The sequence below is a fragment of the Bariatricus sp. HCP28S3_D3 genome, from assembly GCF_052065755.1.
Classification (GTDB): domain Bacteria; phylum Bacillota; class Clostridia; order Lachnospirales; family Lachnospiraceae; genus Allocoprococcus.
In genome coordinates, this window is the sequence record NZ_JBQHTK010000013.1 from 1 (window position 1) to 57,671 (window position 57,671).

At 45.5% G+C, this 57,671-nt stretch carries 57 protein-coding genes and 1 tRNA gene (1 of these 58 running past the window's edge); 7 read left to right on the plus strand and 51 right to left on the minus strand.

Annotated elements, in window-relative coordinates; genetic code table 11:
* Positions 1 to 165 precede the first annotated feature (165 nt).
* The 12 genes from ACTNB3_RS09550 to ACTNB3_RS09605 form a co-directional block, all read right to left on the minus strand.
* Positions 166 to 1,122 carry a carbohydrate kinase family protein gene (locus tag ACTNB3_RS09550; RefSeq protein WP_427819577.1) on the minus strand — a complete coding sequence of 319 codons (957 nt, stop codon included), beginning with the start codon at positions 1,120 to 1,122 and terminating at the stop codon, positions 166 to 168.
* Between the two features lie 14 nt (positions 1,123 to 1,136).
* Entirely contained in the window at positions 1,137 to 1,409 is a 273-nt protein-coding gene (locus ACTNB3_RS09555; protein WP_427819575.1) for a TIGR04076 family protein, read from the minus strand.
* A complete protein-coding gene (locus tag ACTNB3_RS09560) occupies positions 1,409 to 2,227 on the minus strand; it encodes a pyridoxamine kinase (RefSeq protein WP_427819574.1) in 819 nt (272 codons plus the stop codon). Before ACTNB3_RS09560 ends, ACTNB3_RS09555 begins: the two co-directional genes overlap by 1 nt.
* A gap of 216 nt (positions 2,228 to 2,443) precedes the next feature.
* Positions 2,444 to 4,492, minus strand: coding sequence for a glycoside hydrolase family 31 protein (locus ACTNB3_RS09565; protein WP_441025264.1), 2,049 nt, complete (start codon positions 4,490 to 4,492; stop codon positions 2,444 to 2,446).
* Between the two features lie 114 nt (positions 4,493 to 4,606).
* Positions 4,607 to 5,164, minus strand: coding sequence for a P1 family peptidase (locus tag ACTNB3_RS09570; RefSeq protein WP_427819570.1), 558 nt, complete (start codon positions 5,162 to 5,164; stop codon positions 4,607 to 4,609).
* Entirely contained in the window at positions 5,143 to 5,361 is a 219-nt protein-coding gene (locus ACTNB3_RS09575) for a hypothetical protein (RefSeq protein WP_427819568.1), read from the minus strand. The genes ACTNB3_RS09570 and ACTNB3_RS09575 overlap by 22 nt, the downstream gene beginning before the upstream one ends.
* 52 nt (positions 5,362 to 5,413) lie before the next feature.
* Positions 5,414 to 5,785 (minus strand): hypothetical protein, encoded by a 372-nt coding sequence (locus ACTNB3_RS09580; protein WP_441025266.1) that lies wholly within the window; start codon positions 5,783 to 5,785, stop codon positions 5,414 to 5,416.
* A 247-nt stretch (positions 5,786 to 6,032) separates the two neighbouring features.
* Positions 6,033 to 6,563 carry an amidohydrolase family protein gene (locus ACTNB3_RS09585; protein WP_441025327.1) on the minus strand — a complete coding sequence of 177 codons (531 nt, stop codon included), beginning with the start codon at positions 6,561 to 6,563 and terminating at the stop codon, positions 6,033 to 6,035.
* A gap of 212 nt (positions 6,564 to 6,775) precedes the next feature.
* Positions 6,776 to 8,410, minus strand: a complete 1,635-nt coding sequence (locus ACTNB3_RS09590) for a PucR family transcriptional regulator (protein WP_427807459.1) — start codon at positions 8,408 to 8,410, stop codon at positions 6,776 to 6,778.
* A 130-nt stretch (positions 8,411 to 8,540) separates the two neighbouring features.
* Positions 8,541 to 9,911 (minus strand): amidohydrolase, encoded by a 1,371-nt coding sequence (locus tag ACTNB3_RS09595; RefSeq protein ID WP_441025268.1) that lies wholly within the window; start codon positions 9,909 to 9,911, stop codon positions 8,541 to 8,543.
* A 29-nt stretch (positions 9,912 to 9,940) separates the two neighbouring features.
* Complete coding sequence (locus tag ACTNB3_RS09600) at positions 9,941 to 10,636, minus strand: hypothetical protein (protein ID WP_427807463.1); 696 nt, start codon at positions 10,634 to 10,636, stop codon at positions 9,941 to 9,943.
* A 13-nt stretch (positions 10,637 to 10,649) separates the two neighbouring features.
* Positions 10,650 to 11,393 (minus strand): DUF5058 family protein, encoded by a 744-nt coding sequence (locus tag ACTNB3_RS09605; RefSeq protein WP_441025270.1) that lies wholly within the window; start codon positions 11,391 to 11,393, stop codon positions 10,650 to 10,652.
* Positions 11,394 to 11,698: 305 nt separating this feature from the next.
* Between ACTNB3_RS09605 and ACTNB3_RS09610 the strand changes: the two genes are divergently transcribed.
* Positions 11,699 to 12,862, plus strand: coding sequence for a M20 metallopeptidase family protein (locus ACTNB3_RS09610; protein ID WP_441025272.1), 1,164 nt, complete (start codon positions 11,699 to 11,701; stop codon positions 12,860 to 12,862).
* 81 nt (positions 12,863 to 12,943) lie between these two features.
* On the opposite strand, the gene ACTNB3_RS09615 is transcribed toward ACTNB3_RS09610, so the two are convergent.
* The 15 genes from ACTNB3_RS09615 to ACTNB3_RS09685 all read right to left on the minus strand — a co-directional run bounded on the left by ACTNB3_RS09615 (position 12,944) and on the right by ACTNB3_RS09685 (position 27,310).
* Positions 12,944 to 13,546 (minus strand): hypothetical protein, encoded by a 603-nt coding sequence (locus ACTNB3_RS09615; RefSeq protein WP_441025274.1) that lies wholly within the window; start codon positions 13,544 to 13,546, stop codon positions 12,944 to 12,946.
* 8 nt (positions 13,547 to 13,554) lie between these two features.
* Positions 13,555 to 14,376 (minus strand): purine-nucleoside phosphorylase, encoded by an 822-nt coding sequence (locus ACTNB3_RS09620; RefSeq protein ID WP_427819556.1) that lies wholly within the window; start codon positions 14,374 to 14,376, stop codon positions 13,555 to 13,557.
* Positions 14,373 to 15,116 (minus strand): Crp/Fnr family transcriptional regulator, encoded by a 744-nt coding sequence (locus tag ACTNB3_RS09625; protein WP_427819554.1) that lies wholly within the window; start codon positions 15,114 to 15,116, stop codon positions 14,373 to 14,375. Before ACTNB3_RS09625 ends, ACTNB3_RS09620 begins: the two co-directional genes overlap by 4 nt.
* Positions 15,117 to 15,149: 33 nt before the next feature.
* Positions 15,150 to 16,340: a phosphopentomutase gene (locus ACTNB3_RS09630; protein WP_427807475.1), complete on the minus strand. Its 1,191-nt coding sequence runs from the start codon at positions 16,338 to 16,340 to the stop codon at positions 15,150 to 15,152.
* A gap of 27 nt (positions 16,341 to 16,367) precedes the next feature.
* Positions 16,368 to 17,345: an adenosine deaminase gene (gene add, locus ACTNB3_RS09635; RefSeq protein ID WP_441025276.1), complete on the minus strand. Its 978-nt coding sequence runs from the start codon at positions 17,343 to 17,345 to the stop codon at positions 16,368 to 16,370.
* A gap of 61 nt (positions 17,346 to 17,406) precedes the next feature.
* Entirely contained in the window at positions 17,407 to 17,826 is a 420-nt protein-coding gene (locus tag ACTNB3_RS09640) for a cytidine deaminase (RefSeq protein WP_427807479.1), read from the minus strand.
* 19 nt (positions 17,827 to 17,845) lie between these two features.
* Positions 17,846 to 18,511: a deoxyribose-phosphate aldolase gene (deoC, locus tag ACTNB3_RS09645; RefSeq protein WP_441025278.1), complete on the minus strand. Its 666-nt coding sequence runs from the start codon at positions 18,509 to 18,511 to the stop codon at positions 17,846 to 17,848.
* 23 nt (positions 18,512 to 18,534) lie between these two features.
* Complete coding sequence (gene udp, locus ACTNB3_RS09650; protein WP_427807483.1) at positions 18,535 to 19,320, minus strand: uridine phosphorylase; 786 nt, start codon at positions 19,318 to 19,320, stop codon at positions 18,535 to 18,537.
* A 19-nt stretch (positions 19,321 to 19,339) separates the two neighbouring features.
* Positions 19,340 to 20,281: an ABC transporter permease gene (locus ACTNB3_RS09655; protein ID WP_427807485.1), complete on the minus strand. Its 942-nt coding sequence runs from the start codon at positions 20,279 to 20,281 to the stop codon at positions 19,340 to 19,342.
* On the minus strand, positions 20,281 to 21,420 hold the full coding sequence (locus ACTNB3_RS09660; RefSeq protein ID WP_441025281.1) for an ABC transporter permease: 1,140 nt from the start codon (positions 21,418 to 21,420) through the stop codon (positions 20,281 to 20,283). Before ACTNB3_RS09660 ends, ACTNB3_RS09655 begins: the two co-directional genes overlap by 1 nt.
* 3 nt (positions 21,421 to 21,423) lie before the next feature.
* Positions 21,424 to 22,953, minus strand: a complete 1,530-nt coding sequence (locus ACTNB3_RS09665) for an ABC transporter ATP-binding protein (RefSeq protein WP_427819546.1) — start codon at positions 22,951 to 22,953, stop codon at positions 21,424 to 21,426.
* Positions 22,954 to 23,042: 89 nt separating this feature from the next.
* Positions 23,043 to 24,239 (minus strand): BMP family lipoprotein, encoded by a 1,197-nt coding sequence (locus ACTNB3_RS09670; protein WP_427807490.1) that lies wholly within the window; start codon positions 24,237 to 24,239, stop codon positions 23,043 to 23,045.
* Positions 24,240 to 24,596: 357 nt separating this feature from the next.
* Positions 24,597 to 24,872, minus strand: a complete 276-nt coding sequence (gene spoVG / locus ACTNB3_RS09675; protein ID WP_427807492.1) for a septation regulator SpoVG — start codon at positions 24,870 to 24,872, stop codon at positions 24,597 to 24,599.
* Between the two features lie 48 nt (positions 24,873 to 24,920).
* The gene (gene glgD, locus ACTNB3_RS09680; RefSeq protein ID WP_427807494.1) at positions 24,921 to 26,039 is read right to left on the minus strand and encodes a glucose-1-phosphate adenylyltransferase subunit GlgD; all 1,119 of its coding nucleotides are present in this window, start codon (positions 26,037 to 26,039) and stop codon (positions 24,921 to 24,923) included.
* Positions 26,036 to 27,310 carry a glucose-1-phosphate adenylyltransferase gene (locus ACTNB3_RS09685; RefSeq protein WP_427819543.1) on the minus strand — a complete coding sequence of 425 codons (1,275 nt, stop codon included), beginning with the start codon at positions 27,308 to 27,310 and terminating at the stop codon, positions 26,036 to 26,038. Before ACTNB3_RS09685 ends, glgD begins: the two co-directional genes overlap by 4 nt.
* Before the next feature lie 209 nt (positions 27,311 to 27,519).
* Between ACTNB3_RS09685 and murC the strand changes: the two genes are divergently transcribed.
* The 4 genes from murC (at position 27,520) to ACTNB3_RS09705 (ending at position 32,266) form a co-directional block, all read left to right on the plus strand.
* Positions 27,520 to 28,899, plus strand: coding sequence for a UDP-N-acetylmuramate--L-alanine ligase (murC, locus tag ACTNB3_RS09690; protein WP_441025282.1), 1,380 nt, complete (start codon positions 27,520 to 27,522; stop codon positions 28,897 to 28,899).
* A 130-nt stretch (positions 28,900 to 29,029) separates the two neighbouring features.
* The gene (locus tag ACTNB3_RS09695) at positions 29,030 to 30,070 is read left to right on the plus strand and encodes a DnaD domain protein (protein ID WP_427807500.1); all 1,041 of its coding nucleotides are present in this window, start codon (positions 29,030 to 29,032) and stop codon (positions 30,068 to 30,070) included.
* 15 nt (positions 30,071 to 30,085) lie between these two features.
* Positions 30,086 to 31,081 (plus strand): ATP-binding protein, encoded by a 996-nt coding sequence (locus ACTNB3_RS09700; protein WP_427819541.1) that lies wholly within the window; start codon positions 30,086 to 30,088, stop codon positions 31,079 to 31,081.
* On the plus strand, positions 31,082 to 32,266 hold the full coding sequence (locus ACTNB3_RS09705) for a ribose-phosphate pyrophosphokinase (RefSeq protein WP_427807504.1): 1,185 nt from the start codon (positions 31,082 to 31,084) through the stop codon (positions 32,264 to 32,266). It abuts the gene before it with no gap.
* A gap of 94 nt (positions 32,267 to 32,360) precedes the next feature.
* Here ACTNB3_RS09705 and ACTNB3_RS09710 read toward each other — a convergent pair whose 3' ends face one another.
* The 21 genes from ACTNB3_RS09710 to ACTNB3_RS09810 form a co-directional block, all read right to left on the minus strand.
* Positions 32,361 to 33,911, minus strand: a complete 1,551-nt coding sequence (locus ACTNB3_RS09710) for an ATP-binding protein (RefSeq protein WP_441025284.1) — start codon at positions 33,909 to 33,911, stop codon at positions 32,361 to 32,363.
* 3 nt (positions 33,912 to 33,914) lie between these two features.
* Positions 33,915 to 34,970: a metallophosphoesterase family protein gene (locus ACTNB3_RS09715; protein WP_427807508.1), complete on the minus strand. Its 1,056-nt coding sequence runs from the start codon at positions 34,968 to 34,970 to the stop codon at positions 33,915 to 33,917.
* Positions 34,906 to 36,105, minus strand: a complete 1,200-nt coding sequence (locus tag ACTNB3_RS09720; RefSeq protein WP_427819537.1) for a sensor histidine kinase — start codon at positions 36,103 to 36,105, stop codon at positions 34,906 to 34,908. Before ACTNB3_RS09720 ends, ACTNB3_RS09715 begins: the two co-directional genes overlap by 65 nt.
* Positions 36,095 to 36,784: a VanR-ABDEGLN family response regulator transcription factor gene (gene vanR / locus ACTNB3_RS09725; protein WP_441025286.1), complete on the minus strand. Its 690-nt coding sequence runs from the start codon at positions 36,782 to 36,784 to the stop codon at positions 36,095 to 36,097. The genes ACTNB3_RS09720 and vanR overlap by 11 nt, the downstream gene beginning before the upstream one ends.
* Positions 36,785 to 36,906: 122 nt before the next feature.
* The gene (asnS, locus tag ACTNB3_RS09730) at positions 36,907 to 38,298 is read right to left on the minus strand and encodes an asparagine--tRNA ligase (protein ID WP_441025288.1); all 1,392 of its coding nucleotides are present in this window, start codon (positions 38,296 to 38,298) and stop codon (positions 36,907 to 36,909) included.
* A gap of 79 nt (positions 38,299 to 38,377) precedes the next feature.
* Positions 38,378 to 38,632: a barstar family protein gene (locus ACTNB3_RS09735; protein WP_427807516.1), complete on the minus strand. Its 255-nt coding sequence runs from the start codon at positions 38,630 to 38,632 to the stop codon at positions 38,378 to 38,380.
* A gap of 96 nt (positions 38,633 to 38,728) precedes the next feature.
* Positions 38,729 to 39,631 carry a DNA/RNA non-specific endonuclease gene (locus tag ACTNB3_RS09740; RefSeq protein ID WP_441025290.1) on the minus strand — a complete coding sequence of 301 codons (903 nt, stop codon included), beginning with the start codon at positions 39,629 to 39,631 and terminating at the stop codon, positions 38,729 to 38,731.
* Complete coding sequence (locus tag ACTNB3_RS09745; RefSeq protein ID WP_427819533.1) at positions 39,624 to 40,076, minus strand: ribonuclease Z; 453 nt, start codon at positions 40,074 to 40,076, stop codon at positions 39,624 to 39,626. The genes ACTNB3_RS09740 and ACTNB3_RS09745 overlap by 8 nt, the downstream gene beginning before the upstream one ends.
* Positions 40,077 to 40,218: 142 nt before the next feature.
* A complete protein-coding gene (locus ACTNB3_RS09750) occupies positions 40,219 to 40,824 on the minus strand; it encodes a sortase (RefSeq protein ID WP_441025291.1) in 606 nt (201 codons plus the stop codon).
* Entirely contained in the window at positions 40,814 to 41,806 is a 993-nt protein-coding gene (locus ACTNB3_RS09755; protein WP_441025292.1) for a Cna B-type domain-containing protein, read from the minus strand. The genes ACTNB3_RS09750 and ACTNB3_RS09755 overlap by 11 nt, the downstream gene beginning before the upstream one ends.
* Positions 41,790 to 42,647, minus strand: coding sequence for a class C sortase (locus ACTNB3_RS09760; protein WP_441025294.1), 858 nt, complete (start codon positions 42,645 to 42,647; stop codon positions 41,790 to 41,792). The genes ACTNB3_RS09755 and ACTNB3_RS09760 overlap by 17 nt, the downstream gene beginning before the upstream one ends.
* Before the next feature lie 285 nt (positions 42,648 to 42,932).
* Positions 42,933 to 44,360, minus strand: coding sequence for a SpaH/EbpB family LPXTG-anchored major pilin (locus tag ACTNB3_RS09765; protein WP_441025295.1), 1,428 nt, complete (start codon positions 44,358 to 44,360; stop codon positions 42,933 to 42,935).
* A 58-nt stretch (positions 44,361 to 44,418) separates the two neighbouring features.
* Positions 44,419 to 48,543: a DUF7601 domain-containing protein gene (locus ACTNB3_RS09770; RefSeq protein ID WP_441025297.1), complete on the minus strand. Its 4,125-nt coding sequence runs from the start codon at positions 48,541 to 48,543 to the stop codon at positions 44,419 to 44,421.
* Between the two features lie 40 nt (positions 48,544 to 48,583).
* The gene (locus tag ACTNB3_RS09775) at positions 48,584 to 48,796 is read right to left on the minus strand and encodes a helix-turn-helix domain-containing protein (protein WP_427819524.1); all 213 of its coding nucleotides are present in this window, start codon (positions 48,794 to 48,796) and stop codon (positions 48,584 to 48,586) included.
* Positions 48,797 to 48,852: 56 nt separating this feature from the next.
* Positions 48,853 to 49,443, minus strand: a complete 591-nt coding sequence (gene lepB, locus ACTNB3_RS09780; RefSeq protein ID WP_427819522.1) for a signal peptidase I — start codon at positions 49,441 to 49,443, stop codon at positions 48,853 to 48,855.
* The gene (locus ACTNB3_RS09785) at positions 49,440 to 49,706 is read right to left on the minus strand and encodes a DNA repair protein (protein ID WP_427819520.1); all 267 of its coding nucleotides are present in this window, start codon (positions 49,704 to 49,706) and stop codon (positions 49,440 to 49,442) included. Before ACTNB3_RS09785 ends, lepB begins: the two co-directional genes overlap by 4 nt.
* Before the next feature lie 493 nt (positions 49,707 to 50,199).
* Positions 50,200 to 50,772 carry a tyrosine-type recombinase/integrase gene (locus ACTNB3_RS09790; RefSeq protein WP_441025299.1) on the minus strand — a complete coding sequence of 191 codons (573 nt, stop codon included), beginning with the start codon at positions 50,770 to 50,772 and terminating at the stop codon, positions 50,200 to 50,202.
* Between the two features lie 208 nt (positions 50,773 to 50,980).
* Positions 50,981 to 51,646 carry a peptidylprolyl isomerase gene (locus ACTNB3_RS09795; protein ID WP_441025329.1) on the minus strand — a complete coding sequence of 222 codons (666 nt, stop codon included), beginning with the start codon at positions 51,644 to 51,646 and terminating at the stop codon, positions 50,981 to 50,983.
* Positions 51,647 to 51,651: 5 nt separating this feature from the next.
* Positions 51,652 to 52,533, minus strand: coding sequence for a hypothetical protein (locus tag ACTNB3_RS09800; protein WP_441025300.1), 882 nt, complete (start codon positions 52,531 to 52,533; stop codon positions 51,652 to 51,654).
* 96 nt (positions 52,534 to 52,629) lie between these two features.
* A tRNA-Gly gene (locus ACTNB3_RS09805) sits at positions 52,630 to 52,700 on the minus strand.
* Between the two features lie 142 nt (positions 52,701 to 52,842).
* Positions 52,843 to 54,189: an MATE family efflux transporter gene (locus ACTNB3_RS09810; RefSeq protein ID WP_441025301.1), complete on the minus strand. Its 1,347-nt coding sequence runs from the start codon at positions 54,187 to 54,189 to the stop codon at positions 52,843 to 52,845.
* 241 nt (positions 54,190 to 54,430) lie between these two features.
* Here ACTNB3_RS09810 and pepI point away from each other — a divergent pair, with 241 nt between their 5' ends.
* Positions 54,431 to 55,312, plus strand: a complete 882-nt coding sequence (gene pepI / locus ACTNB3_RS09815; protein ID WP_427807548.1) for a proline iminopeptidase — start codon at positions 54,431 to 54,433, stop codon at positions 55,310 to 55,312.
* A gap of 21 nt (positions 55,313 to 55,333) precedes the next feature.
* Positions 55,334 to 56,203 (plus strand): DMT family transporter, encoded by an 870-nt coding sequence (locus ACTNB3_RS09820; RefSeq protein ID WP_441025303.1) that lies wholly within the window; start codon positions 55,334 to 55,336, stop codon positions 56,201 to 56,203.
* Between the two features lie 3 nt (positions 56,204 to 56,206).
* On the opposite strand, the gene ACTNB3_RS09825 is transcribed toward ACTNB3_RS09820, so the two are convergent.
* The 3 genes in view from ACTNB3_RS09825 to ACTNB3_RS09835 are tightly spaced (at most 12 nt apart) and all read right to left on the minus strand, a layout consistent with a single transcriptional unit that may run on beyond the window.
* Positions 56,207 to 56,782 carry an ATP-binding cassette domain-containing protein gene (locus ACTNB3_RS09825; protein WP_441025305.1) on the minus strand — a complete coding sequence of 192 codons (576 nt, stop codon included), beginning with the start codon at positions 56,780 to 56,782 and terminating at the stop codon, positions 56,207 to 56,209.
* A 12-nt stretch (positions 56,783 to 56,794) separates the two neighbouring features.
* On the minus strand, positions 56,795 to 57,583 hold the full coding sequence (locus ACTNB3_RS09830; RefSeq protein ID WP_441025307.1) for an ABC transporter permease: 789 nt from the start codon (positions 57,581 to 57,583) through the stop codon (positions 56,795 to 56,797).
* On the minus strand, positions 57,558 to 57,671 hold the 3' end of the coding sequence (locus tag ACTNB3_RS09835; RefSeq protein WP_441025309.1) for an ABC transporter substrate-binding protein. It continues 918 nt past the right edge of the window; the window shows 114 of its 1,032 coding nt (coding positions 919-1,032); the start codon falls outside the window, past its right edge — the gene reads right to left on this strand; it ends in the stop codon at positions 57,558 to 57,560. Before ACTNB3_RS09835 ends, ACTNB3_RS09830 begins: the two co-directional genes overlap by 26 nt.

Below are 57,671 nucleotides of genomic sequence, written 5' to 3' on the forward strand. Positions count from 1 at the left end.
GCAGAAAATCCTCTATTGGCATAAGAATATGGGAAGGGTATAGTTACAATCGACACCAAATATACCGAAAACTACGGTAGAAACTTATAAATAGCAACAAAAAGCAAAAAAAGGACGTTCGATGCCAGGGCTTTTGACCCCAGCATCGTGGCAAAAGGAACGTCCCTATATCATTGCTTCAATCTCTTCTTTTTCAGGCATGGAACGAATCGCACCTTTCTTGGTGGTAATCAGAGAAGCGGCCGCATTTGCAAAAGTCAGCATCTCTTTCAGATTCTCTTCGCTCAAATCTTCGATGCCATGTTCCAGCACATAGTTCAGAACGCTTCCACAGAAGGTATCTCCGGCTCCTGTAGTGTCAGCTACATGTTCCTGAGCAAATCCCGGAACTTCGACGCGAAGATCTTTATAATATGCGCGGCTTCCATCTTTTCCTAATGTCAGGCATACCAGTGGAATCTGGAAGCGGTCACGGATGATCTGAATTCCTTCGTCATAATCCTCTACTCCTGTAATAAACTGAATTTCATTATCAGAAATCTTCAGAATATCGCAGTGTTCCATTGCAGCCAGGATCTGTTCTTTAGCCAAGTCAAGTGAACTCCACAGCGGCGGGCGAAGATTCGGATCCAGTGAAATAAGAAGTCCGTTCTTTTTCGCAAGTTCTACTGCTTTCTTGGTTGCTTCTCTTACATCGTCATGTGTCATGGAAAGTGTTCCGAAGTGGAAGATTCTTGCTTTGGCAATCGCTTCCTCGTCAATTTCCTCTTTCTTCAACATCATATCTGCTCCCGGTTTCCGGTAAAATGAGAATTCTCTATCGCCATCCGGGAAAGTATGTACAAACGCAAGTGTTGTATTGATTTCTTTGTCAACTAATAAGTTGTCAGAATTAATCCCTGCCTCTTCGATTGTTTCCCGAAGCAGACGGCCAAACTGGTCATCCCCTACTTTGCCGATGAATGCTGTCTTCTTCCCAAGCTTACGCAGTATTGCCAGAACGTTGCAAGGTGCTCCACCCGGATTCGCCTCAAACAGATTATTTCCCTGTTCACTCTTTCCATTCATCGTGAAATCGATCAACAATTCTCCCAGTGCAATTACGTCAAATTCTTTTTCCATGATTTTTCTCCTCCTTAAATTTCTTTTTCCGCGATGCGCTCTATTTTAAATACGTTCAGCGTATCCACATCCGGACAGGCAAACACAGCCGTCCCTTTCTCCTGCCCGGGTATTTCTCCGCCATACCGCAGAATATCAATATATGGAAATGCAACATGCATCGCCATCGGACACAGTTCCCCTCTCTGGGTGTCAAAATCAAAGCTTTCTCCGATCTGGTGTCCTCGATGGCATCCTTTAGGACCTTTTCGGTCTATCAATGTTATTTTTATTTTTGGTCTTCCCATCAGTCCAATACCTCCAGACAGCTTTCAATCGGAATTCCTTTAAATTTGTCCTCATTGTTTTGATTCATGGAAATCAATGCTTTTGTGGCATCCATTGCTTTCTCGGTACTTTCAATCAGCGTTTTTCCTTCTAATAATTTCCCCATAAACACGGAGGAGAAAATATCTCCCGTGCCCGGGAAGCGTACCGGAATGCTGGTAAATGGACGAATACTTCTTTCCTTCGTCTGATAATCATATACGATCACCGCTTCCTTGTGATCAACCACCGCACTTGTAACCACAATCGAATGAGCTCCCTGGGCAAGCAGCTTCTCAATCAGACAATCCGCTTCCTCCAGCGTCATGCCATCTTCTTTATACTGCTCCCCGGCAAGACATGCTGCTTCTGTATAATTCGGCACGATATAATCTGCCACCTTTACCAGTTCCTTCATATGGGATATGGTCTGCTCCGTCACGCCGTTATAAAGCTTTCCTTCGTCCCCCATGATCGGATCCACAAAGATTCTCGTTCCTTTCCTGCTCTGCTGTCTGCAGAATTCTGCCACAAGCTTTGCCTGCCTTTCCGATACGATAAATCCGGTAGATACCGCATCAAAAGAAAATCCCAGTTCATCCCAGATCTTCATGGTATGCTCCATATAATCCGTCGTTTCCAGTATATCAAATTTTCCGTAGTCAAGGGTATTTGACACCAACGCGGTCGGAAGATTATAAATATGATGACGCATGTGGGAAAGTACCGGTATCATTGCAGATAAAGCAACTTTACCGTATCCGGCCATATCATTGATCAGTAAAATCTGTTTACTCATAACTGTCCGCCTCTCCTTTTGCCTAAATTCATATGATGTAGGGATCAAAAGGTATTTCGCCCCCTATGATACACGGATTTCTCCGCGCTTTGTGCTCTCGAAATCCTATCATCATTCATATACCTAGATTATAAAATACATTTCCGCTCAGTGCAAGCGTCAGGTTCCTAAAACAGGCTTCACTCCTTCCTTTCGGAAAGAATAAAGCCTGTTTCTTTATCTTGATAATTCTTCTTTTGACCGTCTTACTAATTTCCACTCTTCCTGTGGTATATACTCTTTGGAAATTCCATCGTCCGTATAGAGCACATACTCCGCATACTCATCCGCAAATCCAATCCATTCCAGACGATTTTCATCCACGTCGGAAACGGATTTTACATTTTCATCAAGAACCGCAAACGGAAGCATATGATTTTTCTTTACAAAAATAACGACCTCATCCAGCGCAACATCCACATAATGATGTCCCTTTCCCAGAACCTGACTGGTTCTGTCTTCCGGTGACTTCATACGCACCATCAGCATTTCTTCCGGCAGGTATACATAACGTCCCTTTGCATTCTGCGTATAGACCGGAGCAATCATGATGCTGTCACCGACCAGAAGCTGGTCTTCCACACGATAAGCCTGCGAATCTTCCGGATAGTCAAATGACAGCGGTCTGAAATACATCTCATCGCTCAGTACAGCCTTCATATATTCACTGTAAAGATACGGAACCAGGCTGTACCGGATACGGATGATATTCCGGAATTCCGGAATTCTGTCAAACTGGTAAACTTCCTGTTCTCTTGTTCCAAGTGCCGCGTGATTTCGCATCAGTGGTGTAAACATACCGAATTCCAGCCAGCGCATCAGCAAATCTTCCGTAGTATCACTTCCAAAACCTCCAATATCAGAACCTGTATACAGGATACCGACCATATTCAGTGACGGCATCTGCTGCATACTTGTCAGAATCTGACTCCACCAGGAATTATTGTCACCTGTCCAGATTCCTCCATAGCGGTGCATTCCGATATAGGACGAACGGGAAAATAACAAAGTCCTCTTTTCCGGAGCAATTTTCTCAAATGCTTCTGCCGCCGCTCTTGTCATATTAAATCCATAAAGATTATGCACCTTCTCATGGCAGATCCATTTGCCATCCATATTATGGTAGAAGCTCTTGTAGTCTTCCGGACTGTTGGACAATCCCATAACCAGATCTTTGATATGGGAAAATGAATTAAGATCCAGATTTTCATCCTTCATGGAAAGCAGCTCTTCAAACGCCTTTTTTAGCCGCTCTTCCGAATAGAAAATAGCCGGTTCATTCATATCATTCCAGAAACCTTCTATTCCCTGTTCCATCAGCCATCTGTATTTTCCGCCGAACCATTCTCTGGCTTTTGAGTTCAGAACATCCGGAAAATGTACTTTTCCAGGCCATACTGCTGCCACAAAATCTTTTCCATTCTCATCCTTGCAGAAATAATTTTCCTTCACACCTTCTTCGTAAATCGGATAGTCTTTCTCAATTTTTACGCCGGCATCGATGATCGGCACAAGATGTACTCCCTCTGATTTCATCTCAGAGGTAAATCCCTCAAAATCAGGAAACTTTTCCGTGTCTACCGTAAAATCTTTAAATCTTTCCATATAGTCGATATCAAGATATACTGCATCCAGCGGAATTCCGTTTTCACGATGTCCTTCTACAACTTTCCGAATGTCACTTTCGCTTTGATAACCCCACCGTGACTGCTGATAGCCAAAAGCCCACTTCGGAGCAACATAACTTTGCCCGATCAGTTTACGGAACTGTTTCACAATATCCTTCAGGTTTTCACCTTCAATGACATAGATTACACAATTTTCTTCTGCCGTGATCACAAGCTCATCCAGATGTGTTTCCCCTACATCAAATACAACTTTTCCCGGATCATCCACAAAAATACCGAAAGATTTTTCTTTCTTTTCTGCACGATTCTCTCTGCATAAGATCATAAAATTATGCACACCATATAAAGAATGCTTATTTTCCGTATGTACCGGATCATCCGTGGCATCGCTGACATAAGAAAATCCTCTTTTGTTGATGCCGCGCACCTGTTCGCCAAGTCCATACACAATATCATCTTCATCCATTCTGCAGCTGAGTCGGATCATCTCCTCTTTCACTTCCAGATCCATCACCGCAATCTCCTGATCACATTCCGGAAGCTCCATCACAACCGCTCCCGTCTCAATCGGCTCTCCGAATATATATTTCCTGATCATGTTCTTTCCCTCCTGAAATGACAGCTCATCATTTAATCTACATTCATTATACACGGCACATAGGACGATTTCTTGTATTATTCGTTCTAAAAATAACACAATATTATCCTTTTTCTACAATTTCAGACTTCTTGCCGCCTTATACCCATATTTTTCTTCCGCCTCCAGAACCGCACGGTTTACCGCTTTCCCAACCACATGCGCCGCCAGCGTTCCTACAACGTCCGGATTTGATTTTACTTTTCCGACCGAAAGCGCATAGATGGAATCCCCATCCATAGAAGTATTCACCGGGCGAATGGTCCGGGCAAGTCCGTTGCTTGCCATGGCCGCCACTTTATTCATCTCTGCTTTATCAAGCCCTGCATTCGTAATAACAGCGCCAATAGAAGTGTTAAACGCGAACTTACTTGCAATCTGAAGCAGTTTTACCATTTCCTCCTCGCTGGAAATCATTCCGTCTTTTTTGCTGTTGAGAAGCCCTGCAAGCTGTTTCTGGGAATCCATTTCAAACACATCTCCGATTGCGTTCACGACAACGATCGCTCCCACCTGAAGGCTTCCAACCTGCAGGCAATAGCATCCAAGTCCGGACTTCATGGCAAATTTATCCCCATGATTCTTACCGACAGTGGCGCCCATTCCGGCACCTACATTTCCATTACGCTCCATATTTTTCTCACTGTCCAAACAGGCCGCGTAACCCATCGCAGCATCAGGACGCACTTTCCCGCTCGCACATCCACGCCGCAAGGTGCTTTTTTATCACAAATAATAACACTGCATCCCGTGCCATGTTCTTCATTCTGCGCATGGCCGATGCGTATATTTTTTATACTGTTAAGACTTATTTCCTTCCACTGGCTCATATTAAATCCTCCTTAATCTGCCATTTTCTCGGAATGTAAACGCTTCACTTATCTACTTCAAATCCATCTCTCTATTAATGTGATATTCCTTATATAATGCATTTCTGAATTTCAAACCACTCGTTGCCCTGCCAAGATCATCAATCCTGGAATCTTTGAGCAATTTCTCCGTTAATGTAGCAAAATAATTCTCTCCGGTTTTAATTCCATCTTCCACACCATCTTCATACAATTCTTCCAATGCTTTACACATATTCACAGTCTCCTCTCCCTTAGACTCAGGTATCACCTTCTTCAGCAGTCTTTTCGAATGCAGAAGCTCCGCAAATGCCTGATATGTTTCTCTATCCACACTGCAAAAATAATTCTCATGCTTTTTAACAAAATTCATCATCTGTTCTTTCTGACTTCTATATTTTAACATGCTGAAAATCTCTTGTAAATACAAGGGATCCCATTGGCATTACAGCCATCTTATTCTGTTTTTGATGATTCATATTTCCTCCTGAACTCTGTTATTATTTGCATACAAAACGAGACAAGCGCTCATTTTCTGATATATTGCATCAAAAAAGCGCAGGCGTAAATCCATTTTATATCCGGACTTACGCTTGCGCTACTTCGATAACACAAGTATAAAAGAAAAAAATTATTTTGTCAAAAGTATTTTTTTAGGCTGTATATACAACTTCTCCGTCGATCATGGTCACCTGTACTTTTGCATCGGTATCCAGTCCCAGTCTTCCTTTGACCACGATGATATCCGCATCTTTTCCTGCTTCCAGGCTGCCTAAACGATCTTCCAGACCGAGCTGTCTGACCGGATTGATCGTTACCATGCGAAGGACACGCTCCGGTTCCACACCTTCTCTGACCGCTTCGCCCATGTGATGATACAAAGACTCTTCACTCAGGATCGGAGAATCCGTAATAAGTGCAACATTCACTCCGCGATCATCCAGCATTTTCACCGCTTCCACATCAATTTTACGGCGTTCTCCAGCCGCACGGTAGGTCGCGATTGGGCCATAGCAGATATCACATCCACTCTCTACGATCTCATCCAAATAATCGGTGGCTCCCCATGCATGCTCCAGTGAAAACCGTACGCCATATGCGGTTGCAACCTCGATCGCCGTCAGCATATCGTACTGTGTACAGTGGATTTTACAAGGAATTTCTCCCCGAAGTGCCGGGATGATTGCTTACATATTTGCCACAAATTCAGCCTCCTTCCTTTGCTATTTTTTCAACAATCTTGATAACATTATAACTTTAATATTGTAAATTGTCAATTGTTAACAATTTAAAGGGTAGCTTATCATTGCTTTTTTCACAAACTGCACACAAAAACAGTGTGGATTTTGTGCATTTTATCTTATATACGCAAAATCCACACTGTTATGTTTTTGTTTTATAGCGATAAAAACTGCAAAAGCATCTCTATCTTGAGTCTGGAAATCCGATCTTCCAATTCCACATCCAACAGTTCCTTGATCTTGGCAATTCTCTTGCGGATCGTATTGATGTGTACATACATTTTCTCTGCTGTAATGCTAAAGTTCATGTTATTTTCCAGATAAATCTTCAAAGTCTTCAAAAGTTCTCTGTTCTTCTCATCTTCCATAAGGATCCGGTACTGGCTCAGCATTTCCTCCAGTTCCTCTTCTTCAATATCGATCCATGCATATGGCCCCAGCATCTCATAATCCCAGATCTGTTTTTCTGCGAACAGCTTCCTGCCCATCGTCATCACTTTCTGGCATTTCTGCACACTCTTCTTCAGCGACAGCAGATCCACAGAATCACGGCATATCGCAAATTCCAGCTCCATATTGCTGCATTTTTCTCTGACCTTAAGCCGGAACTCTTCCAAGACATTCTCCAAATATTTCAGACTACACATATCTTTTTCCTGTGTATCCCAGAGAATCATTCCATTGTTCTCATCCAAAAACGCAAATCTCCCAAATTTAGATACCGAGCTGTCCTGAAAAGCTCTCACAAAATTCTTACGTTCGTCTCTGGCATTAACAGCTGCATCTTTCGTCTGGGCAAACATCATACAGATATATTTCTTCGACATGGGAATGCCATGCTGGCTTGCCTGATAGATCAACCGGTCCTTGTCTTTCTCATCATAATTCAGAGCATACAAAATAAAGTTCTCAAATCCGATATTTCCGACACTTTGTGCAACCATGATCTGTTCGTACACCGATTGAAGTTCCAGGAACGCAATCCGAATCGAATACTCATCGCAATAATCTATAAATTCCTTTGACTCCATGACAACAAAGTAAGCCTGCACCACTTCATTCATGACAATGGGAATCAGAATCCAGCTGATCCTTGGACCATCCGGGCTTTGCGGATCGATCAAACGGTATCTCATCATATTAATATGTTCACAGAGAATATGTCTTGTGTGTTCCATGGAAGGATTCCAGTAATCCTCATCCTTCAAATGGGAATCATCCGATATTCTTCTGAAGTTTGCAGAACTGTAATACGCCTTTTCTTCGCTGATATCATAGAGAAAAGCCGGGAAATGCATCTCCAACTCTACAGCCTGAAGAATTTTTTTGATTTTCCTTTCTTTAAAATCCAGATTAGACAGCTGAAACACACTGTCATTCTGAATTCGGAATCTTCGAAATGCCTGGTTCATCACAGTCACATTAATCTGATTAATGACATCCATGAACGCAATTTCAAATGGCATGCTGATGAGCGGTACATCGTGTTTCTCAAACAATTCGATCACATGCTCCGGAATCTCATCCATGTATCGCGCCCTCTTAATCATAAGTCCGGCTGTACGCTGCATGATCCCGTTCTTAAATCCGTCATCCAAACAGTGAGGCTCCTTCGAAAGCGCATATCCCGACGTCATCGAAAGTTCTTTTCCCTTAGCCCATCGAAAGGCATCCGGAGAATCCATAACTGCGATTCCCTGCACTTCTTTAGACAATCCATTCTTTCCGGCCACCACATGAAAATCTTTAAAAAAATCCAAGGCCAACAGTTGATACAATGCTATTCCCATATTTCTTTCCACCTTTTGTAAAACAAGCCAATCCAATTGTATCCAAATTTAAAACAAGTGTAACATTCGCCTTGACTTGATGTCAAGAATACGATTGTTACACTTATTTATGATTCATGATTTCTCCGGACTAGCCTTCATACATCGGAGTATATTCATCCTTCTTTTCTTCAAACTCTTTCAAGATATCTTCCCGAACTTCCGGCTTATTATAGAGATCATATGCAATTCCGGCAATAACCTGCGCAGCACACAGCGCTCCTTTCTCTCCAAGGGAACTACCGGCTGCAGCTGCCGACTGCCAGGTATGCGGAGCCACACCCGCCGGCCAACAGGATGTCGATATCGCACACATCGGCATCATATGACTGACATCTCCGCTGTCGGAAGATGCAGTAAGCGGATTGATCTCATACAGATTGCGCGAATTCAATTTCCACACCATCGGCTTTCCTTCTGTCTCATACAACTTCTGCGCTTTCTCTTTGTCTGCGTCGGAAACGGATTCAAGGAGTCGATTGGCGAATGCCATTTCTTCTTCGTCAAATACAGGCAGTTCTGCCTCTTTCAGATTTTCATAAGCCAGATCTCCAAACGCATGATTTTCCTGCATTTCACAGCATCCATAATCCACTTTCATTTCCACCTGGGTTTCTGTCATAAGTGCTGCGCCTTCCGCCACTTTTCCAACTCTTGCAAGAATCTCTTTTACGTCGGAAATGTACGGTGCTCTCACGAAGTACCATGAACCCGCTCTCGGCGGAACGATATTCGGAGCAAATCCACCGCTGTCTGTGGTGTAATGAATTCGTGCTTTGGATGTCACATGCTCTCTTAAATAGTTCACACCTACATTCATAAGTTCCACTGCATCCAGCGCACTTCTTCCAAGCTCCGGTGCAAATGCCGCATGAGAACTTCTGCCTTTAAATTCAAAATGTGCAGATGCACTTGCCAGATATCCATTGTCATAGACCATGTTCGCACTCATCGGATGCCAGCTGATCGCAAAATCACATCCGTCAAACATATGATAATATGCCATTTTCACTTTTCCACAGAGAAGTTCTTCTTCCGGACATCCGTAAAAACGTACCGTTCCACTTATTCCTTCCGCTTCCAGATAACGTTTTACTGCGATCGCACCGACTGCTGCCGCGGAACCGAGCAGGTTATGCCCACATCCGTGTCCCGGTGCACCCGCTTTAACCGGTTTCTTTTTGTCCGTCACTTTCTGTGAAAGTCCGGGAAGCGCATCATATTCCCCTAAAATTGCAATCACCGGTTTTCCGGAGCCGTACTCTGCACAAAATGCATGCTCCAGATGCTCTTCATTTATAATATGAAATCCTTCTGCATCCAAAAGCCTGCGGAAATAATCTGCCGAAGCTTTCTCATTGCCACCCACTTCCGGATTTTCCCAGATTGTTCTGCAGGAGGTCTGAAGAAGAGACTCCATTTTCTTCACCTCAAGATGAAGATCTTTCTTTTCCATTTTCATTTCACCCTCTCCAATACAATTCTAAAATCTTACGCTTTCTTCTTTGTATTATTTGACATGGTAGCAAATCCAACTGCAATACTGATAAATACACAGCCCAGAGTTCCAAGCCAGTTAGAAGCGCCCGGAAGCCAGTTGAAAAGACCGATACCAATTGCAAAGTAAAGTGCAAATGCGATGACAAGCATAATCAGGCTATGTTTCACCATCTTTATACCAAACTGAACCATAAGTGCACCAAAAAGTGCCGGAAGCAGATAATTAAGTGCCGTCTTAACAGTAGCAGGAAGCATAGACAATACGCTTGTTCCAAGAATGGCTCCGATTGTAAGAACAGATACATTAATAATAATAGAAACAGCCATACCTAAAGTTGCAATAATAGATCCCTGCTCGGTACCCGGTTCAACATCCGCTGCCACCTGTGCCATACTTGCACACGGTACACGCATGTTTGAAATATTACCGGAAAGGAATGCCATGTAGGTTCCTGCGGTTCCAAGTACCGGATAATAAGAAATCGGCTCTACAAACCACAGAACTCCAAATGCGCTGACACCGCTGATAAATGCGGTCAGGAGCGCTGCCGGTTTTGGAAGGATTCCGTAAACAACTGCAAGTGCGATTGCCGGTGAAAAAGCTAATATAACTCCCAGCACGCCGGTAAGCTTACCTATTTTATTTACCTTAGGCATATATTCGTCTTTATAGAAATTATTGCTCATCTTATCTTCCTCCTTAAACCAGTGCAGTGATGATCATTGCACCCAGAATCGTAATTGTCAGGGCCCATTCTTTCAGCCATCCGATATTTTTCTTATTGGCAACTGTATTCAGTACAAACATGATGACTGCTCCCAGAATACATGCCAGCATATTATGCCATGCAGAGGACATTGCTGCTTCTTCTGCTTTTAATACCATTGAATAGAATGGTTTTGAAATATGGCTTGCAACCATGGCTGCAAATACACCGATGATCGCACAGTTTGCGATGGTTGAAAGTGTACCGGAGTTACCTTTGGAAAGCTTATGCTCAATCTTATCCATCTTGTTTGCTGAGAAAGTTGAGAAAATTACCCAGCCGACAGAGCAGAGAACCATGGTCCATACTGCCATGGCAAGAGCTTCCTCCGTCATCGGGTCGGTACCAAGTGTTACTCCAACTGCAGAAGTACCAAGGCCCGCTGCAATAGACTCAAACATAACCGAACCGATCATAGCAAGGCGCATCCAGCCTACCGGTCCGCCTACTGTAACTAATAATGAAAGCATTCCGCTGAGTACCACGATGGATGGACCAATTGATGTGATGGCACTGCTCTTCATTGCCTTCTTCATCTTGTCCTCACCAAGTCCCATCTTCTTTCCTGCACCGTACGCCCCTCTCGCAAAAAGAACAGCCTGAATCACTACGAGTACTACCGGAATACCACAGGCTATCCACATTGGGATTCCATTTGCAATCTGCATTACATCCATTTTTGTCTCCTCCTTCTAATAACTTTTATCTATAAGTTCTATTGATAATCATAATGTTTTTATTTCCCGATAAAAATAAAGAAAATTTCACTTTTCTTTAACTTTCCTCTAACAGTGAACATTTTTTCACTTTTTCATTCAAGTACTGTGAAAAAGTGTACATCAAAAAATATTTATACCATTTTAGAAAATATATTTCTTACACTTTGATAAATAAAAAGGTATTCTATTATAAAGAACACGATAGCTGTTCAGACCCAGGCAGTATCTTCGAGGCTGGCTCTGAGCAGAAAAAGGAGGTCTATATGAAAAATCAGATTATGCTGGAAGCTGAAAAGATCAAAGACGAGATGATTGCATGGAGACGCGAACTTCATCAAATTCCGGAACTTGGTCTTACTCTTCCGAAAACGGTAAATTTTGTCACAAAGAAACTGGATGAAATGGGAATTGAATATACGGTCTATGAAGAAAGTTCCAATATTGTTGCCACGATTGGGCACGGAGACACATGCTATATGATCCGCGGCGATATGGATGCCCTTCCCATAGAAGAAAAATCCTGCGAATCATTCGCTTCTACAAACGGATGCATGCACGCCTGCGGACATGATATGCACACGGCAATGATGCTTGGTGCCGCAAAACTGATCAAGGCACATGAATCTGAATTAAACGGTGTTGCAAAGCTTCTGTTCCAGTCAGCAGAAGAAATCTTTGCCGGAGCAAAGGCAGCCATTGCAGGCGGTGTCATGGAGAACCCACATGTTGATTCCGCGCTGGCTCTTCATGTATTTTCTCAGAAACCTCTGGGAACACTTGGCGGCCACAAGGTTCCTGCCGCCGGTGTTTACGGTTTCCGGATCAAACTGACCGGGCAGGGCGTACACGGCTCCTCACCGGAGCACGGTGTCGATCCGATCAATACGGCAATCCATATCCATCTGGGACTGCAGGAACTGATGTCCAGAGAAGTTTCCGGATTTGATGAGGTCGCTCTTACCATTGGCAAATTCCACGCAGGAAGTGCTGCCAATATTATCCCGGAAACAGCAGAACTGGAAGGCACACTCCGCGTATTCGATCCGGTACTTCGTGAGAGAATGATCCAGAGGATTCATACCATCACGCAGAATATCGCCGAGGCATATCGCACCAAGGCTGAGATTGAAGTCCTCAGTGATGTACCGCCTCTTGTATGTGACGAACAGGAAAATGCATGGAGCCGGGACGTGATCCATGAAGTCGATGATTCTCTTATCGTAGATGAATTCCACGCAATGGGATCGGAAGATTTCGCTTGTATCTCCGAACTGGTACCGGCAACCTTCTATATGGTGGGAGCCGGTGTGGAAAATCCGGACGAAAGACTGCCTCAGCATAATCCGAAGATCCGCTTTAATGAAGATGTTCTTCCGATCGGAGCCGCTGTCTATACAACAGCCGTATTAAAAAAACTAAGCCGATAGGTCATATTTGAATACACAACCAGAGTCCTGCAAAATGCCTCCCTTCTCAACGATCAGGCATTTCACAGGACTCCTCCTCTTTTATTTATTCTGTTTTTTTCTGGATACTTCTGCCGCACCTATAATTCCGGCACCACTTACAAACAACAGAATCATCCACGGCATAACTGCATTCGTGTCTCCTGTCTTTACAGAGCCATTGCCCTTTCCGTTTGTCTTATCAGACGGTTTTGCATCACCCTGGTTACCAGTATTATTATTACCAGCATTATCTTTATTGTCGGAATTGTTTTTTTCCTCAACAATTTTAGCCAGCATTTCTGATACATCTGATTTTACAGAGCGTAATGTATCCATTTCTTCTTCTGACAGACTTCCTGACGCAATTAATGCATCAATTTCAGTTGCCAGACGTACGATAGCTTCCTTATCTGCAGAGGTTACAGTCTTTCCTTTATATTCTTTAACTGTTTCTTCAATCTGCTGAATCTTGTTTTCTATGGTCATTGAATGAATCGTAGTATCCAGTTCCATCTTAAGACCTATTGTATCACGGCGTTCACGAAGTACATCAATTGTACTAAGGTTATCTACCGGAGCATCATCCATTGATACGATCGGAGTCAAATTCTCAAATACAGATCCTTCCAATGTTGCGCAGTATTCATTAAAAACTATTTGCACATCTTAAGTCAGATGTTGCTCACAATCGCAGTAATCAATGCTTTAAACTGCGCAGCCACGCGGTCCGCCGTCTCCTGAACCTCTTTGTGATCAAGCTGTTTCGTTGACATACCTGCTGCTAAATTCGTGATACAAGAGATACCGCACACTTCCATTCCCATATGGCGGGCAGCCATTGCCTCGCATGCCGTACTCATTCCCACGGCATCTGCTCCCCAGCTCCTGCACATCCGAATCTCTGCCGGTGTCTCATAGGCCGGCCCGGTGAGCTGTGCATAAACGCCTTCCCGAAGCGAAATTCCAAGTTTCTCCGCCTCTTCCCTGATGATTTCACGGATTCGCAGGCTGTATACCTCACTCATATCCGGGAATCGCGCTCCAAGTTCATCAATATTCGGTCCGATCAGCGGACTCGGAACCGCTGTCGTAATATGATCGGTGATCATCATGAAATCTCCCGGCTTATAGTCAAAGTTCACTCCACCTGCCGCATTGGTAAGAATCAACTTCTTCGCTCCCATCATCCCCATCAATCGGGTCGGAAGCACCACATCAGACATCGGATATCCTTCATAATAATGGACGCGTCCCTGCATGACAACGACCGGAACCTCACCCACATATCCGAACACAAATCTTCCTTTATGCCCCGCCACCGTTGATACCGGAAACCCTTCAATCTCTGTATAATCTACGGTTTGTTCTATCTGAATTCCATCTGCGTAATCGCCAAGCCCCGAGCCGAGGATCAGCGCCACCTCCGGCTGAAAATCCGTTTTTGTTCTTACACTTTTTAAGCACATTTCCAGTTTTTTGTAAATGTCATTCATCGCAAGCCTCCTTCTCCTAAATCAATTTTCTCTGAAACGATTTTCTTTAATCCTTCATACTGTTCTTTGCTGATCAGGATCTGATTACCCTCCTTCGTGATCAGCCCTTCTTCCTGAAATTTCTTCACACCCCTACTCACACTCTTTACGCAAAGTCCCGTCTCATCCGCCAGATTCTGCCGATTTCCCTTGACATGAAGAATTCCATTCTTACTGTATCTCTCATAGCGCTCAACAAAAAGCAGCGCCAGCCTGTCAGATCCCTGCATGAAAAGGTACAGACGGCTGTTCCGCCCCTCTTTGAGAAGATATTCTCCGACCAGTTTTGCCTCATGCTTCAGTGACTGAATATCCGAATACATCCATTTTTCAAATTTATTTCTCGGGAGCTTTACCACCACACAGTCAGTCACAGTACGCAGCGTGGTCATGTATTTGTCCAGATCCATCAGAAATTCCATTCCTCCGAACGCGTAGACCCGGTTAAACTGCATAAAATCGTATGGCGTCCCGTATACCCGATAATCAATTGCTTCGATAATGCCGCTTCCTATAAAAAATATCGTATCTGCCGGTTCCCCTTCTCTTACAAAAATGGTTCCTTTTTTCAGTTCTTCTATCTGAAAGTTCTCCATAAGCCACAACGGAGCACTTTTAAAATATTCTTTAAATTGTTCCTGCCGCTCTTTTTCTACATCCTTCAGGAACGGAAGTGCATCATACAAATAATTATGTTTCACGCATCTTCCTCCTTTCTTTTGACACGGCCATTTTTAGACCAGTTTTTTCAAAATGGAATGTCCGATTGTTCCTTCCGGCATGTTTACGCCGAAATTTTCTGCCACCGAAGCCCCAATAACCGCAAAGGTATCCTCGTTCTCCAGCGCACCGCCGCCTTCCATCTTTCTGGAATAGGCGATAAGCGGCACATATTCCCTGGTGTGATCCGTACCGGTGTAAGTCGGATCATTTCCGTGATCTGCCGTCAGCATCAGCAGGTCATCCTCTCTTAGTTCATCCAGAAGGATACCCAGATTCTTGTCGAATTTCTCGATCTCTTTTGCATATCCTTCTACATCTCTTCGGTGTCCCCAAAGTGCGTCAAAATCAACCAGGTTGACAAAACACAAGCCTCGGAAATCCTTTTTACACAGTTCGATCGTCTGCTCCATGCCATGCACGGAGCTGTTGGAATGATGGGTTTCCGTGATGCCCTCACCGCAGAAAATGTCGTGGATCTTACCCACTCCGATGACATCCAGGCCCGCATCCTTCAGAGCATTCAACGCAGTCGCACCAGTGGGCTTCAGCGCATAATCATGCCGGTTGCTGGTCCGTTTAAACTCACCTTTCTTTTTACCTACATACGGTCTTGCAATGACACGGCCCACACGCCATTCATCCTTCATCGTAATTTCTCTTGCGATCTCACAGCAACGGTATAGATTTTCCAGATCAAAGGTTTCCTCGTTTCCGCAGATCTGCAGCACAGAGTCCGCAGAAGTATAGACGATCATCGCTCCGGTGTTGATTTCTTCCTCACCAAGCTCTTCAATAATCTTTGTTCCGCTGGCGCTCTTATTGCCGATCACCCTCTTACCGCAGCGTTTTTCGAGTTCTTCGATCAGTTCCGGCGGAAATCCTGTATCCGTAAATGTCTTGAACGGTTTTTCTGTTTTAATCCCCATCATCTCCCAATGACCGGTCATGGTATCCTTTCCGTTACTTGCCTCCCCGAGACGCAGGTACCGCCCGGACGGGTCCGGAACAGGTTCCATCGCTCCGGCAGTATGGAGATTCAGCATGCCAAGCTTTCTCAGATTCGGAATGTCCAGTGTTTTCATTTTCTCCAGGATATGTCCGAATGTATCGACTCCCTCATCCCCAAACCTGGGAGAGTCCGGCATGGCACCAATTCCAAGCGAATCCAGAACGATCACAAAAATTCTCTTATATTCATTCATTTCACGCTCACCTCAATCTATGTTTCCTTACCTTCTGTCCAATTTTTCAAGCAGTCGTTTCTTCATTTCTTCATCCACAAACGCTGTCTTTGCCGCATTTTTCATCATATGTAAGATCTCTTCATCTGTAATTCCATAGGTTCTTTGAATAAAATCCAGTTCCTTCGTCAGAGACGTTCTGCTCACGGTCCGGTTATCCGTATTGATTGTGACCATTAATCCTGCATCCAGAAATTCTCTCAGCGGATACGCCTCGGTACCCGGAACCGCTTTTGTCTGCAAATTACTGATCGGGCACATTTCAATTCCCACACCGGCCTTACGTACCAGCTTCTGGATGTCCGGTTTTCCGCGCATGGCGATTCCGTGGCCGATTCTTCCGGCTCCCGCAAGCACAGAGTCTTCTATATTCTGCGCGTTTCCGCATTCACCGGCATGCAGCGTGAACGGCATTCCCAGCTCTTTAACCCGTTTAAACAGACTCATAAAGTCACTCATCGGGTAAACAGCTTCCGCGCCGGCCAGATCTGCAGCACAGACACCCTTGCCCAGAAATTCCCGGGCCGTCCGAATCATCTGATAATTTTCCTCTTCACTGTGATGCCTCATGGCACAGGTAATCACATTATACTCTACTCCAAAATCTTTTTTGCCTTTTTCCAGACCTTTCAGCAATGCAGAAATCACCTGACCGGTTCCCATTTCTTCTGTTACAGATAAAAGCGGGGCAAAACGTATCTCTGCATAGCAGACATTCTCCCGGCTCATCGTGCGAAGCACATCGTATCCCGCTCCTTCGAGGCCATCTTCATCTTTCAGGCAGGAACAGGGCAGGGCGAACTTCTCCAGGTATTCTGCCAGGCTGCGGCAGTCTTCCTCCACACTGAGTTCCCGTACGGAAACCGCTCTGCCAAGCCGCGTTCCGATAAATTCCCGACTCAGCGATCCGTCCAGATGGCAATGAAGCTCTATTTTAGGCAGTTTCTTTAATTCATCGATTGTCATCTTTTACACTCCTAATCTTTCTCGATCCAATTGCTCTGCGGTACGTTTTATCCATCCTGTCTTACGCCAGATTCGTCGGGCCAAATCCCTGCGGGAGCAGTTCTTTCAGTGTAAATATTTCATACTGCTCTTTACCGGTCGCCAGAATGATCTGAAAGGTTTCCGGGTCACAGAATTCCATCATGACCTGACGGCAGACGCCGCAGGGAGCCGCGTATTCTGTCAGGACTCCATCTTTTCCTCCCACAATACAGATTGCCCGAAACTCCCGCTCGCCTTCACTTACCGCCTTAAAAAATGCTGTCCGCTCTGCACAGTTTGTCGGAGTGAAAGCTGCATTTTCGATATTGCATCCTGTATAAAACTTTCCATCCTTCGTAAGCAGCGCCGCTCCGACTTTGAAGCCGGAATACGGTGTATAAGAATATTGAAGCTGACCGATTGCCAGTTCAATCATCTCTTCTGCCAGTTTTTTGTCCATCTGCGAACACCTCCATCTCTTAATATCCGGATGCCTCCTCGCTCTTCACGATCTTAACGATCCGGCTTGTTCCAAGCCGGTCTGCTCCCAGCGCCAGAAACTTCTGTGCATCATCCAGAGAGGAAATTCCCCCTGCTGCCTTCATCTTCACATTCGGACCGATATGTTCTGAGAAAAGCTGAATATCTTCAAAGGTTGCTCCTGCCTTCGAAAATCCGGTGGATGTCTTAATATAGTCTGCCCCGACTTTTGTCACGATCTCGCACATTTTTATTTTTTCTTCATCCGTCAGAAGGCAGGTCTCGATAATGACCTTCAGAATCTTCTCACCGCAGGCTGCTTTCAGCGTACGGATTTCTTCTTCGATAAGATCGTACTTCTGATCCTTCAGCCACCCGATGTTGATCACCATATCAATCTCCGATGCGCCGTTCGCAATCGCGTCCTTTGTCTCGAATTCCTTCGTCTTCGTCGTCATATATCCATTCGGGAATCCGATGACGGTGCAGACCGCCTTCTTCCCTTTAACATATTCACTCGCCTGCTTAACATAGCTTGGTGGGATACATACCGATGCTGTTCCATATTTTACAGCATCGTCGCAGATCTGCCTGATCTCCTCCCATGTAGCCTGCTGAAGCAGCAGAGTATGATCTACATGTTTTAAAATTTCCTTTACATCCATATCCTGTTTCTCCTGTTATTCTGTTATTCTGTTATTCTTCCATCTTCCCGGATCAGGCTGCGGATTGCCTCCACTGCCACCCGAATCGCCATATCGGTATCGTGCACGACCGGATTCTCCAATCCAAGCTTTTCCCGTTCCTGATTTGCCACTACAAGGAAGCAGGAGCCTGCCCGAACATGCAGGCTGCTCGCCACGACAAACATCGCAGCCGATTCCATCTCGGATGCCAGACATCCCAGACGTTTCCATGCTTCCCATTTGTTCAGGAGTTCATAGCTGACCGGCTTCACCTCCGGCTCATGCTGTCCGTAAAAAGCATCCTTGCACTGTACCACACCTACATGGAACGGAAAACCTTTTTTCTTTGCCGCCTCCACGAGCGCGTTGGTCACATGCAGATCCGGTACTGCCGGAAATTCGATAGGCGCATATTCTTTGCTGGTGCCTTCCATGCGTATCGCCCCGGTTGCAACCACGATATCCCCGCTTTTCACGTCGGTCTGCATACCGCCGCAGGTTCCGATCCGGATAAAGGTATCTGCTCCGCAGCGGTACAGTTCCTCCATGGCAATGGATGCAGAAGGCCCGCCGATTCCAGTCGAAGTCACACTCACTTTCACGCCGTCCAGTGTACCGGTATAGGTCACAAATTCCCGGTTATCGGCGATCAAAACCGGATCCTCAAAATACTGTGCGATCTTCACGCACCGTTTCGGATCTCCCGGCATGATCACATATCGGCCGACTTCTCCCTGCGCCACCTGTATATGATATTGTCTGCTCGCATCTTCTGAATAATTCTTCATGTAAATCAAGCTCTCCTTTCTAACGTGCACCTTTGTCGTACGGGATTCCTTCCGCTTTCGGTGCCCTGGATTTCTTCGAAACAAATACCAGCACAACCAGAGATATAATATATGGAAGCATGTTATACACCGTGCTCGGCAGCTTCAGCGCTACCAGAAGATCAAATCCTGTATAAACATTGGAAAGCGCACGGAACAATCCGAACAAGAGCGCTGCAAGTCCGATATTGACCGGTTTCCACTGTCCGAAGATCATAACTGCCAGAGCCAGGAATCCGAAGCCCGCAACACCATTTTCAAATTTCCATTCACTGACACCTGCGGTGATATACACCAGACCGCCAAGTCCGCCAAGAGCACCGGAGATCAGAACGCCCGCATACCGCATTTTATATACATTGATTCCCACCGAATCCGCTGCCTGTGGATGTTCGCCACATGCGCAGAGTCTAAGACCGAATTTTGTCTTATAGAGAACCACATATGCCGCGATCAGCACCAGCAGTGCGATCAGCATAAACCAGTTAAATTCAAATTTCCCGATATTTACAATAAACGCTTTCTTCGCATGTCCATAGGCAACCGTTGAAGATACATTATCTGCATTTTCCGCCGTATTGATTGCTCTTACAAGTACAACCGCAACCGCCGGTCCCAGAAGGTTCAGCGCAGTTCCAACCAGCGTCTGGTCTGCCTTAAACCGGATCGCCGCAACGCCAAGAAGCAGAGAGAAAATCATTCCGATCACCACACTGGCCAGGATTACAAGCAGAATCACAGCCGGAGCTGCTGTCCCTGACGGAAGGAATTTCATCATGAGCGCCCCGCCAAGTGCTCCCATAACCATGATGCCTTCCAGACCGATATTGATAACACCACTATGTTCGGAGAAACAACCTCCAAGTGCCACCAGCACCAGAACAGAAGCAAATATTAATGTATACTGAATCAATAACAACATTATGCTTCGCCTCCTTCCTGTTCTTTTGCGGCGCGCTTTTCATCCCGCTTGTCCAGATATCTGTTAAGCCAGATTTTGAAGAAAAGCACAAAGCCGCACATGTAAATGATGAATGCCGAAATCAGATCCGAAATCTGCGAACAGTACATCGTCTTATCCACATAGGTTCCACCGCTGGTAATATGCTGGATAAAATAAGATGAGAATATCGTTCCGATCGGATTCAGTCCGCCGAGGAACGCAGCCGCTATTCCGTTAAATCCCATAGCCGGAACACTGGTCTGCTGTACCATCCACTGCTCGATCCCACTCAGATAGAAGATCCCCGCTCCGAGCCCCGCAAGTCCTCCTGCGATCATCATCGTCAGGATCGTATTGCTCTTCTCATGCATACCGCAGTATTTCGCAGCCTGCTTGTTCAGACCGGTAGCTTTAAGCTCATATCCGAATTTCGTCTTCTCCATAACGATCCACACTACGATTGCGATGAGCACCGAAAACACGATTCCGATCGTCACGAACTGATTGTTGGAAAACAATTTATCCAGTCCCATCGTCGGAAGCAGCGCATCCTTATTCACACTGGAAAGCGGCCGCGTATACGGCGTGGACTGCTCTTTTACACCAGTCAAAAGCATATTCACACAGTAAAGCGAGGTCCAGTTCAGCATGATACAGGAAATAACTTCATTTACATTAAAATATGCTTTCAACGCACCGGAAATCCCCCCGACAATTGCCGCCGCAAGCATGGCCGCAAGCAGGCATATATACCATGGCATATCGAATTTCAATCCGAAATAGAGACAGGCGCCGGCACCAACTACATACTGACCGGCCGCACCGATATTAAATAATCCCACTTTATATGCAAAAAGTACCGATAATGCACACATTAAAAGTGCTGAAGCCTTTACCAGTGTCGTTCCCAGATATTTTTTTGCCGCCACCGCACTCGGATAATATAAAAAGTTCTTCAAAATAGCAACAATTGCTTTTCCTGCCCCTTTCGGGTTGATGATCAGAAGTACAATATAGCCGATCAGGAGACCAATGATAATACAGAGCAATGACGCCAGAATTGTCTGAAAACCGTTGTTCCTTAAAATACTTTGCTTCTTTTTCGGTTTCTTATCCATTGATTATGCCTCCTTTCTCTTAGAACCGGCCATATAGAGTCCCAGTTCTTCCACCGTAACATGTTTCGGATCGAATTCCCCTACGATTTCCCCTTCGTACATAACCAGAATTCTGTCCGAAACATTCATAACCTCATCCAGTTCCAGGCTTATGAGCAGAACGCCTTTCCCGGCATCTCTTTGTGCCACCAGTTCTTTATGCACATTCTCAATCGCTCCTACATCCAGTCCGCGGGTTGGCTGTACCGCTACCAGAAGTTCCGGATTCTTATCGATCTCCCGGGCTATGATCGCCTTCTGCTGATTGCCGCCGGACATGGATCTGGCTTTCGTGACCGGTCCCTGACCGGAACGGATGTCGTACTGTTCGATCAGATGCTCTGCATACTCTCTTATTTCTTTCCGTTTCAAAAATCCAAATTTGCTCGTGAACTGTGGTTCGAAATATCTCTGAAGAATCAGGTTGTACTCCAGAGAATAATCCAGAACCAGCCCATGTTTATGACGGTCTTCCGGGATATGGCTCATACCGGAAGTCAGACGTTTCCGAATCGGCATATGAGTGATATCCACCCCGTTCAGGGTGATCGTACCGCCGGTCACCGGTTCGAGTCCGGTAAGCCCATAGACAAATTCAGTCTGACCGTTTCCATCGATTCCTGCAATGCAGACGATCTCACCTCTTCGAACCTGCAAAGATACCTGATTGACTGCATTATTCTTATGCCGCTTTGATGCCACCGTCATTCCCTGAATATCAAGTAATACTTCCTTCGGTTCAGCCGGCTTCTTTTCTACTACAAAATTAACATCCCGGCCTACCATCATCGCAGAAAGCTTCTCCGGTGTCGTGTCTTTGATATCTACCGTACCAATATATTTTCCTTTTCTCAGTACACTGCAGCGGTCTGCCACCTGCATAATCTCGGCAAGCTTATGAGTAATGAAAAGAATACTCTTTCCTTCTGCAGCCAGATTTTTCATGATCGTCATCAACTCCTGGATCTCCTGCGGTGTCAGCACAGCAGTCGGCTCGTCGAAGATCAGAATCTCATTGTCACGATACAGCATTTTCAGAATCTCTGTTCGCTGCTGCATACCAACGGTAATATCCTCGACCAGTGCATCCGGATCCACTGAAAGTCCATACCGCTCCGAAAGTTCCATAACCTTCTTTCTTGCCTCGGCTTTCTGAAGAAAACCTCCCTTGGTGGTCTCCACCCCCAGAATGATATTATCCAGAACGCTGAAACACTCAACCAGTTTAAAATGCTGATGCACCATTCCGATTCCCAGATCATTAGCATCATTCGGATCGTTAATGGTAACTTTCTTCCCGTCTTTGTGAATCTCGCCCTCCTCCGGCTGATAAAGACCAAAGAGTACGCTCATTAATGTGGACTTTCCTGCACCATTTTCTCCCAACAAAGCATGAATCTCACCTTTTTTCAACTGTAAAGTAATATTATCGTTTGCAATGATTCCCGGAAAACGCTTCGTAATATTCAGCATCTCAATTGCATACTCTCCCATCCTTTACACACCTCCTGTCATTGATTATCCTTTCCCTATTTTAAAAGGGAGCGGACCACCGCCCACTCCCCTTGCAGTTTCAGTTACATTTATTTAATGCTGCCGTAGTCATTAACTTTGATTGTCGTTGCCGGCATTGCCGTAATATCATTGGATACGGTAATTTCTCCAGAGTACATTGACTTCACGAGTGTGCGATAATCATCCTCTGTAAATCCGTCGCCCCACTGTGTGCTTTCAAGCGGAAGCTGAACATAGTTTTCTTCCGGATTTTCGGAAACCAGACCAAGATTATCGATCTTGCCTGCGTAGTCACTCCATTTGCCACCCTTAATATCTGTAAGAACCGTATTAACCGTTGCAGCAAGTCCCTTCATAGCAGAAGTAACTGTGATTCCTTCGCCGTATGCATCAATCGTAGGAGCCTGATCAGAGTCAACACCAATCACTTTACCTCCGGTCTTCACTGCTGCTTCGACTGCGGATGTCCAGATACCGCCGCCGCAGGCAAATACGATTTCCACATTCTTTGATCCATACCAGGTATCCATGTAAGCTGTGATATCAGCATCGCCATAGAACTGTCCACCGCATACATACTCGATTTCAATCTGATCTGCGATTCCAAGTTCTTCTGCCGCAGCGTTAGCTCCCTGCACATATCCGTATCCGAAACGTGTAACCGCCGGCACTGCCATACCGCCGAGGAATCCAAGGTGCTTATAACCTAATTTAACAGCTGCGTATCCTGCCATATATCCGGAAAGTTCCTCCTGATAGGTACAGCAGTAAACATTATCTGTGTTATAGTAATCTGCTACGTTGTAGTCGTCCGGATTGTAAGTGTATCCTTCTCCAACGCCCTTCTCACAGATATCTCCTGCTCCAACATCCAATGCAACAAATTTTACATCCGGATAGTTTTCAGACTGAGCAACTACCGTTCCTGCGAACATATATCCCGGCATAACAACGACATTTGCGCCATCAGCCACTGCCTGATCTACACTTGCGTTTCGCGCTTCATCCGAATCGCTCTCCGGCTTGTAGTAATTGAATTCCACATCGTTCTTTTCGCTCCAGGCTTTACAGCTCTCATATGTTGTCTGATTAAAGCTCTGATCTGTAATATCTCCGGAGTCGGTGATCATGGCAATCTGCATGTTTTCACCGGAAGTATCCTCTTTCTTTCCTCCGTCTGTACTACTGTCTGATGAGCCGCCGCATGCTGCCAGTGAAAATGCCATCATACCTGCAAGTAACACTGCAATAAGTCTCTTTTTCATAAAAACAGTTCCTCCTTCTTATTCATTGTTATTTTTGCCCTTTTGTCTTTCTTTATTCCGGTATCAGAAACACCCGGAACTGACAATCTTGTAGTAATTATGACATATGTCTCGATAATATCATAGGACTTGAGTCTCTTTTTTTGAAAATATTTTGCATTTTGTCGCAAATAGACATTTTTCCGCTTTGTTATTTATGCATTTTTTACAGTTCGTTTTTTAACCAAAAAGGATTTTGTCCCTTTTTGGAACTATCAACGCTTCTAACTTAAAAGGGCCGCCGAACCTCTTTGGAATATACATGGCAAAAAGCGGACAGCTTACGCTGTCCACTTTCCCCTTAATGACAAATTTGCTCTATTCTTCTGCATCGTCTGCCTGTAATACTTCTTCGTATTTTTCAAGAATCAGTTTCTGAATACGCTCTCTCGTCCCGGAATTAATCGGATGTGCGATATCACGATATTCTCCATCCATCGCTTTCTTACTTGGCATTGCGATGAAAAGTCCTTTTTCGCCTTCAATTACTTTGATGTCATGAACAACAAACTCTTCATCCATTGTAATTGACACAACTGCTTTTAACTTTCCTTCCTTCGCTACCTTCCTCACGCGTACATCTGTGATTTGCATTTTTCTAGCCCCTTTCTCCAGTAATGCATACGACTAACCCTCTGGTCCTTATAATGCATACCTCTCGTTCTTTTCTACTACTACCTTCACACCATTTTCTCCAACGTGGCGCGTATTTGCCCGAATTGTGTCGCGACTTTCTACGATACAGTTTTCTATGTATGTATTATCCCCCAGATAAACATCATTCAGAATGATCGAATTCTTAATCACACAATTATTTCCGACAAATGCTTTCTTAAACAGAATGGAATTTTCCACTGTACCGTTGATGATACATCCGCTGGAAATCAGACTGTTCTTCACAACGGATCCCGGGTTATACTTTGCCGGCGGCAAATCTGTAACTTTTGAATAAATATCTGGGTGTTGTTTAAAGAAATAATTTCTTACTTCCGGTTTCAGGAAATCCATATTCGTCTTATAATAAGCATCTACTGTTGAAATATTGCTCCAGTAGCTATTTATTTTATAACCGTATATCTTCTTCAGATTCTTGTATCTGATCAGGATATCCGTTACAAAATCATGTCTCTCTTCTTCGGCGCTCCGTTCAATCAGTTCAATGAGCTGCCTTCTGCGGATCACATAAATTCCGGTCGAGATCGTCGTCGCATTCGTGATCATCGGCTTTTCTTCAAACTCCTGGATCCGCATAGTCTCGTCCATTTTGACCGTACCGAAACGTGTCGGATCCTCTCCCGGATCCAGATCCTTGCAAACCACTGTAATATCGGCCTTCTTAGCGATATGATATTCCAGCACTTTATTATAATCCAGTTTATAAACGGCATCACCGGACGTAATGATCACATACGGCTCATGACACCTTTTCAGGAAATCGAGATTCTGGTAAATAGCATCCGCCGTTCCACGATACCAATATCCGTTATCCGCCGTTATGGTCGGCGTAAATACATAGAGTCCTCCCTGTTTTCTTCCGAAATCCCACCATTTGGAGGAATTCAGATGTTCGTTCAGTGAGCGGGCATTATACTGTGTCAATACTGCTACCTTCTGTATATGAGAATTCGACATACTGCTGAGTGCAAAGTCAATACACCGGTAGCTGCCTGCGATCGGCATCGCTGCCACCGCACGTTTCTGGGTAAGTTCACGCATCTTGTTGCTGTTTCCGCCCGCTAAAATAAGTCCTACCGCTTTCATGATCTGTCACCCGCCTTTACTAATGCTCCGCCGCTTTCAAGAACGCCGTTTTCATAATCTTCCTTCATCGTAACTCCACTGATTGCAGTGTTTTTACCAATCTGGACACCGGACGGAATGACCGAGTTTTCTCCGATCGTCACAAGTCCGGAATTGTAAATATCGGGTCTGAGGCAGTTCGGTGCCTCACTTCCGATTCCCATTGTAACATTATCACCAACCGTGACATTCTCCGCAATAATGACCTTGTCCACCACGCAGTGTTCACCGATCGTTACATCTTTCATAATGATCGAGTCACGCACCACCGTGCCCTTTCCGATCGTGACACCGGAACTGATCACACAATTGCGCACTTCTCCGTAAATCTCCGCACCGTCACCGATGATGCTCCGTTCAATGACAGACTGATCTGAAATGTATTGTGGCGGAATAATATCACTGTTTGTATAAATCTTCCAGAATTCTTCGTATAAATTAAATTCGGGAATGATATCGATCAGCTCCATATTGGCTTCCCAGTAGGAACTGAGTGTACCGACGTCCTTCCAATATCCATTATACTCATATGCGAACAGTCTCTTATCATTCTGATGGCAATACGGAATGATATGCTTGCCGAAGTCGCATCCCGGTTGATCGGAGAGTTTCAAAAGCGCATCCTTCAATACCGGCCAACTGAAAATATAGATACCCATGGATGCAAGATTACTCCGTGGATGTTCCGGTTTCTCCTCAAATTCCGTGATTCTGTTATCATCATCTGTAATAACGATTCCGAAACGGCTTGCCTCCTCAAGCGGAACCGGCATTGCCGCGATCGTCACATCCGCATGGTTCTCTTTATGGAAATCCAGCATCACCTCATAGTCCATCTTATAAATGTGGTCACCGGATAAGATCAGCACATAATCAGGATTAAAGGTCTCCATATAATCCAGATTCTGGTATATCGCATTAGCCGTTCCCGTATACCATTCACTGTTGCTGCTCTTTTCATACGGTGGTAGAATCGATACCCCTCCAATATTACGATCCAAGTCCCAAGGAATTCCGATTCCTATATGTGTGTTGAGTCGTAAGGGCTGATATTGAGTCAATACTCCTACGGTGTCAATTCCCGAGTTGATGCAGTTGCTAAGCGGAAAATCGATAATACGGTATTTTCCTCCGAAAGCCACAGCCGGCTTGGCTACCTTGGCAGTCAGTACTCCGAGTCTGCTTCCCTGACCTCCCGCGAGTAACATCGCTATCATCTCTTTCTTAATCATGTCGTCACCCCTTCTCAGTAATTCTAGTTCTTACATTATAACATATCGCCTTCGTATAGTGAACAATTTTTACAAAAAAAAATCGTTCGTCCCGTTCTTTTTATGAAAATATCACAAAAAGAAATCTCCTGTTTTTTCATATGTAGATTATGATATAATAATTTTACAAAAACCTTTAATATTATTATATGAGAATAGGAAGTGTATTTATGTATAAAATTGATTTTAATCATCCATGCCATGTTCACTTTATCGGAATCGGAGGCATCAGCATGAGCGGACTTGCGGAAATCCTCATGAAAGAGGGATTTACGGTATCCGGTTCTGACAACAAAGAGTCCTCGCTCACGGATCACCTCACCGATAAAGGTGCCGTTATTTTTTACGGCCAGAAGGCTTCCAATATAATCGACGGCATTAATGTCGTTGTTTACACCGCAGCCATTCACGAGGATAATGAAGAATTCATGGAAGCAAAGCGGCAGGGACTTCCGATGCTTTCCCGCGCTGAACTGCTCGGACAGCTTATGACCAATTACGATACGCCCATCGCCGTTTCCGGAACACATGGGAAGACCACGACAACGTCCATGCTGTCACACATTTTTCTCGCCGGAGACATGGACCCCACGATTTCCGTGGGCGGAATCCTCAAGGCGATTCACGGCAACATCCGTGTGGGAAGCTCCGGACTTTTCGTCACAGAAGCCTGCGAGTATACGAACAGCTTCCTGCATTTCTTCCCAAAGATCAGCGTGATCCTGAATATCGATGCCGATCATCTGGATTTCTTCAAGGATCTGGATGACATCCGCCACTCGTTCCGCCTTTTCGCAGAACTCCTGCCGGAAGACGGAACCCTGGTGATCAACGGCGACATCGAAAACCTCTCTTATATTACAGACGGACTTGCCTGTCGCGTTGTGACATTCGGTCGGGAAGCTTCTCTTGATTACAGTGCTTCCGATATTCAATACGATGAACAGGGAAATGCATCCTTTGATCTCATCCGGCACGGGAAACCGTCCGGGCATGTGACATTATCTGTAGGCGGAGAACACAATGTTTATAATGCGCTTTCCGCCATTGCTGTTGCGGATCTCCTGGGCGTATCAGCAGAAACGATACAGGAAGGCCTCCTTTCCTTCCACGGAACAGACCGCCGTTTTGAGTACAAGGGAGAATTTAACGGTATTACCGTGATCGATGATTACGCACATCATCCCACGGAGATCGAAGCGACCCTGAAAAGTGCTGCCCACTACCCGCACAGAGAACTGTGGTGCATCTTCCAGCCCCACACCTACACCAGAACGAAAGCACTGTTCGATGAATTTGCACAGGCACTTTCACACACAGACCATCTGATCCTGGCAGATATTTATGCAGCGCGAGAGACTGATACCCTGGGCATCTCCTCAGAACAGCTTGCCCGTGCAGCCGCCTCTTACGGCTGTGACGCCATCTATCTGCCAAGCTTTGATGAGATAGAAAAATACGTCAGGGATCACTGTCAATCAGGGGACTTGTTGATAACTATGGGCGCGGGAGACGTTGTAAATATTGGGGAAGATCTCTTAAAAGCCTAGTTATCCCCATTATCCCCACAGTTTTATCAACAAAAAACATCAAATTCTCGTAAAATAATTCTTTTTCCTGCCGCAACTTCATGCTATGATTAAATGGCATCAAATTTACGAACATTAAAGGAGCAGGAACATGAGTGCATTGGTTTTGCGTAATCGTTTCCAGGGCAATACGACTCTGGTCGAGAATGAATTTATAGACAATTACATGGCGGCAGCGAACGGCGAATTTGTCAAGATCTATCTCCTCCTGCTTCGTCATATCAATAATCCGGACGTGTCCCTCAGCATTTCCAGGATTGCCGATTATCTTGAGAACACAGAGGGAGATGTTCTGCGCGCATTGAAGTACTGGGAGAAGCAGGGACTTCTGAGGTTGGAATATGATACGGATCAGAATATCATTGGTCTGGATCTGGTATCTCCTTCCGCACCAAATGCCGCACCCCCGGTCAGACCGGAACCGGTGCCCCGTGAAGCACAGAGTACACCCGCACAGGCGGCGCCCGTTTCCAATCCGAAGTCTGTTGTGAACCGCAAGGAATTAAAGCAGATTCTTTTTGTCGCCGAGCAGTATCTTGGCAAGACTTTAAGCCGAACCGATGTGGACACAATTACCTATTTTTATGACACACTCGGCTTTTCTGCTGATCTGATTGAATATTTAATCGAATATTGTGTCGAAAATGGTCATCGGAGTATGCACTATATCCAGAAAGTTGCTCTGTCCTGGGCGGACGAGCACATCACCAGCGTGGAACAGGCGAAGAATACATCCGCGCTTTATAACAAAACATGCTACTCCATTCTGAATGCATTTGGAATCAAGGGCCGCGGACCTGCCGCTTCCGAATTAGAATACATACGCAAATGGACCGCAACCGACGGGATCGATCTGGAACTGATCCTCGAGGCCTGCAACCGTACCATGGCAGCGATTCATCAGCCCAGTTTTGAATACACGGACAAGATCCTTCAGAACTGGCGCAGCAGAAATGTACATACTCTCACCGATGTCCGTGTTCTTGACTCTGCTTACGAACAGGAAAAAAACGCCCAGAAGAAGAATCCGCGCCGCACACCGGTGCAGTCTGCGCCATCCAAATTCCGCAGTTTCGAAGAACGCTCCTATGATATGGACGAATTGACGAAAGAATTACTGCGAAGCAACTAAGAAAGGGAGAATACCGTGCCGTTAACCAATTCGCAATATAATACGCTGATGCGTATCTATGAAGAGAAACAGGTACGCAGCCGAGACCGCCTGAATCTTCATTTTGAACGGGTATATGAGGCCGTTCCGGAAATAAAATCCCTGGATGATTCTATTTCCTATTACAGCGTACAACAGGCACGCAAGCTGCTTTCCGGAGATGAAAGTGCTTTGCCTGCGCTGAAGAAACAACTTCATGAGCTTTCCCAGAGAAGGGCACAGCTTCTTGTGGAGAACGGTTTTCCGGCAGATTATCTGGAAGCCACTTACGAATGCCCCGACTGCAAAGATACCGGTTATATCGGTAACCAGAAATGCCATTGCTTTTTAAAATCAATCATTGATTTGTTTTATACTCAGTCGAATCTAAAGGGAATTCTTGAGCATGAGAATTTTGACACTTTTTCATTCGACTATTATTCCAAAAATTATATAGATCGTTTGTCCGGACAGACTTCGCGGGCTCTTGCCGAAAAAGCCTACTTTGAGTGTATGAATTTCATCCGCAATTTCGATACCGCCCATGAAAATCTGCTTCTGTTTGGCACTACCGGAATCGGAAAGACGTTTCTCTCCCACTGTATTGCCAGAGAAATCATGCAGTCCGTACATTCCGTTCTTTATCTGACTGCCAGCGAACTTTTCGATTCGCTGCTTGACAAAACCCTGAATAAAACTGACGACAGTCAGTTATTATATGAACAGATTCAAACTTGCGATCTGCTGATTATTGATGACCTGGGAACGGAACGCAATACCGATTTCGTCGTTTCCCAGCTGTTCGTGTGTCTGAATGACCGTATTCTGAATAACCGCTCCACGATCATTTCCACGAACCTCACCCTTGAAAAGATTAAGTCCAACTATACGGAACGGACTTTTTCCCGTATCAGCAATCATTACAAAATTCTTCGCCTTGCCGGCGATGACATTCGTATTCAAAAAAAACTAATGAACAGGGAGGAACTCTAAATGTTACACCGCAAAGAACGTATTCTTGACAATATTCCGGTAGGGTCACTCGGCATTATCGCCGTTGACGGCTGTCAGGAAATGGGCGCCCGCGTAAATGACTACCTGGTAAGATGGCGCAAAGAGGACGAAAGTGCCAACAAAGATCATATTGTTTTCAACGGATATGAGAAGGATACTTATCTCATTGATGCAAAGGTTCCACGTTTTGGTTCCGGAGAAGCAAAAGGAATCATTGAAGAGTCCGTAAGGGGAATGGATCTCTATCTGATGGTTGATGTCTGCAATTATAGTCTCACCTACTCCTTGACCGGTAATATCAATCATATGTCTCCGGACGATCATTTCCAGAATCTAAAGCGTATTATCGCTGCTGTAGGTGGAAAAGCCCGCAGATTGAATGTTATTATGCCTTTCCTCTATGAGAGCCGCCAGCATAAGAGAAGCGGACGCGAATCACTGGACTGTGCTCTTGCGCTGCAGGAACTGGTCCGCATGGGCGTTGACAATATCATCACATTTGATGCACACGATCCCCGTGTACAAAACGCAATTCCACTCAGTGGTTTCGAGACGATACGTCCGACTTATCAGTTTGTGAAGGGTCTATTAGATAACGTAAAGGATCTTCAGATCGACAGTGAACATATGATGGCGATCAGCCCGGATGAAGGCGCCACCGAACGTGCAATCTACCTTGCGAACGTACTTGGTCTTGATATGGGTATGTTCTACAAGCGACGTGATTATACCCGCGTTGTGGATGGCCGCAATCCGATTGTCGCACATGAATTCCTTGGCTCTTCTGTGGAGGGAAAAGACGTCATTATTCTGGATGATATGATTTCTTCCGGCGACAGCATCCTCGATGTAGCCGGACAGCTCAAGGCAAGAAAAGCAAAACGAATCTATGCGGCTGCTACCTTCGGTCTCTTTACAAACGGTATGGGTAAATTTGACAAAGCATACGAAGACGGTCTGCTCGATGGTGTTCTGACAACTAACCTGATCTACCAGTCACCGGAGCTTTTAAGCCGTCCATATTACATCAACTGTGATATGAGCAAATACATCGCTCTTGTAATTGACACCCTGAATCACGACGGATCTATCAGCAGTATTCTTGATCCAAGCGAACGTATTCAGAACATTGTTCAGAAATACAAGAATGGGGAAGATTTCTAAATTTTAATATAGGTATTCCTTATCACAAAAGGCTGTGTGAAAAACTATTGTCCTCGTTTTCACACAGCCTTTTTTCAATACCAATATACAGCCCTTATAAACATATCTTATGATACGAAATCCCGTTTCTTTTCAAAGCTTCTTCTTCTCTACTCTGGCATGTAAAGATCAGTACCTGCTTCCGATTCCTTTCCAGCCAACGCAGTACCGCGCTCAGGCGCCGGTCATCATAACAGACAAACGCATCATCAAAGACCACAGGGAATTCTTCTTCATGGAGAATCTCCGCTGCAGCCATACGAAGAGCAAAATAAATCTGTTCCAGCGTTCCCTTACTAACCTGATCCATTGTGATGATTCTGCCTTCCACCAGAAGCTGTACACGCATTGCATCGTCCACCCAGACCTTTTCATATACGCCTTCCGTCACCTCACACAGGATCTCGGAAACACGACAGTTCAGTCTCTGTCCAAACCTGCCCTGCATTTCTTTCGACAGCTGATTCATTCGTTCCGCCGCAATCTCATAGGCCCGGCGATGTTTTTCCAATTCTTTGATGTCGTCACCGACTTCATCCATCTCATCCAGTTGTTCTGACAGATTCTCATACTGTACCTTCTTCTCACGGTACTCCTCCCTAAGCCGCTCCACCTGCCACCTGAGCTTTTCGGTATCTGCTTCCATTTTCTTCTGCTCCTGCGTCTTTTCCTCATCTTCCGCTTTCTTTTTGCGTCCGTCTTTCATACGGTTCCACAAATGCATCCCCTCTGCAAGCGCAATCACAATTGTAATCAGGAAATTCCATGGACGTTTAAAGAGTATAAAGGATAAGATCACCGCCAAAAGCATTGCCAAAAGCACAGCCGGATGAACACGCCAGTTGGAAAAAACACCCTTCCCTGCTTCTTCCTCCGCCGCCTTCCGCAGCTCTTCTCTTCTTTTCCCACAGCTTTCCATTCTGTCGTTCCAGGCATCTTCTGCCTGCTGCAGATCCTTCTCCAGCCGGTGCAGATCCCGCCAAACATAAGAAATCTCCAGCTCAATCTTCTCCCGTTTTTCCTGTTTCTGCCGTCCGTGTTCACGAATTGCTTTTTCCGTCTCTTTTTTTCTCTCGCCTAAAAGTTCCAGTGCCGCCGATAGATTCATTTCACCATTGCCGGTCGCATAATAATTCGCGGCATAATCTTTAAGCCTTGCCGAAAGCGCCGCTGTTGTAGCGGCACGCATCTGCCCCACCGCCACGGTATTTTCAAAATCCGCCTCAGTCATTCCGTCAAGTAGTACATCCAGATCCCCATGCTCCAAAGAAAGCTGTTCCCCGTCATCCTCACAGAAGAGCAGTGCACTCTTCGCGTACTTGTCAAAATGTCGCTCCAGACGGAAATTTCGTCTGCCACAGGTAAACCGAATCACCCCCGCATAATAATTCGGGTTCTCCCATGGTTCATATCTGCTGAAGGTGTCGTTGGCCGCCGCTCTTCCCCGTCCGCGTTCCATCCCAAAAAGCATCCCTTTTAAAAATGTATGAACCGTCGTCTTTCCGGCACCATTTTCCCCATAGATCAGATTCATTCCATCCGAAAACCTGATATTTTTATTTGAGAACTTTCCAAAGTTCTCCAGCACCAGCTCTTTAATCTCCATTTTCTATCCCCTTTTCGTCTCCAGAAGCGCTTTCACGCCCTCAAAAAGCGCCAGAGCTTCCTCACTTCCTTCCGGACTTTGTTTCAGACTTTCGATGTATACTCCCAACAAATTATCTTTGTTCTGCTCCGCCAACATTTCAAAGTCATACGCAGGTTTTGTCTCGTCCACAAATTCAAGTACATTTCCATATGCATCCATTCCAGAGACATCATACACCTGATCCGGACTGCGATATCCGTCAAGTATAATCTTGTACAGATTCTGTGTTCCTCCGGAGACGATCATCTGTGCAATCTTCTCCCTTAATTCTCTTCCTGTCATCTGCTCTGTAGTTTCCACTTTCATATGAACATACTCCCGGGACGCAAACGGAACGAATTCTGTCTTGACGGATTTTCCTCGAATCTCTCCGATTATATATCCATGTTTTCCGACATCATTCTTGTCTGTCGGTTCCAAAGACCCCGAATAATAGATATGGTTTTTCTCAATCTCCATCGGCCGATGTATATGCCCGAGTGCTACATAATCATACCCCAAGTTCATAATATTGTTTCTTTGAATCGGGATATGCTTCTCATCCCCGCCATGGGCTATCAGGATCTCAACCGGCTGTTTCTTCTGTGGAAACGCATCGGTATACAGTGCTTCACGGATTTCTTTCTGCCCGTAACTGAAACCATAGACGCTGGTTCCCAACTCCTCAAATTCCACAAATCCCATAGTCTGCTCCAGCAACGGATAGACCTGGCTTTTCCACTGATATGTAAGATAATAAGAAGATGGTTTTAGATAATCGTGATTCCCGGCGATGAACACGATCTTTGTGTGCGTTAGCTGTGAAAAAAGATAATCCACTTCCTTCAGTTCCCTAAGAAGAGGCTGTCTGTGAAACAGATCTCCCGCAATCAGAAGAAGATCCACCTGTTCTTCCTCACACACCTTAACCAGACGTTCCAGACTGTTCCACAATTCTTCCGCCCGTCTCTGGCTATACGCGCTTCCTGCGTCTGGCGATGCTCCAAGATGGATGTCTGCTGTGTGTATAAACCTCATCAATCTCCCCCTCCTTTTCCATCGGCAAATCCACGATCATCCGGGTTCTTCCGTCTTCACTTTCGGCGCGCATCGAGCCACCATGCAGTTCTACGATTTCTTTCGCGATAGCAAGCCCCAGCCCGGCACCACCCGTTGTACTGGAGCGCGCCGCATCTGCCCTGTAAAATTTATTAAAAATCTTTTCCAGCTTATCTGCCGGAATGGTATCTCCTTCATTTTCAAAAACGATCTCAACAATCTGCTCCTTTTGCCGGGCCAGTATTCGAAGTTCTGTATCGCTTCGGCAGTAGGCAATCGCATTTCTCAGAATATTGTCAAATACTCTGGCCAGTTTATCCGGATCTCCCTTGATCAACAGATTCCCCTCCGTCTGAACTGTGCAGATGAGATTCTTTTCCTGCAGGACCGCATACAATTCATCCGCGATCTGCTCCAGCATCATATCCAGATCCAATTCCACCGGCTCCAGTGTAATATCCTGAAGATTCAGACGCGTGATCTCAAAGAATTCATTGATCAGATCGCCGAGACGGATCGCCTTCTCCAAAGAAATGTGCGTATACCTGGCCCGTTCTGCCTCCGACATTTCCGGATTCGTATCCAGCATCGTCAGATACGCCACCACCGAAGTCAGCGGTGTCTTCAGATCATGCGCCAGGAACAATACCAGATCATTTTTCTTCTCTTCGATCTCCTGCGCTTCTTTTTCCTGTTTTTTCAGTGTCTGCTTGATTTCATTCAGACGATCCTCCAGCGGTTTCAATTCCGTGATAAGCCGGATGGGCTGATCCGAATCAGAGAGAATGTTCTCGATTCCATCACCGATCTGATCCATGTATCTGGTCATTTTCGATAGCGCAATATAGAAGAATAGCGAAAAAAGAGCCAGAAATCCCAGAATCATAAAAAATACTTTGTTATCCCCGATCAGCAGCCAGTACAGATGAATGGCCGTTCCCTCTTCCACATGCAGGGTTTCCATCAGCTTCAGAAACAGATTTGCAAAGCTGTCGTTATACACGCCGTCGATCACATACTCCAGAATCACACCGCCTACCAATACCGTGAGTGCTGTCACAAAAACCGTCTGAAGCAAAATACTGAGTTTTAATTTACGGTAATTATTCTTCAACCTTATACCCAACTCCCCACACCGTCTTGATAAAGTCCGATTTTCCGGTAGGACCGCTCATTTTCTCGCGCAGATGCCGAATATGAACCATGACGGTATTATTGCTGTTTTTATAGTAGTTTTCATGCCAGACCGATTCAAATAACTCCTCCGAACTGATCACCTTCCCACGGTTCTCGCAGAGCAGCCACAAAATATCAAATTCAATCGGAGTCAGCGTCAACGACCGCTCATTGTATGTACATTCATGTGACTGCTTGTTCAGAACCAGCCCGCCGAAATCAATCACATCCCCCTCGCTCCTGCTCTTATCATTGTACTGCGTATAGCGGCGCATCTGCGCTTTCACTCTGGCGACAAGCTCCAACGGATTAAACGGTTTCGGGATGTAATCATCTGCTCCCATTGTAAGTCCGGTAATCTTGTCCAGATATTCCGTTTTTGCCGTCAGCATAATGACCGGAAATGTGTATTTCTCCCGGATTTTCTTCAGAATAGTGAAGCCGTCGATATCGGGAAGCATCACATCCAGAATGGCCAGATCAATTCTCGTGCTCTCAATACAGTCCAACGCATCCTGCCCCGTATAAAACTTCAGGACATGGTATTCATTCTGCAGATACAGATCCACGACATCTGCAATCTCTTTTTCATCATCCACAATTAATATTGTATTCATACTCCTTCCTCCTTCTCTTATGCCCCCTCAAGCCTTCTTCTCATCTTTCCACTGATGTACAGAGTAAAACATCGCCGCAGCTGGCGCCTCTTAAGCCTCCATCTGCGGCGTTTTCTCACTTTCTAAAGTTCACAGTTATTAACCGTTCTCGGGAACGGAATCACATCGCGAATATTGGACATACCGGTGAGATACATGATGCATCTCTCGAATCCCAGACCAAATCCTGCATGTCTTGTGGAACCATATTTTCTCAAATCCAGATAGAACTGATAATCTTCCGTTTTCAGGTTCAGTTCCTTCATACGGGCAAGAAGCTTGTCGTAGTCATCCTCCCTCTGACTTCCTCCGATGATCTCACCGATTCCCGGAACCAGACAGTCCACAGCTGCAACCGTCTTGTTATCATCGTTCATCTTCATATAGAACGCTTTGATCTCCTTCGGATAATCTGTCACAAATACCGGGCGCTTGAATACCTGTTCTGTCAGATACCGCTCATGCTCGGTCTGAAGATCTGTTCCCCAGGATACCTTATATTCAAAATTCTCATTATTCTTTTCCAGAATCTCAATTGCTTCGGTGTAAGTCACACGGGCAAACTCAGAATTAACCACATTATTCAGCCGCTCCAGAAGCCCCTTGTACACAAATGAATTGAAGAAATTCATCTCTTCCGGTGCATTTTCCATCACGTAACGAATAATATATTTCAGCATGCTCTCTGCAAGTATCATGTCATCATCCAGATCCGCAAATGCGATCTCCGGTTCGATCATCCAGAACTCAGCCGCATGGCGGGTTGTATTGGAATTCTCTGCACGGAACGTAGGCCCGAAGGTATAAATATTCCGGAACGCCTGTGCAAATGTCTCTCCGTTCAGCTGTCCGCTTACCGTCAGATTGGTTTCCTTATTAAAGAAATCCTTTGTGTAATCTACAGTTCCGTCCGGATTCTTCGGCAGATTCTCCAGATCCAGTGTGGTAACGCGGAACATCTCTCCCGCTCCCTCACAGTCACTTCCGGTGATCAGCGGTGTATGCACATACACAAATCCTCTTTCCTGGAAGAATTTGTGGATCGCATACGCGGTCAGGGAACGAACACGGAATACAGCCTGGAATGTATTCGTTCTCGGGCGCAAATGTGAAATTGTTCTCAAATATTCGAAACTATGGCGTTTCTTCTGAAGCGGATAATCCGGAGCAGATGCTCCTTCAATCTCAATCTCTTCCGCCTGAATCTCAAAAGGCTGCTTTGCTTCCGGAGTTGCCACCAGTGTTCCCCTTACAATAATGGCTGCCCCTACATTCAACTTGGAAATCTCTGCAAAGTTCGGCATTGCATCGTGATAAACCACCTGCAGCGTTTCAAAGAATGATCCATCATTTACAACGATAAATCCGAAAGATTTGGATCCGCGCACACTGCGAACCCAGCCACCGATCGTGACTTCCTTGTCCAAGTATTCTTCCCGGGATTTGTATAGTTCTTTAATCGTTATTAAATTCATTGGTAAAACCCTCCGTCCATATCATTACATTATTTTTAAGTATAACATTATTCTCGATATTTTGAAAGGGTTATTTCGTCTACTCCAAAGTTATGATGATATCATCATTCTCCCGTCCGGCATCCCGGAACACCTGCATGATCTCCTGAAAATATTCGCTGCGTCCCGTGCTGTGAAATACTTCTATATGCGTATTCTGCATATCATTCAGGCAGTCCTGCAGCGTATCCAGGTTATTCTCATACCGGTCCGGAAGATCCAGTTTCTCCTTGATGTACTGATGTGCTTTCTCCGGCTCCTCCATATATAACCCATTCAAAATGACTGACTTCATCTGCAAATCCTCCTTTTCCAGTTTTCTAGATTCTGGTTTCCCTATTCCGGAATCAATTCTAGGATTTGCAGTTTTATCGGAAATATACACGTTTCTCTACGGCTTGCATCTTCCACAAGGCTCATATCCCTGCGCAATCAGCTCCGTACGGGTTCCGGTATACTCCTCTTTATTTTCTTTCTTGATCTCTTCTGCTCCCCCGCAAGAAGAAAAGTGAAATTTTTTCGTGTTTGTGTTAAGAATATAATTATTTTTCCGATCAGAATTTACTGTTTCTTTCGTATCCTCAGCTTCCCGACTGTCGCCTGTGGCATAATCCACTTCAATTCCCGGCTGAACGTTGTACACATATACGTTATAACAGATCTCTTCTCCGTCATCTTCCACAGACTTGGCTTCCATCTGCACACCGGACGCAACCAGATTATCCCCCTCGAAAACCGGTGTCACACGATACATCACATGGTTCCCTGTCTCACGGATATAATCCGCCACCATATTCTCAAACGGAAGCATCCCTTCCACATTCATATAGCGTGTTCCTGTAATCAGATTTTCTTCATTTGCGTTCTCCGCCGTAAGCTGATATCCAATCAAATGACAGCGGTTGTACAAATATTTTCCATCCACATTATCGTATTTCACCGTCTGCCAGCCGGACGGTTTCACCTGACCGATATTTCCCCTTTTCTCCGTGGGCATCAGTTCTTCGCCGATCACAGCCTCTGCCACCCCGCATCTTCCCAATCCGTCCAGCTCACTGTAAGATTCATATGCCTCCGGCTGCAGCTCATCCTCTGTAAAATCCGGCTCATCATCGTTGATGACCACATAAGGTTCTCCGTCATATTCCTGAACCTGCGCGACCGAGCTTGCACCGGAATTCTCCCACATCTGCGCATTTTCTTCCGCAAAAATTCCCGCCTCCTCACATCCCGCCAGCGGAAATGCAAGAAGAATGCAAAGTGCAATAGCAATGATTCTATTTCTTTTAATCATTCTGTTTTTCTCCCCTTATGTAAATCTCTTTCGTGATCTTTTCATGTGAATTGCCCCTCATATCCACACTTTCTACTTTTTCCCACTCCTCAAGACATAAGTCCAGATACTGATCCGCCGGATATCTCCGATTCCAATGATATACGATCAGTTTTTCAATTCTGGAAACGTATGGCTTCAGTTCTGCATTTTCTACAAAACAGTATTCTCCCTCCTGTGCCATCTCCAGAAACTGTTCTGAGCTTATGATCTGCATATCACCGGCTTCCTCTCTGTCTCTCAGTTCTCCTGCCGATGCAAATAATTTTTCCGAAAATGGATGAATCCAAAGTTTTCCGTCTCCGCAGATCTTACGGATGTCTCCCGTTACCACTTTATCGCGGCTCTGTCTGCGCTTGTTGAACATCATGCCTCCGGCATCGTCAATACATAGAATTACTATCATAAACCTTATATTCTCCCCTTTTCTGCTGGTTACCTATGATATACTGAAAAAGTGTCTTGTTGGAAGTCTAACATATCCTGTAACGGATTTCAACACCCGTATTATTGTCCTGCCCTAATCCTTCTTATAATTAGCAGGCATTCTATATATTCATCCTCAAGCACCGTATCGTCGTCCTGCTCTGCCCACTTAATGTACAGGTAAAGAGTGTCAGATCCCAGTCTCCACTCCTCATCTCTTCCACAGCCGCAGCCTGAAGTACTTCCATCTCCGCCACTTCATATGAAAATTCATTTCCATCCACATCTTTGAAAATAACAGGGTCTCCAGCCTGCAGTTTACTCAGATTTCCAAAGAAAGAAACGTAATTGTGTGCGGCAATAATCAGATCATCCTTATACGCAGAGCCTTCATAACGGCAAGGTGCAATCTTCAGATTCGGGGGGCTTAGGCTACTGACGACCGGAAGTTCCAGATTCAAAGACGGAATCTGAAGAACCCCGATATACTCCACGCCATCAATCCGCTGCACCGGCATCTCCATATCCGGATTCAAAATATAATCCGGTATTTCCGGTTCATCTTCCTGTTCCTCCTCATCCTGCTCCTCTATCCGGATTTCATCCAATGCCTGACGGGCAGAACACTTTGCCCGATATTCATCATAAATATTATATCCTGTAAGGAAAAAGGCTGCCGCAATCAGCAGCAGCCCTGACAGGATAAAAATAATCCCTTTATTTTTCATGTGTATTTCCTCTCCGACGCAGCACTCCGATTACTATAAGGAGCAAGCCTCCGGCCACAAGTACCGGAACCGGCCACCAGAGCTGTCCAGTCTGCGGGAGCGTAGGATTTCCGGGTTGATCCGGATTTTCAGGTTGTTCCGGATTTTCAGGGGTACCCTCATCATACGTATTTGTCACCACAAATGTGGTACCTTCCTGCGTCACCAAAACCGTATAATCTTCCAGTTCCTTTTCCACTACGGTCCACTTAGAACTCTCATCCAGTTCGTCCCATGTATACCGCCAGTCATTTGCAGCACTCAGCGTGACGGTATCAAATACTTTTCCATCCCTCAGCAGTTGCACCTCGATTTCCTTCGGACGTTCTTTCTCATGCCCTTCGTCCTTCCAGACCTTCAGCGCTTTACGGGTTATCGTCTTCGGCTCTTCCGGAACCGGCTCCGAATCATGCTTGGCGTTGGCTGTCACATCATAGCTCCAGGTATTATTTTCCTTATCCAGACTCGGCAGCATCACCATAAACGGGGACGCGTCATAATAGTATCCGTCCTGTGTATGGCGCCGGCTGATCACCAGATATAAGCCCGGTGTCAGTTTTTCCTGTGTGTTCGGAAATGTAACCAGTCCATTTTCATCCGTCTTCCCACTGTCAGTCGGCGGAATCTGATCCCGGAGAACATATCCTTCCAGCGTCGCTGCCAGTTCCCTCCAGGCCTCATCGTTCTTTCCGCGGATATCTACATTGAACTGTTGAAATGTCTCTGTAGTTGTCAGTTCTCCGTACTCATCTACCGTGGCCACCAGATAAATGTCAAACTCCGCACCGGCCAACGGCGTATCGCCATCCCGATAGGAAATGGTCAGGCTCACATCCTTATTCAGTTCAATACTTCCCGCCGCCAGTACGCTCATCGGCAGGATCATACACGCCGCCAGCACACTAAGCAGAACGGCCGTCAGACGTTTAGAAATCTTCATCATCGTTACCTCCATGATTTTTCTTGCGCTGCCTCGGGAGCAGCAGGATCACTAAAAGCAAAAGCAACATCGGGGTTGCTATAGCAGGTGCCACGATCAGCGGCTCAATCTGTACTGCATCCGCCGCCACACGGGCTTTATTTGCTTCTTTTACATTTTCAATTCGATGCCCCCGCACCAACAGACGGTGGGTATTGATTCCATACGGAGTGCAGGTAACGAGCGTACAGTAATCTTTCCCTTCTTCAATCCGAAGGGCACCCGTCTCCTGGGGTTCCACGATCAGGATTTGATTGACCTCATAAGTCAGTACCTCGTCCAGGACCCGGAGCATAAATATGTCTCCCTCTTGCAGCTTGTCCAGGTTGGTAAATAACTTGGCGCTGGGCAGTCCCCTGTGGCCGGAGAGGACACAGTGAGTGCTCTCTCCCCCCACAGGCAGGCTGGACCATTCCAGATGCCCCACGGCGATCTGCAGGACCGATTCATCCGTACCGTGATAGATGGGCAGAGAGCAATCAATACTGGGTATTTCAATATAGCCCATGATGCCAAGGCCGGACACATCCAATTGCCGCTCGTATTCTTCCTTATGGGCATCACTGAGCAGGTAGGCCTCATCCCTGTCGTTCAGAGATGCATTGTACCTTTCGGCTGCAGCCCAGATTTCGTCATATTGCTCCTGGTTCAGATTGGCCACTTCTTCGGAATATGCAGCAATAGCTCTGGTTTGATGATAGGAATTCCAATAATCGCTGACTGTCGGATACAGCAACAAGGACAGCCCTACAAGAAGGATCAGTACCAGGAGTAACGTTATAAAATTGCCTTTTTTCTTCTTCATGCAGGGTTCTCCTTACCACTGTAGGCCGGGGAGGAGGTGCCCTCCGCGGCTGTCACAGAGAAATTTCAGTGTGTTTCAGATATGTATGATACAAGGGTCAAAAGGTCATGTTTTTCATGCTTGCATGAAAAAACATGACTTTGGGACCCGCAAAACATGAGAAAGTAGCCCGAATAGGGCGGATTTCGAATGTTTTTAGGATTTCGCGAGCACAAAGTGCGAAGAAACCCGTGTATCATAGGGGTCGAAATACCTTTTGACCCCTACATCATATGTATCAGAGTATTAGCGTCTGTTGCTCATACGCTTTTTGGTAATCAGCAACACAGCCGCACCGATGACCAGAATAGCGCCCACAACATAGAAGATAGTGGTACCCATGCCACCGGTGGACGGGAGCTCGGTACCGGTTGCGTTCGGTACTTCAACTGTCAGGGCATTGGTATCCAGAACCGTTACATTAACAGGGTCTTTCAGTTTGTTGTAACCGGCGGGAGCCGCAGTCTCAACCAGCGTGTATTTATCCAGGTCAACGCCCTTGATGACGATTTTGCCGGAATCAACGGTGGTAAAGCTGTCAACCGCACCTGGTTCATCTCCATTGGCTACGCGGTATTCGGTATTGGAAACCTTGATCAGCTTGACAACGTTGCCACTTGCATCCTTCAGCTGGAAGGTAGCGCCGGCCAGAGGATTCTTTTCTGTATCATTTGCAGCGTACTTCAGAACGTCAAACTGATAGGTTTTGGTAACGGTCTCGCTCCACTCGGTCTCGCTCTTTTCGCCCCAGGTCAGTTTTGCGTCGTTCTTCTCGCCAGCAGTAATATTGGCATTTTCATTCAGTACGGCACTGTAAGTAACGGTCAGGGTCGTGTCAGTAGTCAGGCTGTCCAAATAAGTCTGAGTAAACCGGATCTCAAAATCACATCCATCGGTCAGACCAGTGGTGACAACGGTGTAGTCGGTCTCCTCGGTCAGGTAAGCGGTCGTGTTAGAGTTCAGGTCAGCAATTTTAACGCTGTTCGCGCCGCTAAAGGTCAGGCCATTTTCCATCTTATCGTGCATAACAACGTTCTTGGCACCTTTTTTGAGGGTGATGGTGGTCTGGAAGTTCACAGTATCGCCAATCTGGGCACTGTTACTCTTGCCCCAGCCATTACCTTCTGCTTCAGCCTGAGAATCCTCCTGAACCTTCTTGTCAAGAGTATGATCGACGTTCTTCTCGTTCACGGTAGCATCAGGCTTGGTAGGAGTGGTATCTACAATTGCCAAATTACCGTTGGTGGAAGTAATCAGGTAGTAGCCAGCGTCCAGATTTAAAAAAGTGAATGAGCCATCGGCTGTTGGGGTCTCTGTAGCAACAACGGTCTTTCCACTGACAGCGGCTGCGGCTGCCTTACCAAAGGCTTCCATGCTGACGGCATCTTTTTTGTCCGCTTTCCAGGTCACATAGCCCTGCATATCGATATCCACATAGTCTTTGCCAGCGCCGGTGGTAAAGAAATCGTTCCACTCGCTGTTTACAGTGTAGCTGTAGGCTGTATTAACTTCATTGACACTCAGATCAAGCATCTTATAGAGCTTATAGGTTTCGCCTTTCTGTGCGCCATTGACAGTAATCGAATTGGTGCCAGTGGCAAAAGCAGTGGTAGCCGTGGCAAAAACCATAATTATGGCAAGTAGCAAGCTGGCAAATTTTTTCGCATGTTTCATTGTTTTCATTCCTTTCATTAATAAATTTTATTTTGGTAAATCAACATGTTACTACGCATTAGAAAGATTCGGAATCCTCCTTTCTGCGCGAAATATATATATACAACAGGAGGAACGCTGCGCCTGTAAGCAGCAGGAAGCCTCCCGTGGTATACGGTACAGTACCGGCTCCGCCGGTGTCGGGCAGCTCATAGCCCGTGGTGTTGGTACAGATTACAGAAGCTATACTGTCATTGCCACCTGTGATGTCACAGGTAACAGTCTGACCATAGACTTCCTTATCATTTATTTTCCACCCTACGGAATAACCGTCGGCATTGGTCTCTTTGATCGACACTTGCGCGCCAGCCGGAAGTCCTGTGATGGTAACCATCTCACCGTGATAAAGCTTTACAGTGGCAACCGCATAACTATCTTGTTGCTTTGTAAAAGACAGCACATTGCCCGTGTGGGTCTGGCCGGAATTTGTGGTTGTATAGGCCGCCGTGTAGTCCGTAGCTTTCCAGTTTGCTCCCACTTGGAACTTAAGCTCAAACGAAAACTCACCATCTGTACTTCCACCTGCGGTGTTTTTGACAATCTTGGTCAGTGCCAGATCTCCGGTGGAAAATGTGTTGGTGACGGTAATATTGACCGTGTTACCAACCCCCGTAACGGTTCCGCTGGCATTGTCTGAGTAAGCGGGGGTGTACCCTTCTCTGCCGGTCAGCGGAGTTCCGTTCCCGTCGGCTACTTCTTCTACCTTATAGTAGGTGCCAGCCAGCAGCTTTACCTTGGCCGTCTCCCCGGCGGCAATCTTTATGATGCCTGCCTGTTCCACAGAACGGGTTGTTCCATTATCTCCCACATAATAGGTGGTTCCAACTGAGATCGGTACCAGGCTATTCGCGTCCGGCCCAAGCAGTACCTTCATATAATAGTATTCCGGTTCGCCGTTGAGAGAGCTACCCACCTGGGTTTTGGTGATTGCCAGAGTGCTGAGCTTTTCTGTGTCCACCCTGTTGGTATAGTTGACCAGATTGCCAGCATCCGCATCCAGTCCTGGACTATTGTAGCCGGTGAAGTCAGCTGTAGTGGTATCATTTTTGCAGGTTCCTGTATCGCTGCCGACGCTGTAGATCACCTCATTATACTGACCGGTCAGGCCGGTAGGCAGAACCTCCTGAACCACATACTTTTTGACGCTTTCGTTTTGGCCAAACCGGGCAAGCATATTGGTGAACTCTGCCATCTGTCCGGCTTTCAGGGTGAAATAGCCGCCTTCGCCCACCGTTCGCGTCTCATTCGCCGTCAGGCCCGCACCGGAGAGGGTGTAGGAATCGCCTTCATTGATTAATAGCCGATCGGTGGGATTTCCGTTTGCATCTGCCTTGACTACCCGGAACTTGTACTCCATGGTATTTTCCAGATGCTTGACCACATCGGTGTCTGTATCCGCATTCGCTGTCAGCGTCTTGGCCACCTGCAGTGACTTTTCCGGCAGGATTGGAAGGTTGAAATCAATGGAACAGTTGGCAACCGCGCAGCCGCGCTCCATATAGAAGAAGCTCAGCTTGTGCTTGGTGTAGTCAGCGAAGATATTGCCGTTCCAACCGCCAGTTGGATCTTTCCCTGCTTCTTCATAGCATTTTTTGATTGTTGTCGAGAAAGAGGTTACACCCTCCTTTCCAACAACACCGTTCCAATCCAGGTACTGCTTAATCTCTCCCGTAGCAAAGTTGATAGAGCCAGTAACCGTACCGTGGGTACCACCCAAATCGAGAACAAGAACATTGTCGACAAACACCCAGACATCATCATCACCGGAGAAGTGGAATACCATTTCTTCGCCATTCAGTTTTCCGTCTCTGCTCTGATAGAAATCCACGTCCATCCGCATACCGAACCAGTAGTTCACATCGGCGGATTCCAGATTGTAAGCGCGCGCATCGTCGAGGTATGTCCCAACCACCTGACCATCGGTGTAGTTGAATGGCAGGAAGTCATAGTATTTCTGTGCACTTCCATAAGTGGATGTGGAGTAGTTGCGCTCCACATAATTACGGACACGGAACATTTTGCTATTAATGTCATAGTCCACAGCATTGTAAGCGCTGTTGTAATAGTAATGGGTTCCAATTTTTTGCAAGATGGTATTGGTAGGCTTGTAAGCCGTGACCGCACCGTCGCCACTGCTGAACAGATATCTTAGGCTACGATCCGACCGAGGGAGATTTTCATCCGTAACTTCTGGTGATTTTGCTCCACCCAGCGCATTCCGATTCGGATCGAGGAAAGGATAGTTGTCTGTCAACGTCCGCTCCACTGTCGCGTGATTTACAGTGAAACCATCCTCATCATAACGGTTGTCTCTGTCTCCGTTTTGAAGGTTGCGGTTGCTTTCCTGTTGGCCGCGGAACTGAAAATATGGCGTGATCGACCGCCAACTATCACCATCGCCGCTACCACTGGGTCGGTTGATCTTTGTGCTGTAGTCAAAGAGCTGGAATTCGATCGCGGAATCTGCTACAGCAGCCACATCGTCATCTCTGGCACTTGCGGTGGCGGTGTTATTTTTTGGAGAGAAGGTAAAATAGGCTAATGCTTTTCCAGTACTAATTTTTTCTTGGGTGACGTCAGCCCCAGACATCCAATTTATTTGTACCGTATCGCCATCCCCATCTAATTGCGTCTCATCATATGGCGACGGCCAATCTGCATTCGGATCATACAAACCAACCTGTTTAGCATAGGTTTTCTTGACCAGCAGGAGATAAGCTTCTTGATTTTGCACGCCCATATCGGGAGAAGCCTCTCCTGCTTGGATTACCTGATACCTGCCATTCCGACATTCGATTCGATATGCGTTCCAATCATTATAATCGAACCCATTATTACCAAAGAATTTCCCGATGTTGACGATATTGTTATACGTAATATCATCATCCGATTTCAGTCTCGGATTGAGCAAGATAACATTGGTCGTGTCACCATACGTGTTAAAGGCGTCTATCGGATAAATATTGTTTTCCGGCGGGACAATCGTGTTTCCATTCACGGCTGTATAGGAAAGGTAGACATCCGCTGTATAGTTTGTGCCTTCCATCCACTCTGTCCAACTGCCATTCTCCACAGCGTATTGCCATTTATTCATATCCTTGTTGTATCTGACCTGGGCAATTGTTATCTTCACGCCATTGAGAAGAACATAAGCAGAATCATAAGCATAGCCGGAATGATTGATGCGATTGGCATATTGGCTCAGAGTGACACTTTCCAACTCAGAATATGTAGCAAGCGCGGTTTCGCTATTCCCTTCCAATATGCTATTCTCGTTAGTGTCCACGTAGTGAAGGATTAGTTTATAGCTATCCTGCCATGTCACCGTAAAGGTTGAGAAGCTTTTCACTTCAAAGGCAGCGGCAACATCTGCTGTAGTCTCTGTACCGTTGTCCAATGCCTCCACCTGCCCGGTCTCCTGGGCGGCATCCGCTACCGTCTCTACCGTCACCGCACCGGCGGCCAGGGCGGACGACGCTTCCTCATCCGGCATCCGATGTGCTGTGTCTGTCTGCTCATGGTGCTGCACAGCCAGAGTATCCGCATTCGCCTCTTCCGGCAGCAGCCCCATCGCGTTGATGCAGACATAGACGCTGCTCTCAGGTTCGATTTCCGCACCATCCACTGTAAAATGGATATCCAGTGCTGCAAATCCATCATATACGGTATCGGTCAGAGCCTGCTGTGCTGCTTCATAAGCTTCACTTCCCTGTTCCAGCAGTTCTGCCGTAAGCACCGCATTGTCCGGCAGTGCATCTTCAGAAGCATATACCATAACTCCAAACCGGTTGTCAGGGTCGATATAACTATAATTTGCATCATATCCATCAGGGATCTGAGCGCCTTCAGGCAGAACCATATTCAGATTTCCTTGCTCCGGAGCTTTCTCCGTACTCTGACATTCTTCACTGTGAATGTGCTCCTCCATCCCACAGGTCAGTTCCTCCGTCTGAAAGCAGGCATCGGTGTGAGTATGTTCTGGAATGTCGCACTGCTTCTCCATCGTGACAGCGGGCAAAATCAGCGCATATGTAGTACAGAACACCACGATTACCGCCAGACTTATTACAACCTTATGCCACCACTTCTTACGTCGTCTCTCCTTCATATACTGATCCGCATTTTGAAGGACATCTTGTTTCATTCGTCACCACCATCCTCTCTATTTCAACATTCGTACCTTATCACTTTCCAAACCTAAACTCTTTTTTTCCAACCAATTCATCCAGACTGACCTGATACAAATTGGACAGCGTAATTAAGATTTTCAATGATGGTTCTCTCACCCCTCTTTCATAATTTGACAACGCCTGACGGCTGATACCTACGGTCTTCGCAGTCTCTTCCATTGTCATACCTTTTTGCTTTCTCAACAATCTAAGCAAATCACCATTCATACTTTTTTCTCCTCTCTTGGCATTAATCATAATGATCTTTGTTTCAGAACTCTTAACTAATTAAGTACTCCGAATTCCGTTAACGGCCAGATGCGAAATACGATTCTTCCGACAATCTGTTCGTTTGCCACACAGCCCACACTAGTACTTCGTGAATCTACAGATGTAGATCTGTGATCCCCGATACAAAACCATCGGTTATCCGGTACCTGATACGGCAGATCAATATCGCAGTCTCCATAAGCTTTTTCTTTCAAATACGGTTCATCCAGAAGTTCGCCGTCTACATAAACGTTTCCTTCTTCATCAATATCCACCCACTGACCGGGGCCTGCAATACAGCGTTTTACCAGAATCTTATTTCCCAGATAAAAGGCGATCAGATCCCCCGCTTCAAAATCTGAGCCTTTTACGGAAACAACGATATTTCCTTCTGTCAATGTCGGCGTCATGGATGACCCGTAAATCTGGAGGACCGGCATCCAGATCGTCGCAACCAGAACGGCCACTGCAGCCACAACAATCAGTGAATAAATGGTACTTCTAAGTACCTGTTTCAATCTCTTCTTATACCTTTCTCTTCCGAGTTCCGCTTTTAACTGTTCCACCGAAGGGAGTCCGGAAAATGAATCTATTCGTTCTTTCATTCTTTACGGCTTCCTTTCTCCGCCATACGCTGAACATTTCGCAAATACTGCTTCGCAGCTCTGTCAGCCGCTTCAAAAACTCCATTGATCTGTAATGCTGCCTCCGCGAGAGAACCGGCATTCTCTATCGTAATCGCCCGGTTTCTAAGCTCTGTTTTTACCTTTTTCAGTTCGGCTTCCAGCTCCTCATTTCGTTCAATCTGCTGAATCAGCATTTCCAGAAGCTCTGCACGACTCAGCTTTCGCAATTCTTTATCTGTCATCTGACTCCTCCAACCCTCACCCTAACGACATTCAGTCAATAAATATGGGAAGCAGTAATTACTATACAGCTCCCCAAAATACTCGTTATACAGCACAAAACAAATTACTGCTCTCTTTTCATGCTGAGTTTCAAATGCATCCATGCTGTATCCAACTACTACATAATTTCCATTATGTAGTAGAGTAAATTCTTGATGATTGATACATATTAACTTTGTAAACATTTTGTTTCTTAAAAGTATATCATAAGGATATAAAAAATCAAGTCAAATAGGAATAAAATTTTAAATTATTTTCAAATGGGCACAAAATATACATTTTATACGCAAATGTATAAAAATATCAAATAAAAATACGTGAATTTATAGAAGATAAATTCATTTCAAAATAATTGGCGACTTTTCAATAAGCTGATTCAAGTTTTTTATCCAATAATTTATATCATATAATTTACTCTACTACATAATGGAAATTATGTAGTATTTTTTATCTCTACACTACAAGCCCAAGCCGTTCAATCTTCTTCCGATGCTCTCCACTGGTAGTCATAATATAAATCCGGGTAGTATCAATGCTGCTATGCCCCAAAATATCCGCCAATTTTGCAATATCTTTCTCAATATTATAAAAAGTCCGTGCAAACAGCTTCCGCAGATTATGTGGAAATACTTTGCTTGCCACTACACCAGCCGCTTCACAGAGCGATTTCATCTGTGCCCAGATATTACTTCGATTCAGCGGATTCCCATTTCGAGTGATAAAGATTGCACCTGAAAAGATTCTCTTCTTCTTTGCATAATCCATTAACTTCCTGCGAAGTTTTCCGGGAAGCAAAATGGTTCTGTTCTTATTTTTACAGCTCACATTCACAACTCCATCGCGTGCCGCTTCTACAGTAAAAAACCGCAGTTCTGATATTCGTATTCCTGTACTGCATATGGTTTCCAATATAAGATGAAGCTGTGGGCGATTATTAGCCGCTTGCAAAAGACGCCGATACTCCCCCTTGGTCAACTCTTTTTCTTCCGTACAATACGTGACTCGCTGCTGTTTGATATGTTTCACCTTACATTCTGACCATCCATTTTTCTCTTCCTCCCAAAATCCATTTCAAATATCATACCTCTATTTTATCCATTTTCTCCGCCACGATGTATGATCTGAAATGGAATGCTGTCCTAAAACTATCTATTAACAAAGTAAATATAGACTTATACAGAAAAACAGAGCGTCCTGCTGCTGCAAAACCCTCTGTTCCTTCTTCAACAATATTCTAATCAATTACTTTCACGCTTTCAATCACCGGCTGATCCTCCGCCGCAACGGTACCGTTCGCATCCTGCACTGGTGTATCCTTGCAAATCTGATCCACGATCTCCATACCTTCTGTCACCGTTCCGAATCCAGCATACTCGCCATCCAGATACAGGCTGTCTGACTGCACAATAAAAAACTGGGAACTGGCGCTGTCATTCGCACTGGATCGCGCCATGGAAATGGTTCCCCTCACATGGGAAATATCGTTCTTCACTCCATTACCTTCGAATTCTCCTTTGATTTTCGTATCGGATCCTCCGGTCCCGTTTCCGTTTGGATCACCGCCCTGAATCATAAATCCATCAATAATTCTGTGGAATGTCAGTCCGTCGTAAAATCCGTCTTCGGCGAGTGTCATGAAATTCTCCACTGTAATCGGAGCCGTATCTGCATCCAGTTCCACCTTGATTGTTCCATAATCTTTTACATTAATCTCTACATGATGTTTTCCGGAAATCGCAGTTTTGTCTTCTGTTGCATCAGATTCCGTTTTTGCGGTTTCGGATTTTTCAGTTCCTGTTTTCTCTTCGCCCGAGGCATCTTTCTTGGCACCGCATCCTACTGTCAGGATACCCGCCACAAGAGCCACACTCAATAAGCGAATCCATTTTCTTTTCTTCATCCATTTCATTCTGACTTTTGCTCCTTTTTCGTTTCTTCTATTTTCACCTGTTCCTTATCTAATTCGCTTTCTTCCACAATTTTAAGGAAATCACGCTCTTTCTTTTTCAAGGTTGGTATAAAACGTGCTGCCACTTTTCCTTGCCCTTTCTTCTTCATATAAAAATATCCGATAATAGCAAAAATGACTGCACCAATAAAATTCACAAACAAGTCTTCCATAGTATCATGAAGCCCGATATCCAGATAACCGCCAAGCCCCAGACTCTGACCATTCACTGCAACATCTGTGATTCCCTTTATGGTCGTCGGTACATTTCCGCCATTTGGATCGAGCATTACGGAGCTAATCGTGTGAATAATCGTATCTTTCTGCATATCGAATCCGAAAAAGGAATCCATTGTATATTCAAAGAATTCCCACAAGACTCCGACCGTCATCGAAAAACTAAAAGCCACAACTGACATAAAAGCCGGGGAGAGCTCAAACTTTAATTTTTCTTCCCGGTTCAGGATATCCACCAGAGAGAATCCGATCGCTGCCATCAAAAAACCATTCAGCGTATGTAAGATCATATCCCAATTTGCAATTTTGATGTAATATTCCTGAATTTCTCCCAAAATCTCCGCCGCAAAGATAAACAGCAGAATGATGATCTCCAACGTTGTGGGCAGCTCGATCTTAAGCTGAAGCTGGATCAGGCTCGGCACCACCAGCAAAAACAGCGTCAGTATGCACAGAAACACATTTTCATAATTCCGATTTAAGATCTGCAAAACCATACAGATGATTACAAGTGCACGTAACACCATATAAACAATAAAAGAACTTCTGTGTTCCCGAAGCTCCATTTCCAGTGCCTTTTTAATCCGTTCTGATTTTTTCATTCGCATTTCCCTTCCGAGGATGCCCCCAACTTTCTCCATCAGCAAACAGCGTATTTCTATTGTTTCCTCTTGTTTCCCAAAAAAGGGTATCAAAAAAGCGGGTGATGGGAATCGAACCCACGTATCCAGCTTGGAAGGCTGGTGTTCTACCATTGAACTACACCCGCATGACTCTTATTATTATAGTGAACAGCTATCATTTTGTCAAGTACTTTTTTTATCGTTCTTTATTTCTTGACCAGTTGCTGTTCCTAATTGCTTGTATATAATACCAAACAGCAACTGGTTTTGTCAAGCTTTTATTTCAATTTATTCATCAATTTCTTCCCTCGGTATCCATTTCGCCTTCCAGGCATAAAGAACCATCAGTGATGCTCCGATGATCCATGAGATTGGATATGCCATAAAGATCCATTTCATCTCACCAAATCTGGGTACTGTAACGTTCAGCCAGATGATCCGGTAAATGCAAAGCGAAAAAATGATAATAAACATCGGTGGCAGTGTTTTTCCTGTTCCGCGGATGGATCCTGCCAGAATCTGCATAATCGCAAGTATAAAATAGAATGGGCAGAAAAACCGCAGAATATATACACCCAGTTCCACCACATGCGGATCGTCCACAAAAATATGCAGGATGTTCCCTCCGAAGAGAAACAACAGAGTTCCCGAACACAGCGAGTAAATGACTCCCATGCTTACGGATACCAGAACGCCTTTCTTCACCCGGTCATAGCGTTTAGCCCCTACATTCTGTCCGGCAAATGTTGTCGCCGCCATTCCGAAGCTTAGCACCGGAAGGATATTGAATCCGTCAATCTTAATGTACGCCGCAAATGCCGCCATCAGATCCGCCCCAAAGCGGTTCACATTTGCCTGAATCACAACATTGGAAAAAGAAATTACCATATTCTGAATTCCAGCCGGGATGCCGATCCGAATGATTCTGGCGGCCATAATCTTATCCAACCGGATGCTCCTCAGTTTTAAACGATACAGATCCTTACTTTTCATCAAGTACTGCAGAATACATACACAGGAAATAAACTGCGCAATATCTGTAGCAAGTGCTACCCCTTCTACACCCATATGAAATACAACTACAAAAATCCAGTCCAGAACAATGTTGGATCCGGCAGCAATCATCAGATACTGCAATGCTTTTGCCGAATTTCCCACCGCATTCAGAATTCCTGCGGCATAATTATAAACGACGGAAAACAGCATTCCACCAAAAAAAATCCGCATATAAAGCACCGCCTGCGGCAGCACTTCCTTTGGTGTTCCCATCCAGTTCAGAAATATCGGAGCTGCCGATATGCCAATCGCCATCATGATAAGTCCGAAAATAATTGCGATTGCAACAGTTGTGTGAACAGCTTTCTCTACTCCTCTCTCATCTTTGGCACCATATTGCTGCGCGATCACAACTCCCGCACCCACAGATGCCCCAATACAAAATGCCAGCAACAGATCGATCAATGCACCACAGGCCCCGACTGCCGCGAGTGCATGCTTTCCTATATAATTTCCTACGATAATAGAATCGACCGTGTTATAAAGCTGCTGAAATAGATTTCCCAGAATCAACGGTACTGCAAATCGGATCAATTGGCGCCAGATACTTCCTTCTGTCATTGATGTCGACTTTTCCACCTTTCTTCCCCCTCTCCATACAATTCTCCTCTAAGACTTCCTCTCCCAGTATAACGAATCCTTCCGCATCACGCAACCTTCTTCTCTCTTCTTCTGTCTTTCCCTGTAGCCATCTTCTGTATTCTTTTTGATTCATTCATTGTATTGCATTTTTCCAAATGCTATAATAACAATGCCGGAGCAAATTTGCTCCAAATGTCTGAAAAGAATGAAAATGAAAAACTTCAGGAGGTACAAAAGAATGAAAATTACAGAAGGCTATATGCCTTTCATGGGATATCAGACCTATTACCGCATAGCCGGCGAATGTACCGGAAACAAAAAGCCTCTGCTTTTACTCCACGGCGGTCCCGGCTCTACACACAATTATTTCGAATTATTGGATGAGCTTGCGGAAGACGGCCGCGCCATCATTTCCTACGATCAGCTCGGATGCGGAAATTCTTATCTGGACGGTCATCCGGAATTGTGGTGTTCCGAGACATGGGACAACGAATTAATGGCACTTAGAAAGCATCTGGGACTGACCGAACTTCACCTGCTCGGTCAGTCATGGGGCGGTATGCTTGCCATCGAATATCTCTGCGATTACAAACCGGATGGGATCAAATCCGTCATCCTCTCCAGCACGCTTCCTTCTTCTCAATTATGGGCACATGAACAGCACCGATTGATCAGCTTCATGTCCAGGGAAGATCAGGATGCAATCGCACGTGCCGAAGAAAGCGGCAATTTCGATGATCCGGATTATCTTGCAGCCAACGACCGGTTCATGCTGCTGCATTGCGCCGGTGCGGTGACAGAAGATGCACCGGAATGTCTGCGACGTCCGAAAAAATCCGGAAAAGAGGCCTATCTGTACGGCTGGGGTCCGAATGAATTTACACCGTCAGGAAGCCTTGCAAATTGGGAATATCGTGAAAAGATCGGAAATATCCAGGAACCGGCACTGATCATCAATGGCACCAACGATCTCTGCACCCCGCTTGTTGCCAAGACCATGTATGATGCCATTCCGAATTCCCGTTGGGAACTCTTCGATGGATGCCGCCATATGTGCTTTGCAGAAGACACAAAAAAATACTGTGCGCTCCTTCGTGAGTGGATGGCGCAGCATGATTAACCTTTAGGAGTGACTTTGCATATGACTAAAAAGCAAAAAGGGATCCTGTTTATCATTACTTCTGCGTTTTGTTTTTCCCTAATGAATATGTTTGTAAAGTTATCAGGAGACTTACCTTCCGTACAGAAAAGTTTCTTTCGAAACCTTGTAGCAGTTGTTGTCGCCGCAATTCTTCTTAAACGGAGCGGAGCGGCTTTCCGTTGGAAGAAGGGTAATCTGGGCCTGCTCATTGCGCGTTCCGTCTTCGGCACTTTGGGAATCCTGTGCAATTATTATGCGATCAGCCATATGAATCTGGCAGATGCATCAATGCTGAACAAGCTGTCCCCGTTTTTTGTCATCCTGTTTTCTTATTTCTTTTTGAAAGAAAAGGTGACCCCGACACAGGCATTCTGTGTGATCGTGGCTTTCCTGGGCAGTCTGTTCATTATCAAACCAGGCTTTGCCTTCGGCGATACCCTTCCGGCTCTGCTCGGATTTTTTGGTGGGTTTGGTGCAGGCGCCGCCTATACAGCCGTTCGCGGACTGGGACTGAAAGGAGAAAACGGTTCCTTTATCGTGTTCTTCTTCTCTGTCTTCTCCTGCGTTGCTATCTTGCCGGCACTGATCTTCATTTATGAACCGATGAGCCCGCTTCAGCTTCTGTATCTGATCCTCGCGGGGGTCTGTGCTTCCGGCGGACAATTTGCCATTACCGCAGCTTATGCAAATGCACCGGCAAGTGAGATTTCGATTTACGACTATTCCATCGTGATCTTTGCCAGCATCTGGAGCTTTCTTTTCTGGCATGACATCCCGGATGCGCTTAGTGTGATCGGGTATCTCATCATTTTCGGTTCATCACTGCTTATGTTTTTGTACAACTCCAAACGTGCAAAACAGAGAAATTGAAATTTAGTTAAGATTCAAGATGTCGGCTCCCAGTAGGCCGGCATCTTTTGCATCATGCGTCACAACAATCAACGTCCTTCCCTCAAGACATCTTCGTACGTACTCCGCAGTCAATTTTCTCGTTTCTTCGTCCAACCCTTTGAACGGTTCATCCATCACCACACAGTCTGCATCTGCAAGAAGAGCCCGGACAATAGCCACTCTTCGTTTCATTCCTCCGCTCAGCTCACGCACCGGTTTCTGATACACTTCTTTCAGATTCACTCCCCGGAACGCCTCCTGAATTGCCGATTCATCCAGTTTTCTTCTCGCAGTCAGGCGGACGTTCGCCGCCGCACTTAGATTCTCGCAGAGCCGGTTTTCCTGAAACACCGCAGCCATTTTCCCATGCGGAACCCCTGCAATTTCTCCCGCATCCGGTTTTTCCAGACCAAGCAGCAGATGGATCAACGTCGTCTTCCCGATTCCGGATTCTCCCATGACGCAGGTTGTTTTCCCTTCCGGAAAACAACAGGAAAATCGGTTAAATACATGCAATTCTCCGTAGGATTTACTGAGTTCCTTTATCCTGATATCCATACCGCTCCTCCTCTAATGTTTCTCAATCCGGCCGACGACTGCGCGAAGTCCGGCCAGAAAACATTTCTCAAATAGAAAGCTGATTACAATGATCACGATCGTCCAGGCAAACAGATCCGGTGTATTCAGATAAACTTTCGCATGATACAGTTTTTCTCCGATCGAGCCGGAGGGCACACCGATCACCTCCGCCGCAACTCCCGCCTTCCAGCAGAGCCCGAGTCCCAGTGTACAGGCTGTTAGAAGATAGGGCAGAATCTGGGAAATGTAGATATAGCAGATCCGTTTGCCCATTCCGACGCCAAATACATCCGCCATTTCCAGAAGCTTCCTGTCCGTCTGGCGGATTCCCTGTAAAATATTCGTGTACACCACCGGAAGCACCATCAGAAAGGAGATAAATACCGACAGATTTCTCGATGGTATCCAGATCAGGCACAAAATAATAAAGGAAGCCACCGGAGTTGACTTGATCACCGTGATCAGCGGACCAAAGAGGACCGCCGCGAAGGAAAACCGATACGCGACCACAGCCAGGATACAGCCTGTCACCAGCGCGAGCAAAAATCCGAGTACAATTCTTCCAAAGCTGAATCCGACAGACTTCCAGAAATCGTAAGTCACGATCAGCTCTCCCAGTTTCTTTATAACAGAAACAGGAGATGCCAAAAGGATCTCCTGTCCAAGCCACATACTGGCCAACTGCCAGACTGCGATCCAGAACGCAGCCGCCAGCACCTGTATTCCGTATTTTTTCATCCATGAATCTCTACGTTTATCGTTTGTAATAGAACGCATCATCCGGTATACTTCCTCCAATGATCTGTGGATTCTGTTCCAACAGTGTATTCAGATAACCGGACAGCATCGTCTTCAATTCATCACCCTC

Bases quoted from the DNA above. Each gene is read 5' to 3' on its own strand.
- ACTNB3_RS09560 (WP_427819574.1), bottom strand. From the start codon at position 2,227: ATGAGTAAACAGATTTTACTGATCAATGATATGGCCGGATACGGTAAA.
- ACTNB3_RS09695 (WP_427807500.1), top strand. From the start codon at position 29,030: ATGAGTGCATTGGTTTTGCGTAATCGTTTCCAGGGCAATACGACTCTG.
- ACTNB3_RS09640 (WP_427807479.1), bottom strand. From the start codon at position 17,826: ATGGACAAAAAACTGGCAGAAGAGATGATTGAACTGGCAATCGGTCAG.
- ACTNB3_RS09735 (WP_427807516.1), bottom strand. From the start codon at position 38,632: ATGAAGTCAGTCATTTTGAATGGGTTATATATGGAGGAGCCGGAGAAA.
- pepI (WP_427807548.1), top strand. From the start codon at position 54,431: ATGAAAATTACAGAAGGCTATATGCCTTTCATGGGATATCAGACCTAT.
- ACTNB3_RS09600 (WP_427807463.1), bottom strand. From the start codon at position 10,636: ATGAGCAATAATTTCTATAAAGACGAATATATGCCTAAGGTAAATAAA.
- ACTNB3_RS09565 (WP_441025264.1), bottom strand. From the start codon at position 4,492: ATGATCAGGAAATATATATTCGGAGAGCCGATTGAGACGGGAGCGGTT.
- ACTNB3_RS09715 (WP_427807508.1), bottom strand. From the start codon at position 34,970: ATGAGGTTTATACACACAGCAGACATCCATCTTGGAGCATCGCCAGAC.
- ACTNB3_RS09750 (WP_441025291.1), bottom strand. From the start codon at position 40,824: ATGAAAAATAAAGGGATTATTTTTATCCTGTCAGGGCTGCTGCTGATT.
- ACTNB3_RS09825 (WP_441025305.1), bottom strand. From the start codon at position 56,782: ATGGATATCAGGATAAAGGAACTCAGTAAATCCTACGGAGAATTGCAT.
- vanR (WP_441025286.1), bottom strand. From the start codon at position 36,784: ATGAATACAATATTAATTGTGGATGATGAAAAAGAGATTGCAGATGTC.
- ACTNB3_RS09550 (WP_427819577.1), bottom strand. From the start codon at position 1,122: ATGGAAAAAGAATTTGACGTAATTGCACTGGGAGAATTGTTGATCGAT.
- ACTNB3_RS09800 (WP_441025300.1), bottom strand. From the start codon at position 52,533: ATGAAAAAATCAGAACGGATTAAAAAGGCACTGGAAATGGAGCTTCGG.
- lepB (WP_427819522.1), bottom strand. From the start codon at position 49,443: ATGAAAGAACGAATAGATTCATTTTCCGGACTCCCTTCGGTGGAACAG.
- ACTNB3_RS09755 (WP_441025292.1), bottom strand. From the start codon at position 41,806: ATGATGAAGATTTCTAAACGTCTGACGGCCGTTCTGCTTAGTGTGCTG.
- ACTNB3_RS09785 (WP_427819520.1), bottom strand. From the start codon at position 49,706: ATGACAGATAAAGAATTGCGAAAGCTGAGTCGTGCAGAGCTTCTGGAA.
- ACTNB3_RS09775 (WP_427819524.1), bottom strand. From the start codon at position 48,796: ATGAATGGTGATTTGCTTAGATTGTTGAGAAAGCAAAAAGGTATGACA.
- ACTNB3_RS09705 (WP_427807504.1), top strand. From the start codon at position 31,082: ATGTTACACCGCAAAGAACGTATTCTTGACAATATTCCGGTAGGGTCA.
- udp (WP_427807483.1), bottom strand. From the start codon at position 19,320: ATGAAGAATTATTCAGAAGATGCGAGCAGACAATATCATATACAGGTG.
- ACTNB3_RS09605 (WP_441025270.1), bottom strand. From the start codon at position 11,393: ATGGATGTAATGCAGATTGCAAATGGAATCCCAATGTGGATAGCCTGT.
- ACTNB3_RS09770 (WP_441025297.1), bottom strand. From the start codon at position 48,543: ATGAAACAAGATGTCCTTCAAAATGCGGATCAGTATATGAAGGAGAGA.
- ACTNB3_RS09590 (WP_427807459.1), bottom strand. From the start codon at position 8,410: ATGGGAATAGCATTGTATCAACTGTTGGCCTTGGATTTTTTTAAAGAT.
- ACTNB3_RS09655 (WP_427807485.1), bottom strand. From the start codon at position 20,281: ATGTTGTTATTGATTCAGTATACATTAATATTTGCTTCTGTTCTGGTG.
- ACTNB3_RS09665 (WP_427819546.1), bottom strand. From the start codon at position 22,953: ATGGGAGAGTATGCAATTGAGATGCTGAATATTACGAAGCGTTTTCCG.
- ACTNB3_RS09555 (WP_427819575.1), bottom strand. From the start codon at position 1,409: ATGGGAAGACCAAAAATAAAAATAACATTGATAGACCGAAAAGGTCCT.
- ACTNB3_RS09630 (WP_427807475.1), bottom strand. From the start codon at position 16,340: ATGAATGAATATAAGAGAATTTTTGTGATCGTTCTGGATTCGCTTGGA.
- murC (WP_441025282.1), top strand. From the start codon at position 27,520: ATGTATAAAATTGATTTTAATCATCCATGCCATGTTCACTTTATCGGA.
- ACTNB3_RS09670 (WP_427807490.1), bottom strand. From the start codon at position 24,239: ATGAAAAAGAGACTTATTGCAGTGTTACTTGCAGGTATGATGGCATTT.
- glgD (WP_427807494.1), bottom strand. From the start codon at position 26,039: ATGAAAGCGGTAGGACTTATTTTAGCGGGCGGAAACAGCAACAAGATG.
- ACTNB3_RS09685 (WP_427819543.1), bottom strand. From the start codon at position 27,310: ATGATTAAGAAAGAGATGATAGCGATGTTACTCGCGGGAGGTCAGGGA.
- ACTNB3_RS09620 (WP_427819556.1), bottom strand. From the start codon at position 14,376: ATGAATGACATTTACAAAAAACTGGAAATGTGCTTAAAAAGTGTAAGA.
- ACTNB3_RS09580 (WP_441025266.1), bottom strand. From the start codon at position 5,785: ATGTTAAAATATAGAAGTCAGAAAGAACAGATGATGAATTTTGTTAAA.
- ACTNB3_RS09740 (WP_441025290.1), bottom strand. From the start codon at position 39,631: ATGATTAAAAGAAATAGAATCATTGCTATTGCACTTTGCATTCTTCTT.
- asnS (WP_441025288.1), bottom strand. From the start codon at position 38,298: ATGAATTTAATAACGATTAAAGAACTATACAAATCCCGGGAAGAATAC.
- deoC (WP_441025278.1), bottom strand. From the start codon at position 18,511: ATGGATGTAAAGGAAATTTTAAAACATGTAGATCATACTCTGCTGCTT.
- add (WP_441025276.1), bottom strand. From the start codon at position 17,345: ATGACAATCGATGAATTAAAGAAACTGCCTAAAATAGAGCTTCATTGC.
- ACTNB3_RS09575 (WP_427819568.1), bottom strand. From the start codon at position 5,361: ATGAGCCAGTGGAAGGAAATAAGTCTTAACAGTATAAAAAATATACGC.
- spoVG (WP_427807492.1), bottom strand. From the start codon at position 24,872: ATGCAAATCACAGATGTACGCGTGAGGAAGGTAGCGAAGGAAGGAAAG.
- ACTNB3_RS09595 (WP_441025268.1), bottom strand. From the start codon at position 9,911: ATGAAAATGGAAAAGAAAGATCTTCATCTTGAGGTGAAGAAAATGGAG.
- ACTNB3_RS09570 (WP_427819570.1), bottom strand. From the start codon at position 5,164: ATGGAGCGTAATGGAAATGTAGGTGCCGGAATGGGCGCCACTGTCGGT.
- ACTNB3_RS09795 (WP_441025329.1), bottom strand. From the start codon at position 51,646: ATGAAGAAAAGAAAATGGATTCGCTTATTGAGTGTGGCTCTTGTGGCG.
- ACTNB3_RS09760 (WP_441025294.1), bottom strand. From the start codon at position 42,647: ATGAAGAAGAAAAAAGGCAATTTTATAACGTTACTCCTGGTACTGATC.
- ACTNB3_RS09610 (WP_441025272.1), top strand. From the start codon at position 11,699: ATGAAAAATCAGATTATGCTGGAAGCTGAAAAGATCAAAGACGAGATG.
- ACTNB3_RS09820 (WP_441025303.1), top strand. From the start codon at position 55,334: ATGACTAAAAAGCAAAAAGGGATCCTGTTTATCATTACTTCTGCGTTT.
- ACTNB3_RS09710 (WP_441025284.1), bottom strand. From the start codon at position 33,911: ATGGAGATTAAAGAGCTGGTGCTGGAGAACTTTGGAAAGTTCTCAAAT.
- ACTNB3_RS09745 (WP_427819533.1), bottom strand. From the start codon at position 40,076: ATGATAGTAATTCTATGTATTGACGATGCCGGAGGCATGATGTTCAAC.
- ACTNB3_RS09765 (WP_441025295.1), bottom strand. From the start codon at position 44,360: ATGAAACATGCGAAAAAATTTGCCAGCTTGCTACTTGCCATAATTATG.
- ACTNB3_RS09830 (WP_441025307.1), bottom strand. From the start codon at position 57,583: ATGATGCGTTCTATTACAAACGATAAACGTAGAGATTCATGGATGAAA.
- ACTNB3_RS09660 (WP_441025281.1), bottom strand. From the start codon at position 21,420: ATGGATAAGAAACCGAAAAAGAAGCAAAGTATTTTAAGGAACAACGGT.